Source organism: Sphingomonas sp. A2-49, from assembly GCF_025548555.1.
GTDB lineage: Bacteria > Pseudomonadota > Alphaproteobacteria > Sphingomonadales > Sphingomonadaceae > Sphingomonas.
Map to the genome: position 1 here is coordinate 54,706 of NZ_JAJLPA010000003.1, position 55,909 is coordinate 110,614.

Annotated in this window: 53 protein-coding genes, 1 tRNA gene and 1 pseudogene (2 of these 55 running past the window's edge); 21 read left to right on the forward strand and 34 right to left on the reverse strand. The window is 68.8% G+C overall.

What is annotated here, in order from left to right; genetic code table 11:
- Together LPN01_RS05355 and ruvX are read left to right on the forward strand one after the other, a co-directional pair.
- Positions 1-957: the 3' portion of a DUF3089 domain-containing protein gene (locus LPN01_RS05355; RefSeq protein WP_262827331.1), read on the forward strand. The gene continues 153 nt to the left of window position 1, outside the view; the window shows 957 of its 1,110 coding nt (coding positions 154-1,110); its start codon lies off the left edge, out of view; it ends in the stop codon at positions 955-957.
- A complete protein-coding gene (ruvX, locus tag LPN01_RS05360) occupies positions 954-1,415 on the forward strand; it encodes a Holliday junction resolvase RuvX (RefSeq protein ID WP_262827332.1) in 462 nt (153 codons plus the stop codon). Before LPN01_RS05355 ends, ruvX begins: the two co-directional genes overlap by 4 nt.
- A gap of 123 nt (positions 1,416-1,538) precedes the next feature.
- Here ruvX and LPN01_RS05365 read toward each other — a convergent pair whose 3' ends face one another.
- A complete protein-coding gene (locus LPN01_RS05365) occupies positions 1,539-2,012 on the reverse strand; it encodes a GNAT family N-acetyltransferase (RefSeq protein WP_262827333.1) in 474 nt (157 codons plus the stop codon).
- Between the two features lie 119 nt (positions 2,013-2,131).
- On the reverse strand, positions 2,132-2,422 hold the full coding sequence (locus tag LPN01_RS05370) for a hypothetical protein (RefSeq protein ID WP_262827334.1): 291 nt from the start codon (positions 2,420-2,422) through the stop codon (positions 2,132-2,134).
- Positions 2,423-2,946: 524 nt separating this feature from the next.
- On the opposite strand from LPN01_RS05370, the gene LPN01_RS05375 reads away from it, so the two are divergent.
- On the forward strand, positions 2,947-3,930 hold the full coding sequence (locus LPN01_RS05375) for an aspartate carbamoyltransferase catalytic subunit (RefSeq protein ID WP_262827335.1): 984 nt from the start codon (positions 2,947-2,949) through the stop codon (positions 3,928-3,930).
- Positions 3,927-5,156, forward strand: coding sequence for an amidohydrolase family protein (locus LPN01_RS05380; RefSeq protein WP_262827336.1), 1,230 nt, complete (start codon positions 3,927-3,929; stop codon positions 5,154-5,156). Before LPN01_RS05375 ends, LPN01_RS05380 begins: the two co-directional genes overlap by 4 nt.
- A 37-nt stretch (positions 5,157-5,193) precedes the next feature.
- On the opposite strand, the gene LPN01_RS05385 is transcribed toward LPN01_RS05380, so the two are convergent.
- The 3 genes from LPN01_RS05385 to LPN01_RS05395 are packed head-to-tail and all read right to left on the reverse strand — an operon-like array spanning position 5,194 to position 7,838.
- On the reverse strand, positions 5,194-6,531 hold the full coding sequence (locus LPN01_RS05385) for a tetratricopeptide repeat protein (RefSeq protein WP_262827337.1): 1,338 nt from the start codon (positions 6,529-6,531) through the stop codon (positions 5,194-5,196).
- 30 nt (positions 6,532-6,561) lie between these two features.
- Positions 6,562-7,113 carry a hypothetical protein gene (locus LPN01_RS05390; protein ID WP_262827338.1) on the reverse strand — a complete coding sequence of 184 codons (552 nt, stop codon included), beginning with the start codon at positions 7,111-7,113 and terminating at the stop codon, positions 6,562-6,564.
- Positions 7,114-7,115: 2 nt separating this feature from the next.
- The gene (locus LPN01_RS05395; RefSeq protein WP_262827339.1) at positions 7,116-7,838 is read right to left on the reverse strand and encodes a ParA family protein; all 723 of its coding nucleotides are present in this window, start codon (positions 7,836-7,838) and stop codon (positions 7,116-7,118) included.
- Positions 7,839-7,984: 146 nt separating this feature from the next.
- Here LPN01_RS05395 and LPN01_RS05400 point away from each other — a divergent pair, with 146 nt between their 5' ends.
- A complete protein-coding gene (locus LPN01_RS05400) occupies positions 7,985-8,974 on the forward strand; it encodes a tetratricopeptide repeat protein (protein WP_262827340.1) in 990 nt (329 codons plus the stop codon).
- A gap of 94 nt (positions 8,975-9,068) precedes the next feature.
- Here the strand turns inward: LPN01_RS05400 and LPN01_RS05405 are convergent, their stop codons facing one another.
- Complete coding sequence (locus LPN01_RS05405) at positions 9,069-9,590, reverse strand: energy transducer TonB (RefSeq protein WP_262827341.1); 522 nt, start codon at positions 9,588-9,590, stop codon at positions 9,069-9,071.
- A gap of 218 nt (positions 9,591-9,808) precedes the next feature.
- Positions 9,809-10,687, reverse strand: coding sequence for a phosphoserine phosphatase SerB (gene serB, locus LPN01_RS05410; protein ID WP_262827342.1), 879 nt, complete (start codon positions 10,685-10,687; stop codon positions 9,809-9,811).
- On the opposite strand from serB, the gene miaA reads away from it, so the two are divergent.
- The 5 genes from miaA (at position 10,668) to LPN01_RS05435 (ending at position 16,177) form a co-directional block, all read left to right on the forward strand.
- Entirely contained in the window at positions 10,668-11,633 is a 966-nt protein-coding gene (gene miaA, locus LPN01_RS05415; RefSeq protein WP_262827343.1) for a tRNA (adenosine(37)-N6)-dimethylallyltransferase MiaA, read from the forward strand. The genes serB and miaA overlap by 20 nt on opposite strands.
- Before the next feature lie 64 nt (positions 11,634-11,697).
- Positions 11,698-13,455, forward strand: a complete 1,758-nt coding sequence (gene ilvB, locus LPN01_RS05420; protein ID WP_262827344.1) for a biosynthetic-type acetolactate synthase large subunit — start codon at positions 11,698-11,700, stop codon at positions 13,453-13,455.
- Between the two features lie 149 nt (positions 13,456-13,604).
- A complete protein-coding gene (gene ilvN, locus LPN01_RS05425) occupies positions 13,605-14,120 on the forward strand; it encodes an acetolactate synthase small subunit (RefSeq protein WP_262827345.1) in 516 nt (171 codons plus the stop codon).
- 104 nt (positions 14,121-14,224) lie between these two features.
- Complete coding sequence (gene ilvC / locus LPN01_RS05430; protein ID WP_262827346.1) at positions 14,225-15,244, forward strand: ketol-acid reductoisomerase; 1,020 nt, start codon at positions 14,225-14,227, stop codon at positions 15,242-15,244.
- A gap of 330 nt (positions 15,245-15,574) precedes the next feature.
- On the forward strand, positions 15,575-16,177 hold the full coding sequence (locus tag LPN01_RS05435) for a YceI family protein (protein WP_262827347.1): 603 nt from the start codon (positions 15,575-15,577) through the stop codon (positions 16,175-16,177).
- 27 nt (positions 16,178-16,204) lie between these two features.
- Here the strand turns inward: LPN01_RS05435 and LPN01_RS05440 are convergent, their stop codons facing one another.
- A complete protein-coding gene (locus tag LPN01_RS05440) occupies positions 16,205-16,591 on the reverse strand; it encodes a BLUF domain-containing protein (RefSeq protein WP_262827348.1) in 387 nt (128 codons plus the stop codon).
- Positions 16,592-16,891: 300 nt separating this feature from the next.
- On the opposite strand from LPN01_RS05440, the gene leuA reads away from it, so the two are divergent.
- The 3 genes and pseudogenes from leuA to LPN01_RS19120 form a co-directional block, all read left to right on the forward strand.
- Positions 16,892-18,547: a 2-isopropylmalate synthase gene (gene leuA / locus LPN01_RS05445; protein ID WP_262827349.1), complete on the forward strand. Its 1,656-nt coding sequence runs from the start codon at positions 16,892-16,894 to the stop codon at positions 18,545-18,547.
- A 474-nt stretch (positions 18,548-19,021) separates the two neighbouring features.
- A complete protein-coding gene (locus tag LPN01_RS05450; protein ID WP_262827350.1) occupies positions 19,022-19,270 on the forward strand; it encodes a hypothetical protein in 249 nt (82 codons plus the stop codon).
- A pseudogene (locus tag LPN01_RS19120) lies at positions 19,269-19,509 on the forward strand (alpha-isopropylmalate synthase regulatory domain-containing protein); the annotation flags it as partial. The gene LPN01_RS05450 and the pseudogene LPN01_RS19120, both read left to right, overlap by 2 nt.
- A gap of 71 nt (positions 19,510-19,580) precedes the next feature.
- Here LPN01_RS19120 and LPN01_RS05460 read toward each other — a convergent pair.
- The 4 genes from LPN01_RS05460 to folE form a co-directional block, all read right to left on the reverse strand.
- On the reverse strand, positions 19,581-20,024 hold the full coding sequence (locus LPN01_RS05460) for a hypothetical protein (protein WP_262827351.1): 444 nt from the start codon (positions 20,022-20,024) through the stop codon (positions 19,581-19,583).
- 64 nt (positions 20,025-20,088) lie between these two features.
- A complete protein-coding gene (locus tag LPN01_RS05465; RefSeq protein WP_262827352.1) occupies positions 20,089-20,439 on the reverse strand; it encodes a dihydroneopterin aldolase in 351 nt (116 codons plus the stop codon).
- Positions 20,432-21,181 (reverse strand): SDR family oxidoreductase, encoded by a 750-nt coding sequence (locus LPN01_RS05470; protein WP_262827353.1) that lies wholly within the window; start codon positions 21,179-21,181, stop codon positions 20,432-20,434. Before LPN01_RS05470 ends, LPN01_RS05465 begins: the two co-directional genes overlap by 8 nt.
- The gene (gene folE / locus LPN01_RS05475) at positions 21,175-21,795 is read right to left on the reverse strand and encodes a GTP cyclohydrolase I FolE (RefSeq protein WP_262827354.1); all 621 of its coding nucleotides are present in this window, start codon (positions 21,793-21,795) and stop codon (positions 21,175-21,177) included. Before folE ends, LPN01_RS05470 begins: the two co-directional genes overlap by 7 nt.
- Positions 21,796-22,009: 214 nt before the next feature.
- Between folE and LPN01_RS05480 the strand changes: the two genes are divergently transcribed.
- The 3 genes from LPN01_RS05480 to LPN01_RS05490 all read left to right on the forward strand — a co-directional run bounded on the left by LPN01_RS05480 (position 22,010) and on the right by LPN01_RS05490 (position 25,656).
- Positions 22,010-25,078 (forward strand): TonB-dependent receptor, encoded by a 3,069-nt coding sequence (locus tag LPN01_RS05480; RefSeq protein WP_262827355.1) that lies wholly within the window; start codon positions 22,010-22,012, stop codon positions 25,076-25,078.
- 67 nt (positions 25,079-25,145) lie between these two features.
- Positions 25,146-25,349, forward strand: a complete 204-nt coding sequence (locus tag LPN01_RS05485) for a DUF2945 domain-containing protein (RefSeq protein ID WP_262827356.1) — start codon at positions 25,146-25,148, stop codon at positions 25,347-25,349.
- 46 nt (positions 25,350-25,395) lie between these two features.
- Positions 25,396-25,656, forward strand: a complete 261-nt coding sequence (locus LPN01_RS05490) for an SWIB/MDM2 domain-containing protein (RefSeq protein WP_262827357.1) — start codon at positions 25,396-25,398, stop codon at positions 25,654-25,656.
- Between the two features lie 550 nt (positions 25,657-26,206).
- Here LPN01_RS05490 and LPN01_RS05495 read toward each other — a convergent pair.
- The 5 genes from LPN01_RS05495 to LPN01_RS05515 all read right to left on the reverse strand — a co-directional run bounded on the left by LPN01_RS05495 (position 26,207) and on the right by LPN01_RS05515 (position 28,694).
- Positions 26,207-26,283, reverse strand: a tRNA-Arg gene (locus LPN01_RS05495).
- 52 nt (positions 26,284-26,335) lie between these two features.
- The gene (locus tag LPN01_RS05500; RefSeq protein ID WP_262827358.1) at positions 26,336-26,767 is read right to left on the reverse strand and encodes a DUF1178 family protein; all 432 of its coding nucleotides are present in this window, start codon (positions 26,765-26,767) and stop codon (positions 26,336-26,338) included.
- The gene (locus LPN01_RS05505) at positions 26,764-27,585 is read right to left on the reverse strand and encodes a carbon-nitrogen hydrolase family protein (RefSeq protein WP_262827465.1); all 822 of its coding nucleotides are present in this window, start codon (positions 27,583-27,585) and stop codon (positions 26,764-26,766) included. Before LPN01_RS05505 ends, LPN01_RS05500 begins: the two co-directional genes overlap by 4 nt.
- A gap of 16 nt (positions 27,586-27,601) precedes the next feature.
- Entirely contained in the window at positions 27,602-27,859 is a 258-nt protein-coding gene (gene grxC / locus LPN01_RS05510; RefSeq protein ID WP_262827359.1) for a glutaredoxin 3, read from the reverse strand.
- Between the two features lie 31 nt (positions 27,860-27,890).
- Positions 27,891-28,694, reverse strand: a complete 804-nt coding sequence (locus tag LPN01_RS05515; RefSeq protein ID WP_262827360.1) for a ComF family protein — start codon at positions 28,692-28,694, stop codon at positions 27,891-27,893.
- Positions 28,695-28,735: 41 nt separating this feature from the next.
- Between LPN01_RS05515 and LPN01_RS05520 the strand changes: the two genes are divergently transcribed.
- Complete coding sequence (locus tag LPN01_RS05520; RefSeq protein WP_262827361.1) at positions 28,736-29,584, forward strand: methyltransferase domain-containing protein; 849 nt, start codon at positions 28,736-28,738, stop codon at positions 29,582-29,584.
- A gap of 14 nt (positions 29,585-29,598) precedes the next feature.
- On the opposite strand, the gene LPN01_RS05525 is transcribed toward LPN01_RS05520, so the two are convergent.
- From LPN01_RS05525 to LPN01_RS05570, 10 genes are all read right to left on the reverse strand, one after another.
- The gene (locus LPN01_RS05525) at positions 29,599-29,988 is read right to left on the reverse strand and encodes a response regulator (protein ID WP_262827362.1); all 390 of its coding nucleotides are present in this window, start codon (positions 29,986-29,988) and stop codon (positions 29,599-29,601) included.
- 57 nt (positions 29,989-30,045) lie between these two features.
- Positions 30,046-32,487 carry an ATP-binding protein gene (locus tag LPN01_RS05530; protein WP_262827363.1) on the reverse strand — a complete coding sequence of 814 codons (2,442 nt, stop codon included), beginning with the start codon at positions 32,485-32,487 and terminating at the stop codon, positions 30,046-30,048.
- 3 nt (positions 32,488-32,490) lie between these two features.
- Entirely contained in the window at positions 32,491-33,774 is a 1,284-nt protein-coding gene (locus LPN01_RS05535; RefSeq protein ID WP_262827364.1) for an EAL domain-containing protein, read from the reverse strand.
- 530 nt (positions 33,775-34,304) lie between these two features.
- A complete protein-coding gene (locus LPN01_RS05540; protein WP_262827365.1) occupies positions 34,305-35,783 on the reverse strand; it encodes a flavin-containing monooxygenase in 1,479 nt (492 codons plus the stop codon).
- A gap of 57 nt (positions 35,784-35,840) precedes the next feature.
- The gene (locus tag LPN01_RS05545; RefSeq protein ID WP_262827366.1) at positions 35,841-40,088 is read right to left on the reverse strand and encodes a translocation/assembly module TamB domain-containing protein; all 4,248 of its coding nucleotides are present in this window, start codon (positions 40,086-40,088) and stop codon (positions 35,841-35,843) included.
- A complete protein-coding gene (locus LPN01_RS05550; protein WP_410482800.1) occupies positions 40,088-42,262 on the reverse strand; it encodes an autotransporter assembly complex protein TamA in 2,175 nt (724 codons plus the stop codon). Before LPN01_RS05550 ends, LPN01_RS05545 begins: the two co-directional genes overlap by 1 nt.
- Before the next feature lie 193 nt (positions 42,263-42,455).
- Positions 42,456-43,871, reverse strand: coding sequence for a coniferyl aldehyde dehydrogenase (locus LPN01_RS05555; protein WP_262827368.1), 1,416 nt, complete (start codon positions 43,869-43,871; stop codon positions 42,456-42,458).
- Positions 43,868-44,302, reverse strand: a complete 435-nt coding sequence (locus LPN01_RS05560; protein WP_262827369.1) for a hypothetical protein — start codon at positions 44,300-44,302, stop codon at positions 43,868-43,870. Before LPN01_RS05560 ends, LPN01_RS05555 begins: the two co-directional genes overlap by 4 nt.
- Positions 44,299-45,057 carry a prepilin peptidase gene (locus LPN01_RS05565; protein ID WP_262827370.1) on the reverse strand — a complete coding sequence of 253 codons (759 nt, stop codon included), beginning with the start codon at positions 45,055-45,057 and terminating at the stop codon, positions 44,299-44,301. Before LPN01_RS05565 ends, LPN01_RS05560 begins: the two co-directional genes overlap by 4 nt.
- A 1-nt stretch (position 45,058) precedes the next feature.
- Positions 45,059-45,271 (reverse strand): hypothetical protein, encoded by a 213-nt coding sequence (locus LPN01_RS05570; RefSeq protein WP_262827371.1) that lies wholly within the window; start codon positions 45,269-45,271, stop codon positions 45,059-45,061.
- A gap of 262 nt (positions 45,272-45,533) precedes the next feature.
- On the opposite strand from LPN01_RS05570, the gene LPN01_RS05575 reads away from it, so the two are divergent.
- The gene (locus LPN01_RS05575) at positions 45,534-46,721 is read left to right on the forward strand and encodes an acetyl-CoA C-acyltransferase (protein ID WP_262827372.1); all 1,188 of its coding nucleotides are present in this window, start codon (positions 45,534-45,536) and stop codon (positions 46,719-46,721) included.
- Positions 46,722-46,736: 15 nt separating this feature from the next.
- On the opposite strand, the gene LPN01_RS05580 is transcribed toward LPN01_RS05575, so the two are convergent.
- Together LPN01_RS05580 and LPN01_RS05585 are read right to left on the reverse strand one after the other, a co-directional pair.
- Entirely contained in the window at positions 46,737-47,192 is a 456-nt protein-coding gene (locus LPN01_RS05580) for a hypothetical protein (RefSeq protein ID WP_262827373.1), read from the reverse strand.
- 92 nt (positions 47,193-47,284) lie between these two features.
- Positions 47,285-47,773 carry an SH3 domain-containing protein gene (locus LPN01_RS05585; RefSeq protein WP_262827374.1) on the reverse strand — a complete coding sequence of 163 codons (489 nt, stop codon included), beginning with the start codon at positions 47,771-47,773 and terminating at the stop codon, positions 47,285-47,287.
- Positions 47,774-47,874: 101 nt separating this feature from the next.
- Between LPN01_RS05585 and LPN01_RS05590 the strand changes: the two genes are divergently transcribed.
- The gene (locus tag LPN01_RS05590) at positions 47,875-48,867 is read left to right on the forward strand and encodes a 2-hydroxyacid dehydrogenase (RefSeq protein WP_262827375.1); all 993 of its coding nucleotides are present in this window, start codon (positions 47,875-47,877) and stop codon (positions 48,865-48,867) included.
- A gap of 90 nt (positions 48,868-48,957) precedes the next feature.
- Positions 48,958-49,155, forward strand: a complete 198-nt coding sequence (locus LPN01_RS05595) for a hypothetical protein (protein WP_262827376.1) — start codon at positions 48,958-48,960, stop codon at positions 49,153-49,155.
- Positions 49,156-49,352: 197 nt separating this feature from the next.
- Here the strand turns inward: LPN01_RS05595 and LPN01_RS05600 are convergent, their stop codons facing one another.
- The gene (locus LPN01_RS05600) at positions 49,353-50,756 is read right to left on the reverse strand and encodes an NAD(P)H-dependent flavin oxidoreductase (RefSeq protein WP_262827466.1); all 1,404 of its coding nucleotides are present in this window, start codon (positions 50,754-50,756) and stop codon (positions 49,353-49,355) included.
- Between the two features lie 178 nt (positions 50,757-50,934).
- Here LPN01_RS05600 and LPN01_RS05605 point away from each other — a divergent pair, with 178 nt between their 5' ends.
- A complete protein-coding gene (locus LPN01_RS05605; RefSeq protein WP_262827377.1) occupies positions 50,935-51,396 on the forward strand; it encodes a hypothetical protein in 462 nt (153 codons plus the stop codon).
- Positions 51,397-51,403: 7 nt separating this feature from the next.
- Here LPN01_RS05605 and LPN01_RS05610 read toward each other — a convergent pair whose 3' ends face one another.
- From LPN01_RS05610 to LPN01_RS05625, 4 genes are all read right to left on the reverse strand, one after another.
- Positions 51,404-52,537, reverse strand: a complete 1,134-nt coding sequence (locus tag LPN01_RS05610) for a glycosyltransferase (RefSeq protein WP_262827378.1) — start codon at positions 52,535-52,537, stop codon at positions 51,404-51,406.
- A 43-nt stretch (positions 52,538-52,580) separates the two neighbouring features.
- A complete protein-coding gene (locus tag LPN01_RS05615; RefSeq protein WP_262827379.1) occupies positions 52,581-53,786 on the reverse strand; it encodes an ABC transporter permease in 1,206 nt (401 codons plus the stop codon).
- The gene (locus LPN01_RS05620) at positions 53,787-54,503 is read right to left on the reverse strand and encodes an ABC transporter ATP-binding protein (protein WP_262827380.1); all 717 of its coding nucleotides are present in this window, start codon (positions 54,501-54,503) and stop codon (positions 53,787-53,789) included. It lies immediately after the preceding gene.
- A 113-nt stretch (positions 54,504-54,616) separates the two neighbouring features.
- Positions 54,617-55,909 carry the 3' portion of an efflux RND transporter periplasmic adaptor subunit gene (locus LPN01_RS05625; protein ID WP_262827381.1) on the reverse strand. It continues 96 nt past the right edge of the window, so the window shows 1,293 of its 1,389 coding nt (coding positions 97-1,389); its start codon lies off the right edge, out of view; its stop codon occupies positions 54,617-54,619.

The following is a 55,909-nucleotide window of genomic DNA, read 5'->3' on the forward strand; positions in this document are numbered from 1 at the left end:
TATGCCGACCAGGGGATGTGGATCGCCCGCCCGGACGTCCCCGGCAATCCCGCGCTTTGGACCCCCGCCGGCTACGCCGCGGGGTCGCGGCCGGCGGCGGCGGTGTTCTTCATCCACCCGACCTCGTACATCGGCCGCGCCCATTGGAACGCGACGCTGGACGATGCCGAGACGAACGCGCGCGCCGCGATCTTCCTGCGCGGCCAGGCGAGCGCGTTCAACGCCGCGGGCGAGATCTGGTCGCCGCGCTATCGGCAGGCGACGTTCGGCGCGTTCCTGACCAGCGTCGCCGACGCCAACCGCGCGCTCGACCTCGCCTATGGCGACGTCGCCGCCGCCTTCGCGGCGTTCGTGCGGCAGGTCGGGCCCGACCGGCCGATCATCCTCGCCGGGCACAGCCAGGGCGCGCTGCACCTCACCCGGCTGCTGCGCGAACAGGTGGCGGGCAAGCCGATCGCGCGCCGCATCGTCGCCGCCTATGTCGTCGGCTGGCCGGTGTCGCGCACCACCGATCTCGCCGCGCTCGGCCTGCCGCAATGCACCCGCGCCGATCAGGCGCATTGCCTGCTGTCGTGGGAAAGCTTCGCCGAGCCCGCCGACCCGTCGCAGGTCACCGACCTGTACGACCGCAGCCGCGGCTTCGATGGCCGTCCGCGCAAGGACACACCGCTGGTCTGCACCAACCCGCTGACCGGCACCGCCGACACCGCCGCGCCGGCGCGCGCCAACCGCGGTACCCTCTATCCCACCGCGGACCTCGCCAGCGCGACGATCGCGGCGGGCAAGGTGCCCGCGCGCTGCGGCCCGCGCGGCGTCCTGCTGATCGGCGCCGCCCCCGACGTCGGCAGCTACGTGCTGCCGGGCAACAATTATCACGTCTACGACTACAGCCTGTTCTGGTTGAACGTGCGCGCCGACGCCGGCCGCCGCCTCGCCGCCTTCGGGGCGGGCCGGTGATTACGCCCGAGCGCGCCGAATTCCGCGCCGCGCTGCCCGACGGGGGGCGGCTGATCGGCCTCGACCTCGGCACCAAGACGATCGGCACCGCCCTGTGCGATGCCGGCTGGAGCTTCGCCAGCCCCGCCACCCTCGTCCGCCGCAGCAAGTTCACCAAGGACAAGGCGGCGATCGTGGCGCTGATCGCGGCGCAGCACGTCCGCGGCATCGTCCTCGGCCTGCCCCTCAACCTCGACGGCAGCGAGAGCCCGCGCAGCCAGTCGACCCGCGCCTTCGCGCGCAACTGCGCGGACATCGGCCTGCCGATCCTCCTGTGGGACGAACGCTGGTCGACCGTGGCGGTCGAACGCACGATGATCGAACAGGACATGAGCCGCGCGAAACGCGCCGAACGCATCGACAACCTCGCGGCGGCGCATATCCTGCAGGCGGCGATCGATGCGCTGGTGATGGTGTAGGCGCAGCCGGCGTCGGGCCGGCGGGCAGGCGCTCTGCGGACGAGCCGGGGGGTTGCAGGCGCTCGGTTCAAGGCCACCGGCTTTGCCGCAAAGGGTCGAATTTAGGGAAAGGCGGGCGCCAAGCTAAGGCCGGTCAGATAGGACGTTGCAAACCTTTTGAACGATTCCCTCGGGTGTGCGGTAGGTTTGAAAGCCCATAGCATCATAGTATCTTAGGCCGGATGGATTATCGGCGCCGATATATGCGTCGATCATTTCCAAACCCGCTTCAAGTGCGGCTTCCCGGGTTGCCATGAACAAGAGTTTGCCCACGCCCCGTCGGTGCACTTTTGGGCTGATATGAGTACCAATGATGCCCCATCCATCCGGTGTTTCATACGGGTTTCCAGCGACGGCCTTCTTCAGAGATTGAAAGCCGACGACGCTTTCCGCCTCGTTGATAGCAACGGTGCATTGAATGCTCGTAGGATCGGCGATGTAGCGGCCTATAACAAACTCGACATCGTTAGGACGCTGACGGCCGGCATGTTTGCTGATCTCGCGGAGCACTTGGCTCATTCCCTCGGCATCATCGATCGATGCGACGCGCGTTTTCATTGCAGTTCCTCAAAGCGGCATTTTATCGCATTCAAAATGCCGAGCCCAGCATCTGACCGCAACACGCACGTCGCATGGTATTTCAGGGAGTGCGCGACGGTCGTGAGTGCAGGCAACGGCTACTGAGGGCATGTCATCGGCAAGCTGTTGACGTAAAACAGAAACCACCAACCCAAAGCGATTTGGGCGACAGGAATCGCAACTGCTGCAATCCATGACTGCCAACGCCGAGCCAAAAGGCAGTAAGCAACGCTGAATACTATGATACTGACAATCTTGTAGGTATTTGCCTGCTTCCCGATGCCGGTGCATTCTGGCGCAACGACCATCGCCATCAGGGTCAAAGGCTGAAGGGCGATCATCAAAACCATGGAAAACGCAAGAATCGCGTTTCTCATTGTCGGGCTCATGTTAATCGTCCCTCCGCGCTTCAGGGTATACGCGTCCAATCGACGTTCGACGATTTGTCAGTAGTGGCTGACCCAAGCGTTCCCGCAAACGAACGCGTAGCGGGAAACGCAATCACACATCGCGCAAACGCCTGATTGCGGATCCGGCTTTCCCGATATCTGTTCCCGATTGCCGTTTCCCGAAACCATCTTTCGGAAACGGCGAAACAGGAAATGCCACGCATGACACATCCGGCGTTCGATGCCTCGCATGGCCTCCTGATCGGGCGCCCCCGCATACATGCTGCGAACGCGTTCCATCGCCCATATCTCGCGGCGGCGGGATAGCGGACATCATGTCTCGCACGGCGTTCATACGAATCCGGACCTTGATGTCCCCCCGCCCGGCCGCCTGTCGCGCATTCGCGACGGCACCATACAAAGGGAGCGCTCCCGAGGCCGACGTGCCGTCCACTTCGCACACCGCCCGCCCCCTCACCACCTCGCTTGCTCCCGCCCCGCGGCGGCGCTACGCCGCGCGCTTGATGCAACGTTCAGACCACAGCCCCGCCGCCCAGATCCCGGGCGGCGCCGTCTTTCCGCACCGGCACCTGACCGGCATAGACGGGCTCCAGCCGCACGAGATCGCGTTCCTGCTCGACGAGGCGGAGACCTGGGTCGGTGCCAATCGCGCCCACGCCGCGCCCGACAAGCGGCTCGCGGGCCTGACGCAGATCAACGCCTTCTTCGAAAACAGCACGCGCACGCTGCTGAGCTTCGAGATCGCCGGCAAGCGGCTCGGCGCGGACGTCGTCAACATGCACGCCGCCACGTCGAGCGTGAAGAAGGGCGAGACGCTGATCGACACCGCGCAGACGCTGAACGCGATGCGCGCCGACGTCATCGTCATCCGCCACATGGCGAGCGGCGCGGTGCGGCTGATCGCGGACAAGGTCGACTGCCCCGTCCTCAACGCCGGCGACGGGCGGCACGAACATCCGACGCAGGCGCTGCTCGACGCGCTGACCATCCGCCGCCGCCGCGGCACGATCGCCGGCCAGCGCGTCGTCATCTGCGGCGACGTGCTGCACAGCCGCGTCGCGCGGTCGAACATCCTCGCGCTCACCGCGCTCGCCGCGGAGGTGCGGGTCTGCGCGCCCTCGACGCTGATGCCCGCCGCGATCGAGCGGATGGGGGTGACGCCGTTCACCGATTTCGACGTGGCGCTGACCGGCGCGGACGTGGTGATGATGCTGCGTGTGCAGAACGAGCGGATGGCGGGCGGCCATATCCCGTCGAGCCGCGAATACCGCCTGCGCTACGGCCTCACCCCCGAACGGCTCGCGAAGCTGCCCGACGCGCTGGTGATGCACCCCGGCCCGATGAACCGCGGGGTGGAGATCGATTCGGCGGTGGCGGACGGGCCGCAGTCGGCGATCACCGAACAGGTCGAGATGGGGGTCGCGGTGCGGATGGCGTGCATGGACGTGCTGACCCGGCGGGCGCGCGGCGTGGAGGGCTGGGCATGACGACGACGCCGACGATCGCCTTCCTCGATGCGCGGCTCGCCTGCCCCGTCGGCGGGGTGCGGCCGGGCGGCCTGCTGGTCCGCGACGGCGCGATCGCCGCGGCCGGGACGTTCGACCTGCCCGCCGACGCGCTGACGGTCGACTGCGGCGGGCAGACGCTCGCCCCCGGCATCGTCGACCTCGGCGTCTTCCGGATCGACCGCGCGGCGTTCCGCGCCGGCGGCATCGTCCGCGTCGCGCTGATGCCCGACGGCAATCCGGTGCTGGACGATCCCGGCATCGTCCAGCGTGCCGCGCTGATCGGCAAGCCCGACCTGTGGATCCATCCGATCGCCGCCGCGACGCGCGGGCTCGCCGGCAGCGACATGGCGGAGATGGCGATCTGCGCCTCCGCCGGCGCGCGCGCGGTCGGCACCGGCCGCGGCTGGATCGCCGATTCGGGCGTCATGCACCGCGTGCTGGCCTATGCCCGCGACCTCGACATCGCCGTCGTCAGCCATGCCGAGGACGGCGCGCTGGCGGCGGGCGCGGTGACCACCGACGGCGAGACCGCGACGCGCCTCGGCCTCGCCTCCGCCCCCGCCGTCGCCGAGGCGCTGGCGGTGGCGCGCGACCTGATGCTGGCGGAGGAAACCGGCGCGCGGCTCCACATCCGCCAGGCGACCACGGCCGCCGCATTCGACCTGATCCGCGCAGGCCGCCGCCGCGGCGTCCGCGTCACCTGCGGCATCACGCCGGCGCACCTGCACCTGTCCGACATCGCGATGAGCGATTTCCGCACCTACGCGCATCTGTCGCCGCCGCTGCGCGGCGAGAGCGACCGGCAGGCGGCGCTGGCCGCGGTGAGGGACGGGACGATCGACGTCCTGTCGTCGGGCCACGATCCCCACGGTGCCGAGGAAAAGCGGCTGCCCTTCGCCGATTCGGCGGCGGGGATGGCGGGTGCGGAGACGCTGTTGCCGCTCGGGTTGATGCTGGTGCGCGACGGGCTGGTACCGCTCGACCGGCTGATGGCGATGCTGTCGGCCAATCCGGCACGCGTGCTGGGGCTCGACACCGGCACGCTGGAGGTGGGCAAACCCGCCGACGTGATGCTGTTCGACCCGGACACGCCGTGGCAGATCGACGGCACCGCCTTCGCCGCCTCGGCCGGCAACACGCCGTTCGACGGACTGCCCGTGCAGGGCCGCGTGCTGCGACTATGGAAGGCAGGCCGCGAGATCTAGCGGGCGGATCGTCCGGGTCGACGGTTGGTCATCCGGATCAGCGCGCGGCGAGCTGGACCGGAGCGCGCAGCCATTGCGCCATCCGGTCGCCGGCCTCGCGACGGACGAAGCAGGCGCCGCCCTGCGCCTGGTAGGCGCGGCACATCTGGTCGGCCTGCGTGCGGGTGAAGCCGCCGACGGAGACGCGGTACAGCTCGCCCTGGCGCGCGGCGAATTTGGTGCCGGTCGGCTGGCGGCCGGCGAGCGCGGCGAAGCGGCGGGTGGCGCCGGTCCAGCTCGCCTTGGCGACCGCGACGTTGCTGAACGCGCCGATCTGCACATACCAGTCGCCACCCGCGGGCGAGCGGACGAACGGCCGGGCGGCGGGCACCATCTGGACGACGCGCACGGGCGACGGGCTGCCGATCGCCAGCCGTGCGGGCGCGCGATCGGCACGGATGAGCATCGTTGGGAGCGCCTGGACCACCTCCCGACGCGGACCGAAGCGCACCGTCGCAAGCTCGGCGGCGGGCTGCGGTGCGGCGGCGGCGGGGACCAGCGGGGTGGGCGTCGCGGCGGGAACAGGGACGGGCTCGACCGCTGCGAGCTGTACCGGCGCGTCCTGCGACGGGGTCACCGGTACCGGCGCGGACAAGGCGAGCGCGACCGGCCGGCCGGCATCCGCCGACGGGGTAACGCCGAGCAGCGCCGCGACCTGATCGGACGCGCGCCTGGGCTGTGCGAAGGCGGCCCATTGTTCCATCCGCGCGTCGACGTCGGCGGGCGACATGTCCGCCGCCGCGGCGACGCGCGCCATGCTCCATTCGCCGGCAAGCGCATAGCTCAGCGCCAGATTCTGCCGGACCTTGGCGCTCGCGCCGGGCGCGCGCGCCGCGGCGTTGAGCAGGCCGACCGCCGCCGCCGGATCGCCGGCGAGTGCGGTGGCGAGGCCCAGGTCGCTGACCGGGATGTTCGCCGCATTGGCATCGAGCGTCGTGCGCGCCGCGCGCCATTCCCCGGTCGCGACCTGCGCCAGCGCGAGGTTGAGCGCCGCCTTGCCGTTCATCGGATTGAGTTGCAGCACGTCGGCGAAGGTATCGCGCGCCGATGCGAACCGCCCGGCTTGCAGGTAGCTTTGCCCCAACAGCATGCGATAGCCCGCGTCCTGCGGCGCCAGCGCGACCGCGCCCTCGGCGAACCCGACCGCGGTCGGCCCGTCGTGGCTGCCGAGCGCGCGCAGCGCCGAATCGGCCTTGCGCGACGCGGCCTTGGCGGCGAGCGCCGCGTTGCGGTCGCTCGCGGAGGCGACGTGGCCGGTGGTGCCGGTGCAGCCGACCATGCTGCCCCCCAGCACGAGCGCGGACATGCCGAACGTCAGGATCAGGCGTGGTGTCATCGGATCAACCCCAGAATGTCGCGGTGGCGGTCACCGGCGGGCCTTTGCGGGCGGCAGCTGCGCGACGAGCGCCTCCACCTCCGGCACGGCGCCGAGCAGCGCGTCGAGCGCCTCGGTGACGAGGTCCTGCGCGGACCGGTTGGTGATCGCCGAGGCGAGCCGCAGGCGCAGGTGGCGATCGGCATCGACCCGCAACGTGAAGGCCGCCTTGGCGCCATGCTGCGTCTCGCGGCGGATACGGGTCGCGGTGGCGACCGAAACGGACTTCGCCGCTTCCGGCGCGGCGATCTGCGCCGACAGCAGCGCGCGCTGCACGAGCACGAGGGGGACCGGCCCGGCCTCCCCGCCCGGCGCGACGGCGGCGGGCTGCGCGGGATCCGCCGCCGCGACCGGGACGTCGGGCACCGGCTGGGCCGGCAACGGCTCGCTCGTCCCCATGTCGTTCCAGCCGAGATCGTCGGCGCCCTGCGGCACGCTGCCGAAGCTGCCGAACCCTTGGCTGCGCATCGCGGGCCGCGCCTGTCCCTTGCGGGCGAGCAGGCCGGACGACAGCGATGCGATCGGCTTGGACGATCCGAACATGCTCACCCCCCCACCACACGACGGCCGAAGCCGCTGGCCGCGGGACGATGGCCGAAGCCGGGTCCGCCGCTGGCGGTCGGCACGCTGAACACGGTGCGGCGGAAGTTCTTTTCCAGCCGGTCGGCGATATAGGTCCACAGCTGTCCGACCTCCGCGGCGGACTTGCCGTTGGGATCGACCTCCATGACGGTGCGCCCGTCGATCATCGATGCGGCGAAATCGGTGCGCTGGTGGATGGTGATCGGCGCGACGGTGCCGTGCTGCGACAGCGCGACGGCAGCATCGCTGGTGATCCGCGCCTTGGGCGTGGCGGCGTTGACGACGAAGATCAGCGGCTTGCCGGCACGGTCGCACAGGTCGACGGTGGCGCCGACGGCGCGCAGGTCGTGCGGACTGGGTCGGGTCGGCACGACGACCAGCTCGGACACGTTGATGACGCTCTGGATCGCCATGGTGATCGCCGGGGGCGTGTCGATCATCGCCAGCTTGAACCCCTGCTGGCGCAATGCCTCGAGATCGGCCTGCAAGCGCGCGACGGTGGTCTGGGCGAAGGCCGGATATTCGGCGGTCCGCTCGTTCCACCAGTCCGCCAGGCTGCCCTGCGGGTCGATGTCGATCAGGACGACAGGGCCGAAGCCCGCCATCTGTGCCTGGACGGCCAGATGCCCGGACAAGGTCGTCTTGCCCGATCCGCCCTTTTGCGATGCCATCGCGAGAACGCGCATAGGCCCCCTTCAAAAAAATTGCCGCTATTCCGCCATCACACCTGCCAGAGGCGGACTAAGAAGCGGTTAATGGGTGCCGTGCGATGGCGCTTTGCCTGGCGCGTGCGCCGGGGCATGAAGGCGGCGAGGTCGAAGGGGTGACGGACATGCGGAACGGCGGTTGGATCGCGGGCGCGTTGCTGGCGGCGAGCCTCGCGGCGGCGGCCCCGGCGGCGGCGCAAAGCGTCAAGGCGGGGGTCGATGCCTGGGGTCGCGGCGACTTTCCCGGTGCGGTCGCGCAATGGCGCGGGCCGGCGGTGGCGGGCGATGCCGATGCGCAGTTCAACCTGGGTCAGGCGTACAAGCTCGGCCGCGGCGTTCCCGCCGACCCGGCGCAGGCGGAAAGCTGGTTCCGCAAGGCGGCGCTGCAGGGCCATCCGCAGGCGGAGGACAATTACGGCTTCGCGCTGTTCCAGGCGGGCCGCAAGGCGGACGCCGTGCCCTGGCTGGAGAAGACGGTGCGCCGCGGCGAACCGCGCGGCCAGCTGGTGTTGGGCACGATGCTGTTCAACGGCGATGGCGTGCCGCGCGATTATCCCCGCGCCTATGCGCTGATGACGCTGGCGTCGCGTGCGGGGCTGAAGGCCGCGTCGGAAACGCTGGTGCAGATGGATCAATATGTCACCCCCGCCGATCGCGAACGCGGCACCGCGCTGGCCCAGCGATACGCCAGCGACTTGCGCGCGCTCCCGTCGCCGGCGGGTCGCGGCGGCATGATCGCGATCGACGCCGCCGGGCCGTCACGCGAGGCCGCCGCCCCGGCCGCGAAGCGCGGCAGGTCCGAACGTGCGACGCCCTCCCCCGACCGCCCCGTCAACGACCGGATCGCCGCGCACGACCCGAAACCCGCAACCCCCCGACCGCCCGCGGCCGCGCCGGCCACGGGCCGGTGGAATATCCAGCTCGGCGCCTTCACGACCGAGGCGAACGCCCGGACGCAATGGTCGCGGGTGCGCGGCAGGCTGGGGCGTGCGCAGCCCGTCTATGCGAAGGCCGGCGCGGTGATCCGGCTTCAGGCGACTGGGTTCGCATCGAAGGCGGCGGCGCAGGCGGCGTGTGGCGCATCCGGCGTGCCGTGCGTGGTGCTGGCACCCTGAGGCGCGAACGCCGCCGCCGACGAACGGGCGGCAGACGCGCGTACACACCCCCCTCGCCCGCAGAAGCAAGGGGGGCATGTTCCTTGCGTCGGGACTAGGAGGCGGTTCCGGCGCCCAGCGAGACGACCGCGGCGACCGAATCGGGCGATGCGATCGCGGCCATCCGTCGTGCCGCCTCTTCCTTGCGCAGGATCACCAGCTGGCGGTTATATTCGTCGTAGCTGGCGGCATAGACGATGTTCGCCCGGAATCGCTGGCCCGGCTTGAAGGCGATCGGCATTACCGGCAGCGGCCCGAGCCGTTCGATCGCGCGCATCCCGAACCGGTCGAGGATCCGGTTGCGCGACGATCGCGCGAGCGACAGCGCTATCGGGCGATTCTGGGCATCGGTCTGGAATTGCACGGATACGATGCCGCTCGCCGCGCCATCGCCGGTCCAATATACCGGGTTCGGATAGACGAGAACCGCGTCGAGCTTCTTCGACACGGTGGCGACCCACCGGGCGGGGGTCAGCGGAATGCCCTGCACCGTAATGTCGCGGAGGCGCGACTGGCTGGACGACGATGCGGGGAAGAGGACGATTAACGCAGACGCGAGAAGTGCGAACAATTTCATGACGACCTCCATTGCTGGACGATCGGCCAATAAACGCGCGAGCAAGCGCTGCTCAGGGCAGCAGGGTCGCTATGGTCGAAGGGGGTTGGCGTGATTCTGCGGTCAACGCGCTTTCCCGGGCGACAAGGTGATCCGCGCCGCCCGCACTGTCAACAGAATACCGGGCCGGCCCTAAATTTTATTGCTACCATAGTGGCTTGCGTATACGATTGCTGCGCTTAAGCGGTGACCCAGTCGCCACGCCGATAGCCTTGCGCGTATAACAATGTGGTCAGGTCGCCGTGGTCGATCCGTGCCCCCGCCGCCGCTGCGACGATCGGCTTGGCGTGATAGGCGACGCCGAGCCCCGCCCGCCGGATCATCGCCAGATCGTTCGCGCCGTCACCGACCGCGAGCGACGACTCGGGCGCGATCCCCCGCCCCGCGATCGCCGCCAGCAGCGTCTCTTCCTTCGTCGCCGACCCGACGATCGGCTTGGCGACCGTCCCGGTCAGCCGCCCGTCCGCGATCAGCAGCACGTTGGCAATGGCGCGATCGAAGCCGATCTCCGCCGCCACGGGCTCGGCGAAGCGGGTGAAGCCGCCCGATACCAGCACCGCCTCCGCCCCGTTCGCCCGCATCGTGCGGACGAGCGCGCGGGCGCCCGGCATGATCGTCACGCGCTCGGCAAGGCAACGTGCGATCACGTCCTCGTCCAGCCCGGCGAGCAGCGCGACCCGCGCATCCAGCGCCGCTTCGAAATCGAGCTCGCCGCGCATCGCCGCCTCGGTCACCGCCGCGACCTCATCCTTGATGCCCGCGTAATCGGCCAGCTCGTCGATGCATTCGACGGTAATCATCGTCGAATCCATGTCGGCGACGATCAGCGCCTTGCGCCGCGTCGCGGTCGGCTGGACGACCACGTCGGTGCCCGCAAGCGCGCCTTCGAGCACATCCCGCGCCGCGGCGGGATCGCGATCGAAGGCGATGTCCACCGCCTCGCCCGCCTCCAGCCACGTCGCCACACCAGGTGCGCAGCCCGCCGCCGCCAGCCGGTCGGTCGCCGCCGACAGGTCGCCTGCGCGCAGGCCATCGCCTATGAGCGTCGCCGTGAACATCGCTGCCTCTTCCCCCAAACCGCGCCCCGGACCGGGCGTGGCGCTCATCGCAGGGCCGACCGCCAGCGGCAAGTCCGCCGCCGCGATCCGCCTCGCCGAGGCGTGCGACGGCGTCGTCGTCAACGCCGACGCCAGCCAGGTCTATGCCGACCTGCGCGTGCTCACCGCCCGCCCCGATGCCGCCGAGGAGGCGCGGGTGCCGCACCGGCTGTTCGGCCACGTCGATGCCGCCGATGCCGGCTATTCCGCGGCACGCTGGGCCGGCGAGGCGCGCGCGGCGATCGCCGAGGTGCACGCATCGGGCAAGCTGCCGATCCTGGTCGGCGGGACCGGTCTGTATCTGCGCACGCTGCTCGACGGGATCGCGCCGGTGCCCGCGATCGATCCCGCGATCCGTGCCGCGGTGCGCGCGCTCCCCGTGGCGGAGGCGCATCGGCTGCTGGCGCGGGAGGATCCGCCCGCAGCCGCGCGACTCGCTCCCGCCGATACGACGCGCGTCGCACGCGCGCTGGAGGTCGTCCGCGCCACCGGCCGGCCGCTGGCCGCGTGGCAGGGCGAACGCGTCGGCGGGATCGGCACCGCGATCACGCTCGCCGCCGCGATCCTGCTGCCCGACCGCGACGCGCTGATGGCCCGCATCGACGCGCGCTGTCAGGCGATGCTGGCGACCGGCGCCTGCGCAGAGGTGGCCGCCCTGCTCGCCCGTCGCGACGTGCCGGCGGATGCGCCGATCCTCCGCGCGATCGGCGTGCCACCGATCGCCGCCATGATCCGCGGCGATGCGGCCGAGGCCGACGCGCTCGCGCGCCTGCAAGGCGACACACGCCGCTATGCCAAGCGCCAATATACCTGGTTCCGCAACCAATCGCCGGAAAGCTGGATCAGGACGACAGATTCAAATGAAACTACCGATCGATTAGCAACTTTATTCCACGAACAGGGTTGACCTTGCGGCGCACCGCGGCTACCCGCCCTCCCCATCAATCCCTGACATCTGGTGGAGACGAACCGTGGGCGAAAAGAGCGGAGCAGACATCCTGGTCGAGGCGCTGTGCGATCTCGGCGTGGAGGTCGTGTTCGGCTACCCCGGTGGGGCGGTCTTGCCGATCTACGACGCGATGTTCCGCGCCAACGCCAATGGCGTGCGGCTGAAGCATATCCTCGTCCGCCACGAACAGGCGGCGACGCATGCGGCGGAGGGCTATGCGCGCTCGACCGGCAAGCCCGGTGTCGTGCTCGTCACCTCCGGCCCCGGCGCGACCAACGCGGTCACCGGCATCACCGATGCGCTGATGGATTCGATCCCGATGGTCGTCATCACCGGGCAGGTGCCGACCGCGCTGATCGGCACCGATGCGTTCCAGGAGGCCGACACGGTCGGCATCACGCGCCACTGTTCCAAGCACAATTACCTGGTGAAGGACCCGGCGAAGCTGGGCCCGACGATCCACGAGGCGTTCCATATCGCCACCAGCGGCCGGCCCGGCCCGGTCGTCGTCGACATCCCCAAGGACGTGCAGGTCGCGACCGCGCGCTACGTCAAGCCGGGCCCGATCCAGCACAAGACCTATCGCCCGCAGGTCAAGGCGCCGCAGGCACAGATCGAGCAGGTCGTCGACATGCTCGCCGCGGCCGAACGCCCGATCCTGTACACCGGCGGCGGCATCATCAATTCCGGGCCGGCCGCGTCGCAACTGCTCGCCGAGCTGGCGCGTATCACCGGTGCGCCGGTGACGTCGACGCTGATGGGCCTCGGCTGTTTCCCCGCCTCGTCCGACCAGTTCCTGGGCATGCTCGGCATGCACGGGACGTATGAGGCGAACATGGCGATGAACCAGGCCGACCTGGTCGTCGCGATCGGCAGCCGCTTCGACGACCGCGTCACCGGTCGGCTCGACGCGTTCAGCCCGAACAGCCGCAAGGTGCATATCGACATCGACCGGTCGAGCGTGAACAAGAACGTGCGCGTCGACCTCGCGATCATCGCCGATGCCGGCCACGCGATGGAGGACATGGTCCGCATCTGGAAATCGCGCCAGCATCCCAAACCCGACACGCGCGACTGGTGGAACCGAATCGCCGGCTGGCGCGCGGTGAAGAGCCTCGACTTCCCCGAAGCGGGACAGGCGATCATGCCGCAGCGTGCGATCCGCGCGCTGTGGGAGGCGACGCACGCCCGCGATCCGATCATCACGACCGAGGTCGGCCAGCACCAGATGTGGGCCGCGCAGCATTTCGGGTTCGAAAAGCCCAACAAGTGGCTGACCAGCGGCGGCCTCGGCACGATGGGCTACGGCCTGCCCGCGGCGATCGGCGCACAACTCGGCAACCCCAATGCGCTCGTCATCGACATCGCCGGCGAGGCGAGCATCCAGATGAACATCCAGGAGCTGGCGACCGCGTCGCAATACCGCCTGCCGGTCAAGATCTTCATCCTCAACAACGAATATATGGGGATGGTCCGCCAGTGGCAGGAGTTGACCTATGAAAGCCGCTATGCCGAAAGCTATTCGGATTCGCTGCCCGATTTCGTCCGGCTGGGTGAGGCCTATGGCTGGAAGGGCATCCGTATCGAGGCACTGGACGACCTCGACGACGGCATCGCCGCGATGCTCGCGCACGACGGCCCGGTGATCGTCGACTGTCGCGTCGCCAAGCTGGCGAACTGCTTCCCGATGATCCCGAGCGGCGCGGCGCACACCGACATGATCCTGCAGGCGAACGAAGTGTCGGGCACGATGGACGACGAGGCCAAGGCGCTGGTGTGACACTTTAAGCTCCTCCCCGGCACGGGGAGGGGGACCGAGACGCGAAGCGGCTTGGTGGAGGGGGATCGCCGCGGGCGACAGCATGTGTGGAGGCCCCCCTCCACCATGCTCCGCATGGTCCCCCTCCCCGTGCCGGGGAGGAATTCAGCATGCACATCAAGACCGAAGCCACCGAACGCCACACGCTGGCGGTGATCGTCGACAACGAACCCGGCATCCTCGCACGGATCGCCGGCCTGTTCACCGCGCGCGGCTACAATATCGAAAGCCTGACGGTGTCGGAGATCACCGCCGACAAGTCGGTCAGCCGCATCACCATCGTCACCAGCGCCAGCCCGGCGACGATGGAACAGATCATCGCCCAGCTCGACCGGCTGGTGCCCGTGCACAAGGTCACCGACCTCACCGCGCAGGGCGCGCACGTCGAGCGCGAGCTGGCGCTGGTGAAGGTCGCGGGCACCGGCGACCACCGGATCGAGGCGCTGCGCCTCGCCGACGTCTATCGCGCCCGCGTCGTCGATGCGACGACCAGCAGCTTCGTGTTCGAGGTGACCGGCGGCATCGAGAAGATCGACAAGTTCGTCGAGCTGATGGGCGAGGTCGGCCTGATCGAGGTCGCGCGCACCGGCATCGTCGCGATCAGCCGCGGCCGCGAGGCGGCGTAGCCCAAGGGTTTCTTCGTCATTCCCGCGAAGGCGGGAATCCATAATTACTGACCGCAGCGGGTATGGATCCCCGCCTCCGCGGGGATGACAAAAGGGATTTGAAAATGAAGGTCTATTACGATCGCGACGCCGATCTGAACCTCATCACCGATAAGAAGATCGCCATCGTCGGCTATGGGTCGCAGGGGCATGCGCACGCGCAGAACCTGCGCGACAGCGGCGTCAAGGATGTCGCGATCGCGCTGCGCGAAGGCTCGGCGACGGCCAAGAAGGCGATCGACGCCGGCTTCAAGGTGCTGTCGAACAAGGAAGCCGCGCAATGGGCGGACATCGTCATGATCCTCGCCCCCGACGAGCATCAGGCGGCGATCTGGGACGCGGACCTGAAGGGCAACATGAAGCCGGGTGCCGCGCTCGCCTTCGCGCACGGCCTCAACGTGCATTTCGGCCTGATCGAACCGCCGAAGGACATCGACGTCATCATGATCGCGCCCAAGGGCCCCGGCCACACCGTGCGCAGCGAATATGTCCGCGGCGGCGGCGTCCCCTGCCTGATCGCGATCCATCAGGACGCGAGCGGCAACGCGCACGACGTCGCGCTCGCCTATGCCAGCGGCGTCGGCGGCGGCCGTTCGGGCATCATCGAGACCAATTTCCGCGAGGAATGCGAAACCGACCTGTTCGGCGAACAGGCGGTGCTGTGCGGCGGCATCACCCACCTGATCCAGGCCGGGTTCGAGACGCTGACCGAGGCCGGCTACGCGCCCGAAATGGCCTATTTCGAATGCCTTCACGAAACCAAGCTGATCGTCGACCTGCTCTATGAGGGCGGCATCGCCAACATGCGCTATTCGATCAGCAATACCGCCGAATATGGCGATATCGTCACCGGCCCGCGGATCATCACCGACGAAACCAAGGCGGAGATGAAGCGCGTCCTTGCCGACATCCAGTCGGGACGCTTCGTCAAGAATTTCGTCCTCGACAATCGCGCCGGCCAGCCCGAGCTGAAGGCCAGCCGCAAGCAGGCCGCCGCCCACCCGATCGAGAAGGTCGGCACCGAGTTGCGCGCGATGATGCCGTGGATCGGCGCCAACAAGCTGGTCGACAAGGACAAGAACTGACCGGAGCGGTGTCGTCTGCTGCACGGCGGCGGCACCGTATCCATCGCGCCGTCATCGCGACCCCGGCGAAGGTCGGGGTCGGGTAGCGTGGTTGCGACGCGCAACGCTCGTCGCGATCGTCCCGCCACCGCATTCCGGCCTTCGCCGGGAGGCGCTGCCCCTCCGATGGATCACGCCCGGATCGCCTCCCCCGAGGGCCGCGACGACGAAGACGACCCACGCCGGGCAATCAGCGACAGCGCCGCTCGAACGATCCGTTTCGGCTTTGGCCCTTTCGCCGCGTCGCCGGCCATGGTTAAACCTGCGCAACATTTTGCCGGAGCTTCCACCATGCGCCTGATCCTTGCCGCCCTGATCGCCACCGCCGCGATTCCCGCCATCGCCCAGACCGGCCTGCCCGGCACGCCGAACAAGGCCGCGGTCGTCGCCGGCACCTATGCCGTCGATCCGGCCCACACGCAGGTGACCTGGACGCTGAACCACATGGGCTTCAGCATGCTGTCCGGTCAGTTCGGCGCGCAGGGCGGCACGCTGACGATCGATCCGGCAAAGCCCACCGCCGCCAAGCTCGACGTCACCTTCGCGATCGACCAATTGTCGGTGACCGCGGCGCCATTCGCCAATCACCTCAAGTCCAAGGACTTCTTCGATGCCGCGACTTATCCGACCGCGCGCTTCGTCTCGACCGGCGTCGTCGCGAACGGCGACACCGCGCGGATCACCGGCAATTTGACGATCAAGACCGTCACCAGGCCGGTGACGATCGACGCGACCTTCGTCGGCGCCGGAACCAACCCGATGAACAAGAAGCTGAACTTCGGCTTCCGGGGAACCACCACGATCAAGCGCAGCGATTTCGGCCTCGGCTATGCGACGCCGGTGGTCGCCGACAGCGTCAAGCTCGACATCAACGCGGCGTTCGTCGCGCAATAAGCCGCGACGGTTCCCGGCGCGCCGGCCTCACGCCGCGCGCCGGACCTTTGCGAAGCCTTCGAACGTCGCCCGCACCGCGGGGTCGGCATTGGCCGTCAATCGCGCCAGTGCAGCCGCCTGATCCTCTCCCGGCGCGCCATAGGCCATCGCCCATTCGCCGAATTCGCGCGCGGCGATCGTGCGGTTCGACAGCACGACCAGCGCGTGATGGCGTTCGTCGCGCTGGATGCGGGCGAACGCGGCATCGACCGCCGCGTCGTCCCCCTCCAGCGCCTGGAGGAAACGCTTGCCGTCGAAGAACAGCAGGCCGGTCACCCGCGCCCGCGCGTTGTTGCGCCGCGATGCCGACAGGATGGTGGCGGGATCGACCGGAACGTGGCGCCGGACGCTGCTGATATAGACGATTTGCCGCATCGTGTTGTCGTTCCCAACATGGATCAAGAGGACGAACGACCGTCCTGTCCGGCGGTACCGACACGCGGTTAACGGATCGTCAACGCCGCCCCGCCGCGGGCGGGGCCGCAGCGGGTGGACAAGCGCGCGACGGTCGGCCATGAACGCGGCCGTGATGGACCGCGCCGGCACCCTGCTTCGACTTATCCGCCCTTAGGGCGGCGGTTGCTCGTGCACGCTCCCCTAAGGGCCGGATAACGCTTCAGCGCCACCCCGCCGCGTGCGACCCGACGGTCCGCGGCGCCACTACGGGACCGACACATGCTCCGCGATCCTTCGACCAAATACCGCCCCTTCCCGACGATCGACCTGCCCGACCGCCGCTGGCCGTCGCGCGTCATCACCCATGCCCCGCGCTGGCTGTCGACCGACCTGCGCGACGGCAATCAGGCGCTGATCGACCCAATGGACGCGGAAAAGAAGACGCGGTTGTTCGACCTGCTGGTGAAGGTGGGGCTCAAGGAGATCGAGGTCGGCTTCCCGTCCGCCGGCGCGACCGAATTCGACTTCATCAGCGGCCTCGTCCGGCAGGACCGCATCCCCGACGACGTCTTCGTCCAGGTGCTCACCCAGTCGCGCCGCGACCTGATCGAGACGAGCTTCGCCAGCCTCGACGGCGCGAAGCAGGCGATCGTCCATCTCTACAACGCGGTGTCGCCCGCGTGGCGCAAGATCGTCTTCGGCATGTCGCGCACCGACGTGAAGCAGATCGCGATCGACGGCGCCATGGTGCTGCGCGACGAGGCGGCGAAGCGGCCGGACACCGACTGGCGTTTCGAATACAGCCCGGAAACCTTCTCCACTGCCGAGCTCGACTTCTCGGTCGAGGTCTGCGCCGCGGTGATGGACGTGCTGCGGCCCACCGCGGACCGGCCGATCATCTTCAACCTGCCTGCCACCGTCGAATGCGCGACGCCCAACGTCTATGCCGACCAGATCGAATGGTTCGGCCGCAACATCCCCAACCGCGACGCGGTCGTGATCTCGCTGCACACGCACAACGATCGCGGTACCGGCGTCGCCGCGGCGGAGCTCGGCCTGATGGCGGGCGCGGACCGGGTCGAAGGGTGCCTGCTCGGCAACGGCGAACGCACCGGCAATTGCGACCTCGTGACCGTCGCGCTCAACATGTACACGCAAGGGGTGGCGCCGGGGCTCGACCTGTCGGACATCGACGGCATCGTCAACACGGTCCATTACTGCACCAACCTGCCCGTCCATCCGCGCACGCCCTATGCCGGCGAGCTCGTCTTCACCGCCTTTTCGGGCAGCCACCAGGATGCGATCAAGAAGGGCTTCGCCGCCCAGGCACAGCGCAACGACGATCTGTGGGAGGTGCCGTACCTGCCGATCGATCCCGCCGATCTCGGCCGCAGCTACGAAGCCGTCATCCGCGTCAATTCGCAGTCGGGCAAGGGCGGCGTCGCGTGGGTGATCGAGCAGGACAAGGGGCTGAAGCTGCCCAAGCGGATGCAGGCCGACTTCAGCCGCCACGTCCAGGCGCTCGCCGACGAGACCAGCCGCGAACTCGGCGCCGCCGACATCTGGGCGCGGTTCGAGCGAACCTATCTGCCGCACGACGACGATCGCTTCGTGCTGCGCGATTACGACGAGACGGGGAGCGCGGGCGACCGGCTGTTCGTCGGGCGGGTCGCGGTCGACGGGGTCGAACGGTCGATCTCCGGGCGGGGCAACGGCCTGATCTCGGGCGTGATCGCCGCGCTGGGCGAGACCGGGCCCGACCTCGACGTCGTCGATTACAGCGAACATGCGATCGGCCACGGCGCCGATGCGCAGGCCGCAGCCTATGTCGAATGCCGGACCGCGGACGGGCGGACGGTGTTCGGCGTCGGCCTCGACACCGATATCGCGACCGCGAGCGTGCGCGCGGTGCTGAGCGCGGCGAACCGGGCCTAGGGCGGACGGGCGCTGGCGGCACGCGAACGTGGGGATCGTGCGGCTGCGGACATTGTCGTCGCACGCCGCGATCTCTAGGCTGAAGGCGTGTGGACCTTTGCACTGTGGAGCCTGGCTGCCTTCGTCGCAGCCCGGTATTGCCTTACGAAGTCGGTAAACGACCTTCACCGCCGCAAATTTGCATCTGGTTTTATCGGGCTGGCAAGCGCAGCGATCTTTCTGCTGACTCCTGTCCATTCGACCCACGCCATTAAAATTGACCTTCCCGCCTGATCGAGCCTGTTGCTTACGACGGTTTGCCACAATGCCGCCCGTGTGAGCAGAACGCCCATCTCGCGCGGCTTACTTGACGAATTTTGTTGTTGTAATACATTGACTGACACGGCGCAGGGCGATGCGAGTGATACTTTCCGGTTGCAACCGTCCGAACCATTCTAGAGTGTCTATTCTTTGGTCGACGAAGGGATATCTAAGATGAAATGGATGCTCTCCGGCGTTATGCTGGCTTACGGGCTAGGGTCAGCGGCCGCAGTTTCTGCCCAAGTATCCGGAGCAGGGGGGCGCGCGACGGACGCCCGTGCGGTCGGTATCAGTGACAGAGGCGTCAGCGAAATCTTCGAACGCGCCCGGATCAAACGAGAAAAGGACGCGCGGATCAGAAAACTTGAGGCCGGAAAACGCGACCGCCTCAAACGTGGATCCGCGAAGGCGACGACTGACTAGATCGGTATCCGGCAGCGGCGTCTTCGATGGCCTGATCTCGGGCATGATCGCTGCGCTGGGCGCGACCTCGATGTCGTGGATTACAGCGACATGCGATCGGCCACGGCGCCGATGCGCAGGCCGCAGCCTATGTCGAATGCCGGACCGCGGACGGGCGGACGGTGTTCGGCGTCGGCCTCGACACCGACATCGCGACCGCGAGCGTGCGCGCGGTGCTGAGCGCGGCGAACCGGGCCTAGGGCGGACGGGCGCTGGCGGCGGCCTGATCGTGGCGATCGTGCGGTTGCGGACGATCGACGTCCTTTGCGGATTAAAAGCGGACGCTTAGGGACTGCCCAACGGGCAGGTCCGACCATGCGTGGGTGAGCTCATCGATCGTCTGCCGGATAGCTTCGACCTCGGCCGGGGCTATTGGCGCGACCAGCGGGCCATCCGTTCCACACGCATGCTCATAGACCGCGATCAGGTCCGCTGCGGGCACACGGCCGCCCCACATCTCGGCTTGAAACGTCTCCACCAGCCGTTCGACTGCCGCCTCCATCGGTCCGCCCGATGTCGTAAACGCGACCGGCCTACCTTCGCGAAGAAGGGACAGAAACCCTTTGTGGGTTACCGTGCTTTCGACGGCATAATGGATCATGTCGTGCGGTAGGATGCCCTGTTTGGGGCATTGGACCGTCTCGCTCGGTAAGCCGTCACGCTCGACGCGCAGGTCATCGAACTTGCCGTCACGCTTCGTGAAAGTGAGGAGCATATCGCCCTTTCTGCCAGTCAGCCTCGGGCGACAAGATCACGCGTCCGCAACAGCTGCCACCCCCCTATCGACGTCGCACGATCTCGCAGCCTACGCCGGCGTCCGGGTACACGTCCAGCTTCATCGAGCGCACGCGCACCTCGCGGACGCGTGCGTCGGCAAGGCACAATGCCGCCACCGCCTCGACCAGCGTTTCCTGCAACGCCAGCGGCGGACCGCCGGCCAGTCGCAGGATACCGTCGCGCAGAAAGTCGTAATCGAGCACGTCGGCGATCCGGTCGGCGCTCGGCGGGGCCGAATATTCGACGGTCATCCATACCGACAGCCGGACGCGTTGGGGGGCGGCTTCGTGCGGGTGGATGCCGAGCCGCATCATGACGTCCAGCGCGTCGAGGATGATCGTATAGTCAGCCATCGGCGAATCCGAACATCACGTCGCGATCGCTGCGGACGAAACGCTGGCCGCAGTCGACGTACAGCGTCTGGCCGGTGACGCTGCGCGCGCCGAGCAGGTACACCACCGCCGCCGCGACCGCCTCCGCGCCGACCGGGCGGCGCAGCAGATTGTCGGAGGCGACCGCCGCGAAGGCAGCGTCGCTCTGGTCGCCGCTGGGCAGCGTGATGCCGGGCGCGACCGCGTTGACCCGGACCTTCGGCGCCAGCGCCTGCGCCAGCATTCCGGTCGCCCCGGCCAGCGCATATTTGCTCAGTGTATAGCTGAAGAAGTCGGGATTGGGGTTGGCGAGCTTCTGGTCGAGCAGGTTGACGACCGCCCCGGCGTCGAGATCGCCCTGCCCGGCAAGCGCGGCGGCGAGCATGGCGGGCGTGACGCAGTTGATCGCATGCAGCCGGGCGGCGAGCGCGGGGTCGACGGCCTCCGGCCGGTCGAACGCGAACAGCGAGGCGCTGTTGACCAGCCCCGTGATCGCCCCCCCCGCCGCCGCGCGGGCGCGCGCGAACAGATCGGCCGCCGCGGCGGGATCGGACAGGTCGCCCGCGACCGCCACGCCGCCCAGCTCGTCCGCCAGCGCGCGCGCCGCGTCCGCGGATGTGCCATAATGGATCACCACGTCTGCACCGGCGGCAACCACCGCCCGCGCGATCGCCGCGCCGAGCCGTTTCGCGCCGCCGGTGACGAGCACCGTGCCGGTCAGCATCCCATCAGCGCCAGCACTTCCTTGCGGCTGCGCTCGTCATCGCGGAACACGCCCATCATCCGGCTGGTCACCATCGACACGCCAGGGGTGCGCACGCCGCGCGCGCTCATGCAGGCATGGCTCGCCTCGATCACCACGGCCACGCCCTGCGGCTTCAGATTGTCCCAGATGCAATCGGCGACCTCCGCGGTCAGCCGTTCCTGCACCTGCAACCGCCGCGCGAAGCCGTGCAGCACGCGCGCCAGCTTGCTGATGCCGACGACATGATTCTTGGGCAGATAGGCGATGTGCGCCTTGCCGATGATCGGCGCCATATGGTGTTCGCAATGCGACTGGAACGGAATGTCCTTCAGCAGGACGATCTCGTCATAGCCGCCGACTTCCTCGAATACCCGCTCCAGATGCGTCGCCGGGTGATCCTGATAGCCCGCGCAATATTCCTTCCACGCCTTGGCGACGCGGCGCGGCGTGTCGATCAGCCCTTCGCGGTCGGGATCGTCGCCCGCCCAGCGAATGAGCGTGCGGATCGCCGCCGCGACGTCTTCGGGCACCCTCGGCGCAGCCGCCGCGTCGACCAGATCGCCGTCGTCGGGGCTCGCTGCGCGATCAGTCATGATCCACCCCGTCGTTCACGCTGCACCGCACCCAACCATGATTTCGATTCTGCAAAACTATCGTCCTGACCGCACATCCCAACACCCCCGGTTTACCGGGGATAAATCGATTGACGCAACAATTTCGGCCGCAGTAGCTTTGCCATACCCAAAACTAGAACTTCCGTATCGCCGGCATCAGACCGAGCGGACGGATCAGGGAGAGGATGGCATCATGAGGAAGTTCGAACTGCTCGCGGCATCGGCGCTCGTCATGCTGCCGGCGATTCCCGCCGCCGCGCAGACGGGCGATACCACGTCCGCTCGGTCGACGGCACCCACCAACGCTCCCGGACAGGACGCGCCCGGCACGCCGGCCACCACCGATACGCAGGGCAATATCGGCGACATCGTCATCACCGCGCAACGCCAGTCGCAGCGGTTGCAGGACGTGCCGATCGCGGTCAGCGCCTTCACCGCCGAAACGCTCGAGAAGCAACAGATCGTCAATCCCGCCGCGCTCCAGCAGTCGCTGCCCAACATCACCTTCACCAAGACGAACTTCACGTCGTCGAGCTTCACGATCCGCGGCATCGGCGACCTGTGCGTCGGCGTCACCTGCGACCAGGCGACCGCGATCCACGTCAACGACATGCCCGTCCAGAATACGCGCCTGTTTGAGTCCGAATTCTTCGACCTCGAACGGATCGAGGTGCTGCGCGGGCCGCAGGGCACGCTGTTCGGGCGCAACGCGACGTCGGGCGTCGCGAACTTCATCACCGCCAAGCCCGACCTCGGCGGCATCCGCGCCGCGGGCGAGGTCGAATACGGCAATTACGATTCGAAACGCGCACGCGCGATGCTCAACCTGCCGCTGGGCGACACGCTCGGCGTGCGGGTGGCCGGCACCTACCTCAAGCGCGACGGCTATACCCGCAACCTCTACGACAACAGCCGGATCGACGATCGCGACCTCTATTCGGTCCGCGGCACGCTGTCGTGGGAACCGTCCAGCGACACCCGGATCGACCTGATCGGCTATTATTTCCGTGAGAAGGACCATCGCAGCCGCATCCAGAAGCAATTGTGCCACCGCGACCCCACCGGGGTGCTCGGCTGCCTGCCGGATACGTTGCGCAACGAGACGACGAACGGCAATTCGACGCTGTCGTCGATCCAGTCGTCGAACGAATTCCTGACCATCGCATCGGCGGCGGCGGGCGGCATCCTCGGACGGTTCGGGCTCGGCAGCGTCTATGGCGCGGACGTGTTCACCGGCGTCGCCAACCCGCGCGACGTGCGGACGGTGAACGTCGATTTCACCCCCACCTATTTCGCCGACGAGGAGCAATATACCGCCAAGATCTTCCACGATTTCGGCGCCGTGTCGCTGAACGTTACCGGCGGTTACCAGCGCAGCGCGGTCGTCTCGCGCGTCGATTACACGCTGGCGGTCGAAAACCCGCTGACCGGCAATGCCGGGCTGGCGCAGCTCAACGCGCTGGGGCGTGCGGGATCGCCCTTCGCCTTCCTCAACACCGTGCGCCAGACGCTGATCCCGAACGGACCGGCCGGCGGCGTGTGCCAGTCGGACAGCGATCCCAGCAACACCGGCATCTACGGCGGCCATACGATCGGCTGCTTCGCCCAAAGCATCGATTTCGACGAATCGAGCCAGCGCAGCCATCAATATTCGGTCGAGGCGCACCTCGACAGCAAATTCGACGGGATGTTCAATTTCCTGCTCGGCGGCATCTATTACGATTCGACGGTCAACAACAACAGCTATTACGTCAACAGCTTCGGGCTGGACTATGCCTCGGGCCTGCTCGGCGCGCTGGCAAGCGGCGGAACCGCCTATTTCGGATCGCCCTATTATCGCAGCAACACCGATTACTATCGCCTGACATCCTATGGCGCGTTCGGCGAAACCTATTTCGCCTTCAACGACACGCTCAAGCTGACGCTGGGGCTGCGCTACAACCACGACCAGAAGTTCGCGCGGGCGCGCACCACCTATCTGGTCGATGCCAACGGCAACAACCCCTACACCCCTTATGGCGCGACGAGCCTGTCGGATTCGCGCAACTATAACGGATCGTTCGTCAATCCCGTGACCGGTGCGACCGTGCCGCAGCTCGATTACGACGCGACCCTGGCCGGTGCCCAGCCGTTCCAGGAAACCGCGGTGTCGTTCGGCCGGCTGACCGGACGCGCGGTGCTCGACTATCGGATCACCCGCGACAATCTGATCTACGCCTCCTATTCGCGCGGCTATAAGTCGGGAGGCATCAATCCGCCGCTGTCGCCGGTCTTCTCGGTTCCGTCGACCTTCGCGCCCGAGACGGTGGATTCGTTCGAGGTCGGGTCGAAGAACACGTTCGGCAATGGCACGCTGCGGCTCAACCTCACCGGCTTCTATTACCGGTACAAGGGGTTGCAGCTGAGCCGCATCGTCGCGCGGACCGCGGTCAACGACAATGTCGATGCCCATATCTACGGCGTCGAGGCGGAAGCGATCATCAGCCCGACACCCGCGCTGGTCGCCAACATCAACTTCAGCTACCTCAAGACCGAGGTCGCCAACGACAAGTTCCTGGCCAACCCGCGCGATCCGTCCGGCGGCCGGTCGGATGCGGTCATCATCAAGGATATCACCAACGCGTCCAACTGCGCGGTCGTACCGACCACTGCGGGCAACGTCGCGGGCGTCAACACGCTGGTCGGCGCGTTCAATTCGGGCGCGGGGCTCCGCGCGCCGACCGCCATCCCCGGCACGACCACCACGGGCGCGTTTTCGATCTGCGGCACGCCGGGCGGCACCAGCGCGAGCCTGACCAGCCTGATCGCCAATCCGCCGGCGACGCTGCGCGCGCTGTTCGCGACGCCGACCGGGCCGTTGCCGTTCACCGTGCTGGGATCGGGCGTAGCGGTGAACATAGCGGGCAACCGGCTGCCGCAGGCGCCGACGTTCAAGGCATCGGTCGGCATGCAATATACGCTCGACATGGGCGCGAGCGGCTGGACGGTCGTGCCGCGCGCCGACCTCAACTATACCGGCAACAGCTACGGATCGATCTTCAACGGCAATATCGACCGGATCCCGGGCTATGAGGTGGTCAATGCACAGGTGCAGGTGAACGCACCCGGCGACCGCCTCTACGTCCGCGCCTTCGTCCAGAACCTGACGCGCAACGATGCGGTGACCGGCCAATATGTGACCGACCAGTCGTCGGGGCTGTTCACCAACATCTTCACGATCGAACCGCGCCGCTACGGCCTTGCCGCCGGGTTCCGGTTCTGACCGCCCGTTGCAACCCTTTGCCCGGCCGCGCGATTCCATCCGGCAACAGGATGACAGGAGACGAAGGATGAAGGATCCCAAGCGCGGCGACGAAGTGCGCTGGAAGAGCCATGGCGGGACCGCCCATGGCGTCGTCGAGAAGAAGCAGACCAGCGATACGCAGATCAAGGGCCATACCGTCAGGGCGTCCGAGGACGATCCGCAGTACATCGTAAAGAGTGACAACGGCGGCAAGGCGGCGCACAAGGCGGCCGCGCTCAAAAAGGCGTGACTCTCAGAGCCCCGGGCTGGACCGGGAGCGAACAGGAAGGAATGCGATGGCTACTACTCCCAAGACCGGCGGCATCCACGCCCCCGTGCAGCCGTCCCCCGAGCTGGGGGCGATCGTCGGCAACGAGAAGCTGCCGCGCAGCCAGGTCATCAGCAAGGTGTGGGACTATATCAAGTCCAACAACCTGCAGAATCCGGAAAACAAGCGCGAGATTCTTGCCGACGACAAGCTTCAGAAGGTTTTCGGTCGCGACAAGTGCACGATGTTCGAGATGAACAAGTACATCTCGCAACACGTAAAGGCCTGATCGGCGGACCGCCCCGGGGGCATCGCGCCGACATCGGCCGGCGATGCTCCCGACAGCGGCCGGGCCGCAATGGCGTCAGCCCCTCGGCTTGGCGGTCAGGAACGGCAATGTGATCGCCGAATACAGGATCATCGCGACGCCCGCGGCGACATACAGCCAGAAGCTCAGCGGACGCATGTCAAACGCCCGCCCGGGCAGCGTGACAGGTCGCCGAGCCGTGCGGGCGCATGCCGCTGAACTGCGCGCCTGTGTCGGACATCGGACTCTCCGCTACGATTGGGTGCGCCATCACGCTACGATCGGATTGTTGCAGCAATTTTGCAACCGGCCGCGTTGGACTGCACGTTCGGCGATGGCCGATCGCCCGGGTTGGCACGACGGGAGCAGCGGGGGGAGACCCGAAAACCGCCGTGCCGCGACCGAGATGGGGCGAGCGGGCGCCGCTTGCAATATGTTTTCCATCAGGGACTTGAGGCACTGTGCCGTGCCGGCACGGATGATCGCTGGCGACCGGTTCGACGGGATGCTCTCATCCTGTCCGCGGCGATGATGGTGACCCCGGCGCGATTCGAACGCGCGACCTACAGATTAGGAATCTGGCGCTCTATCCTGCTGAGCTACGGGGCCACTGCCCGCGGTGATATCGCCGGTGCCCCGCCGGGTCCAGCCTCGCCGCGGGTCAGTTGGCCTTTTCCGGCGGCACCACGGGCAGCGGCAGGGGCGCGACCGGCACCCCCTCCGCCACCAGCGCCTGCGCATCGGCGATGCTCGCCCGGCCGTGGATAGGGCGGCTGTCCTCCTCGCCCTGATGCATCGCGCGGGCGCGCTCCGCAAAGGCACTGCCGACCCATTGCGACCCCGCCAGGGCCTTCGACTGCATGTCGGCGAGCCGGCGCAACGCTTGTTTTATCGCGGCGGGCGGCGGCGGATCGTCGCGGCGGTTGCCCTTGCCGCTGAGGCTGGGCGCCATCACCGCCTTGCCCACCCGTACGTCGCCGCAGAGCGGGCACGCGACCTGCCCCGCCGCGGCCTGCTCGTCATAGGCGCGACTCGACCCGAACCACGCCTCGAACACATGGCCGGCCTCGCACCGCAGGTCGAACACGATCACGCGCGCAGGACCGGCGGGATCGGCCGTCGGTGCGCCAGCGTCGGGATTCGCGCGCGCACATCCGCGACGCGGGCCGGGTCGATCTCCGCAAAGCCGAGCCCCCTCGCCTGCCCCATGTCGAGCAGCACGTCGCCCCACGGATCGACCACCAGCGAATGGCCATAGGTCGTGCGCCCGTCGGCATGCGATCCCGCCTGCGCTGCCGCCACGACGAAACAGCCCGTCTCGATCGCCCGCGCCCGCATCAGCGCGTGCCAGTGCGCCGCGCCGGTCGGGTGGGTGAACGCCGCCGGGATCGCGAGGACGCTCGCCCCCGCTTCCGCCAGCGCCGCGAACAATGCCGGAAAGCGCAGGTCGTAGCAGATCGCCAGCCCGAGCGGGCCGATCGGCGTCTCGACGACCGTCGCCGTCTCGCCGGGCGCATAGGCCGCGCTCTCGCGCCAGCTCTCGCCATTGGGCAGGTCCACGTCGAACAGGTGGAGCTTGTCGTAGCGCGCCCGGATCGCGCCCGCCGGATCGATGACGAAGCCACGATTGGCCAGCCGGCCGTCCGGGCCACGCACCGCGAGCGATCCGACATGGACCCAGATCCCCGCCGCTGCCGCGGCATCGCGCACGGTGGCGAGCACCGGGTCGTCAGGCTCGGCGTGAATCGATGCGGCGGCACGGGCGCGGTCGCGATCGAGCAGGCCCGCCATCTCCGGCACGAACAGCATCGTCGCGCCGTTCGCGGCGGCGGCGGTGATCCCGTGGCGCAGGTCCGCCGCATTGACCGCGGGATCGATCCCGCTCGTCATCTGGAGCAGCGCGATCCGCACGCCCGCGACCGCCGGATCAGCCGGCCAGCAGCGGATCGAGCCCGCCACGCGCGTCGAGCGCGGCGAGATCGTCCGAACCGCCGATATGCCGGCCGTCGATGAACACCTGCGGCACCGTCGTACGGCCATTGGCGCGCTGGATCATCTCCTGCCGCTGCGGTCCGCCCATGGTGATGTCGTGTTCCTCCGCCTCGACGCCCTTGGCGGCGAGCAATCGCATCGCGCGCGAGCAATAGGGGCAGAACGCCTTCGTGTAGATTTCGACCTTTGCCATGCCCCCGACGTGTGGTGTGCGACCGGTGATGTCAATCCGCCGGCACGTCCGCGTCGTCCCCGCCGTCGTCGATCACGCGGGCCCAGCACAGGATCGTCACCGACGCCGCGCCCGCCGCGCGCAACGCGCGCGTACAGGCCGCCGCGGTCGCGCCGCTCGCATGGACGTCGTCGACGAGGCCGATCGCCCTGCCCTGCACCCGCGCCGGCTCCGGCACCGCGAACGCGCCGGCAACCGCGCGCCGCCGGCCGGCGGTGCCCAGCCCGCGCAGCACATGCGTCGCACGATGCCGCACCAGTGCCAGCGGATCGTGCGGCACTCCGGTCAACCGGTGCAGCGCCGCAGCGATCAGCCCCGCCTGATTGTAGCCGCGCGACCACAGTCGCCAGCGATGCAGCGGCACCGGCACCAGCAGATCGAGCCCGGCCGGCATCACCGGGACGATCCGTTCCGCCATCGTCGTCGCGATGCCGATCCGCCGGCCGTATTTCAGCTTCAGCGCCAGCTGCCGCGCGATCGGTCCATAGGCGACCGCGGCACGGATGCCGGCATGGCGCGGCGGATCGGCAAGGCACATCGCGCACCGGGCCTGCGCGCCGCGATCGTAATCGAACGGCAGGTTGCATCCCGCGCACCACGGCGGCGCGAGCAGGCGCAGACGCCCCCAGCAGGCAGCGCAGAACCGGTGATCGTGCTGCACCGGCACTCCGCAGCCGGGACACCGCGGCGGCAGCGCCAGCGCGACGACGGAGCCGACCGCGCGCGCACCGATCGCCGCGATCCGCCCGACGCGCCCGTTGCCGGTGATTGCCCCCAGTGCGTCGATCGATGCCATCCGCGCTTGTCGCCCGGCGCGGCAAGGCGCACAAGCCGGCCGTGACCACAGCAGACCGTCCCGCCGACATCTTCGATCGTACGGCCCGCCGCCGTCGCCGCGACCGGGCGGCGCAGGGCGGCTATCCCGCTCATGCCTTCCTGCGCGACGTCATGGTCGAGGGGCTGATGGAGCGGCTCGACGCGGTGAAGCGCGACTTCGCCGACGTGCTCGACATCGGCACCCCCGATACGCAGATCGCCGTGCCGCACGCACGGATCGCGCGCTTCGATCCGGGACTGCGGTTCGCGCGCGCCGCGGGCGGCGTCCAGGGCGACGAGGACCGCCTGCCCTTTGCCGACGCCTGTTTCGATGCGGTGCTGAGCGCGGGCCTGCTCGACCAGGTCAATGATCTGCCGGGCGCGCTGGCCTTGATCCGGCGCACGCTGCGTCCCGACGGCCTGTTCCTCGGCGCGTTCCTCGGCGGCGGCAGCCTGCCCGCGCTCCGCGCGGCGCTGCGGGTGGCGGAGGGCGACCGGCCGGCCGCGCGGCTGCACCCGCAGATCGACGTCCGCTCGGCCGGCGACCTGCTCGTGCGCGCCGGCTTCGCGCTGCCCGTCGCGGATGTCGAGACGCTCGACGTGCGCTATGCCGATTTCGGGCGCCTGCTCGACGACCTGCGCGGCATGGCGGCGGGCAATATCCTGACGCAGCGCACGATGATGACGCGCGAAACGCTGTCGCGCGCCGCGGCGGCCTTTGCCGCAGCGGCCGGCCCCGACGGGCGCACGACGGAACGGTTCGCCATCGTGTTCGTCACCGGTTGGGCGCCCGATCCCTCGCAGCCCAAACCGGCGCGGCGTGGCAGTGCGGTCGCATCGATGGCCGCGGCGCTGAAGCCACCCGCGTAAGGGGCGGCGGCGCGCTACTGGAGCAGGCCGCCTTCGGCGTCGCGCGCCAGGATCCGGCCCATCGCCTCGAACAATGCATCCATCGCGACCGGCTTGAACAAGACGTCGTCCGCCCCCGCCGCCATGCAGCGTTCGCGCAGGTCGAGCGCGGTATCGGCGGTAATGACGATGATCGGCACGTTCGCCTTGCTGTCGCTGCGCGTGCGGATGTGTTCGATCGCGGTGATGCCGTCCATGCCGGGCATGCGCAGGTCGATCAGCAGCATGTCGAAATCGTTCGTGTCGAGCGCCGCCAGTCCCAGTTCCGCGCTCTCCGCCTCCGCCATATTCGCCCCGGCAACGTCGAGCATGTCCCGTACGACGCGCCGGTTCATCCGGTCGTCCTCGATGAACAGCACGTTCATCGCCTGGACATCGACACGGTGGGAGGTTTCGGCGTCAGCATGACTCCCGTCTACGCTTCATGCCGCCTGCGACACAAGCGCTGGCGCGCACGGCGGATACAGGGTTGCGACCAATGACGCACCGGTGACGGGCTTGATAACGTTGACCAATCCGCCATGGCTGCGATCGACGTGGTCGGCGTCGGTGCCCGCCGGCCACAGGACGACGACCGCGACGCCCTGCCCGGCGGCCCGCGCCAGCCACGCATCCTCTCCGATCGCCGCCTGCGCCGCGACGGCCAGCGCGCCGTCGACCAGCAGGCGCGCGACCCCGCCTTCGCCGAGGCGCGCGACCGCTTCGTCGCGGGTCGACGCCAGCACGATCGTCGGCGCGTGCGGCGCCATCAGCGTCTTGAGCATGTTGCGCGTGATCGGATTGCGATCGACGATCAGCAGCGCATCGTCGTCGACGCGCGCCGCCACCGGTTCGGCCGCCGCCGCGGCATGGACGAGCGGCAGGTCGACCGTGAAGCACGACCCCTCGCCGTCGCGACTCGCCACCTGCACGTCGCCACCCATCGCGCGCGCGAGGTTGCGGCAGATCGCCAGGCCGAGGCCGGTCCCGCCGAAGCGCCGCGTCGTGCTGGTGTCCGCCTGGCGGAAGGATTCGAAAATCGTCTCGCGCGCGTCCGCGGCGATGCCGACGCCGGTGTCGGCGATGGTGATCCGCAGGCGATCTTCGGCGACCGTGCCCGCCGTCAGCGTCACGCTGCCGCTGGCGGTGAACTTCAGCGCGTTGGACATCAGGTTGAAGACGATCTGGCGCAGCCGGGCGGCATCGGCGACGATCATGCCGGGACACGCATCGAGGTCGCGCGCGAACGCCAGCCCCTTCGCCTGCGCCTGATCCTCCCACAGCCGCGTCGATTCGGCCAGCATCGCCTTCAGGTCGAACGGCGCATGCTCGATCGTCAGGTTGCCCGCTTCCATCTTGGCGACGTCGAGGATGTCGTCCACCAGCGCGCGCATCGTCACGCCGGCGCTGTGGACGACGGACAGGCGGTCGCGCGTCGCGCCGCCGATCGCGCGGTCGGCCAGCATCACCTGCGTCATCCCCAGGATGCCGTTCAGCGGCGTGCGGATTTCATGGCTGGTGGTCGCGAGGAATTCGGTCTTGGCGGCAAGCGCCTTGCCCAGCGCGGCGTTGGTCACGGCGAGGTCGGCGTTGGCGTCGCGCACCTCGTTTCGGCTGCGGCGGATGGTGACGAGGCCGACGGCCAGCATCCCCACGAGGATCGCGGCGGCGCCTGCCGCGCCCAGGAAGACGTTGCGCTGCGTCCGGGTGCGCGCCTGTTCGTACGCGACGTTGCGCCGGGCCTCGTCGCGCTGGAGGTTGGCGATCTTCAATTCCTGGTTCGCGAAGTCGAACCGCGCCGCCATCAGCGCCGCATTCTTCGATCGCGCCAGCGCGGTCGCCTCGTCGTCGAGCCGCTTCAGCGCCACCAGATGTTGCAGCGCCAGGTCGTGTTCCCCCGTCGCGCGGTAGATCGTGTAGGCGGTGCGATGCGCGGGCCGGTCCATCAGCGTCGTGCGCGACATGTCCTCGTCGCGGAACCGTTCCGAGATGAGCGCGCGCGCCCGCGACAGGTCGTGCCGCTGGAACGCCGCCTGCGCGCCGAGCGCAACCAGCAACTTGCGATATTCCCCGCCCTCGCCGCCCCGCGCGATCGTCAGCCCCTCCGCGATCGCGCGCTCCGCACCGGGCACGTCGCGATCGAGCAGTCGCGCCTCCGCGATGTTGCCGAGGACGAGGACGCGCAACAGCGGACTGCCGATCCGCTCGGTCAGCGCCAGCGCCTCGCGAAACTGCGCCTCCGCGGCGTGATACCGGCCGAGGTCCTTTAGGGCGATCCCTCGACTGTTATAGAGCGTTAGCGCCAGCGTCGGATCCGACCTGTAGATCGCCAGCGCCTGTTCGAAATAGCGCAGCGCATTCGCGTGGTCGTTTGCCTCGCTGTACAACGAACCGATCGCCTGCAACGCCTTCGATTGGCTGCGCCCGTCCCCCAGTTGCTGGAAAATGGCATGTGCCCGCTGATAGTCGTCCAGCGCGTCGGCGACGCGCGCCTGTACGGTGTTGATCCAGCCGCTCGACAGCAGCGCGTCCGCCTGCAGTTTGGAACGCGGCGCAATCCGGTCCGTAATCTGCAATGTCGAATCGATAAGCGCCTTGGCCCGTTCGGTCTGGTTCAGCCGCATCCAGGCTTCGCCCTGTAGCCATATCGACGTCGCGTGCATCAGCGATCGCTCGTCCGATACGGTTTGCCGATCCGCCAACTGCTGAGCGGCATACGCCTGATCGGCGGCAAGCCGCGGATCGCTCAGCATCGTCGCCCGCGCCTGCGCGACGAGATCGTCGAACTGCTGTCGTGAAATCGGCGTCGCGCCGGCGGTGCCGACACCGGCCAGCAGAATCAGCAGGTAAAGCGACAACCGCGCAAGGAGGTGCCCGCCGCGCATCGATCAGGCCGTCTTGCGGGTCGTGCCGAACGTTCCGAAGGACGCCAGCGGGTCCGACGCCGGAAGGCGGTGCCGCCCGTCGTCCAAATATTGCACAAGGGCATCCAGAACGACGGGTCGGCTGATGAGATAACCCTGGACCATGTCGCATCCCATCACGGTCAGCAGTGCCAAAGCGGCGTTCGTCTCGACGCCCTCCGCAACGACCTCCATCTCGAGCGCATGGGCAAGGTCGATCGTCGAACGAACGATCAGAGGGTCGCGGTGCGAACTGGTCAGCTGTGTGACGAACAGCTTGTCGATTTTCAGTTCCCGTGCCGGCAGCTGCTTGAGATAGGCGAGCGACGACAGTCCGGCACCATAATCGTCGATTGCGATCGTAATCCCGAAGTCCGCGAAGGTCTGCAGATTGGCGATCGCGCTGGCCGGATCGCGAATGACCGACGTTTCGGTGACCTCGAAGCCTAGACACGCATCGGCATCCGCAATCAGACTGCATGCTTCGCGCACGAATGCGGCGTCGGCCAGCGACTGCCCGGAAATGTTGATGAACAGCCGCAGCTCGTGGCCCTTCGACGACAGATGCCGCTGATCCGCCATGGTTTTTCGGATCGCCCATAACGTCATCCGGTCGATTAGCTGATACTGTTCGGCGACCGGAATGAAATCGTTGGGCATGACGAGCCCGCGCGTCGGATGCTGCCAGCGGATCAGCGCCTCGGCACTCGTTATCTCTTGCCGACGGACGTGTACTTTCGGCTGATAGTGCAACACGAGTTCGTCGCGCTCGATCGCCGCATCCAATTCGCGGGCCAGCTCACTGGCCTCTATCCCGGATCGGATCGCGGCGGGATGCGGGATGACCCGGCCTGCGCGCGCGGCCGCCAGCGCCGCTTCGGCCTCTTCGACCAGCGCCACCTCGTCGAATGGCGAGGCACACGTCGCCGCGCCGCCAAAGCTGAGCGATATCGCGACCGACTCGCCATCTATCGACAGCCCCCGGACGCAGGCGCGGTCGATCGCGGCCGAACATATGCCGATCGCGTCCGGCGCCCGGTCGTCGAAGGAACAGCCGACCTGCCCGGCGCCGACCACGGTCACGGTCGCCGAGGGCATCACGTCCCGCGCAATGTGGGCCAGCGCGTCGGCGATGCGGTCCGCACCCGCGCACCCCAGGCGTCGGCGCAACTCGACGAAATTCGCGACCTCGACCAGAAGGTGACAACGGTAGGGCCGGCATGAACCCGCAGGGCTGTCGCCGCTGCGCCCAGCTACGGTCGATTCCACGTCATCCGGGCGAGGCACTAACGTCATTACCCTCCCCGCCTAGCCGTCAGGGTTGAAAATTGCGTTAATCCTAACCCGACGTCGATCCGGTGTTTCTCCGGTTGAGAATTCCTGAATTTCCGGTTAACGTTACCGTGCATCCTTGAGGTGCCAAAACAAGGGAGACTGGCATGTTCGCATTCTTCGTAGAATTCCTGGTGTCGCTCAGCGTCCACATTCCGCCCTGGTAAGTGGCGTTCGCGGCTCGGAATCGCTTATTCACGTCAACATGGTTGACTGAGTAGCATTCCGGGCCAATTTTCGGTCGCGCCAGCGGCCGATATTCAGCGAAACCATTCGCTCGTACTTGTCACGTGTGTGATGACCCTGCGCCCGAAAACTAAGTTCCTGCGGGTGTAATACCTGTGGTCGAGCGGCGCCAGCGGGCCCAGTTCCACCCTCGATTGCGCCAGTTGACTCCGGGCTGCCACAATAGCGCAGCGGCGGTTTCGACTGCTAACGCGTGCGCATCATTCGACATCGTGCCAGTTCTACGCGTCCACGCGACGGCGGCTTGGTACAGCCGGATTATTGAATACCATATCGTCGTCCACCGACCCCAGTTTCAGCGAGACGACGTCGAGCGCGTAATTCTGGTTGAGTCGCCACGGCTTGCGTACGCCCTGCCGCGGCAGTCCGGGGAGCGCGCGCTGGATGTAGCCGGAGGTGAAGTTGACGAACGGCTCGGTCGCCATGCCCGAATCGCTGTTGTGCGGTGTCGCCTGACGCAGGCCGCGGCGCCGCATCGTGTTGAGCAGCCGGCAGACATAGGTCGCGACCAGATCCGCCTTCAGCGTCCACGACGCGTTGGTGTAGCCGAACGTATAGGCCAGATTCGGGACGTCCGAAAACATCATCCCCTTGTATTGCAGGGCCTTGCCCAGATCGACCGGCGTGCCGTCGACGCGTAGCCGCACGCCGGCGAGCAATTGCAGCTCGAGGCCGGTCGCGGTGACGATGATGTCGGCGGGCAGGTCCTCCCCCGATTCGAGCCGGATGCCCGTTTCGGTGAAGCGCGCGATCCGATCGGTCACCACCGATGCATCGCCGCGCTTCAGGCTTTCGAACAGATCGGCGTCCGGGACGAGGCACAGCCGCTGGTCCCACGGATCGTAGCGCGGCGTGAAATGCGTATCGACGTCGTAGCCGGGGCCCAGATGGTCGCGGACCATCCCGATCAGCCGCGCCTTGAACTTGGCGGGGCTCCGGCGGGCGATCCGGTAGAACAGCATGCCGGTCAGGACGTTCTTCCACCGCGTGATGCCATACGCGGCCTTGCCGGGCAGCGCGCCGCGCAGCCAGTTCGCGACTTTGTCCTGCGACGGGCGCGAGACGACATAGGTCGGCGAGCGTTGCAGCATCGTGACGTGCGTGGCACGCTTCGCCAGTTCCGGCACGAGCGTGACCGCGGTCGCGCCGCTGCCGATCACGACGACGCGCTTGCCGTCATAGTCGAGGTCGTCGGGCCAGAGCTGCGGATGGACGATCCGGCCCGCGAACCGCCCGGCGTCGGGGAAGTCGGGCGTGTGCCCGCCGGCATAATTGTAATAGCCCGAACACATGCAGAGGAAGTTGCAGGTGAAGACGAGCGGCTCGCCCACCGGCCCGGTCGCCTCGACCGTCCAGCGCGCGTCCGCCGTCGACCATGATGCAGCGGTGACGTGGTGGCCGAACCGGATGTGCCGGTCGATGCCATAGGTCCGCGCGGTGTCCTCGACATAGGCGCGGATCGAGGGGCCGTCGGCGATCGACTTGGCATCGGTCCAGGGATGGAAGGCGAAGCCGAGCGTGTGCATGTCGCTGTCGGATCGGATACCCGGATACCGAAACAGGTCCCAGGTCCCGCCCAGCGCGGCCCGCCCCTCGAGGATCGCATAGCTGCGGTCGGGACAGCGGGTTTGCAGGTGATATGCCTGTCCGATACCCGAAATGCCGGCGCCGACCACGATCACGTCCAGATGTTCGGCCATCGGCCCCTCCGCCATACCCGTTTTTCGGTTTAGCAGAGGGGCCTATCGCAGAACGGCTCAATAGTCTTTCGAATATTTCAGCCTGGCGTCCGACCCGCCGGCCGATCCGGTCGACGTCAGCAGGCTGAGCGCCCGGGTCAGCGCGATCTCCAGCTGCGTCGCGGTAAAGCCGCGCGCGTCGGTGACGATCTCGACATAGATGTCGTCGGTCAGGTATTTGCCCGCCGCCAGGCTGGTGCCGCGGCCGCTCGCCTGATCCGCGCCCAATACGCGCAGCCGGTCGAACCCGGTCGCCGAGCGCAACTTGCCGAGCGGGTTGAGCCCGCCGCCGCCCGATCCCCGCAACGAGTTGAGCGCGCTCGCCAGCTGGATCGCCTCGGTCGCCGACAGGTTTTCGGGGTTGGTCCCGAACAGCAGGCGGCTGAGCACCTCGTCCTGCGGCAATGCGGGGGTCGAGGTGAAGGCGATCTGCGGGCGCTGGCCCGTGCCGGTGATCGCGATCACCGCGGTGATGCCATTGACCGTGGTCGATGCCTGGATGTTGATGTCGGGATCGGTCAGCTGGCCGCCGCGGAAGCGGATCGTACCGCGTGTCACCTCGAACCTTTTGCCCGCAAACGAATAGGTGCCGCGCACCAGGTCGAGCCCGCCGGTGATCGAGGGCGCCGCCGAGGTGCCGCCGATTTTCAGGTTCATCTCCCATTCCGATTCGAGCCCCATGCCCGACACGAACAGCTGGTTTTCGGCGCGGACGGTGAGGTCGAGCCGGATCAGGCTCACCGGCGCCGGCTTCGGCCGGTCGGTCGGGCGCGACGTCACCAGCTGGCTCTTGCGGCGGACGCCGGTCAGTTCCGGCACCTCCGCCTGCCCCTGCCGGATGATCTGGTAGCGCGCTTCGGGGATGTTGAGGTTGCCCTGCAGCAGCCCGCCGTCACGTCCGTAGGTGAAGCGCACCGTGCCCGACGACGTCGCCGCCAACGCGTCGCTCTTGGCGAGCTGCGCCCGGTCGAGCGTCGCGCGCAGGTCGATCGGGAAACCGCTGTCGGCCGCCAGTCCGACGCTGCCCTGCGCCCGGACGCTGCCGTCGCCGGCGCGCGCCGTCAGGCCGGTGAGGTCGAGACGGTCGTTGGTGAAGCGCGCCGCGATCTTCATCTGCGACAGCCGCGTGCCGTAGGTTTCGTTGTCGTAGGTCAGGTTGTCGGCGCGGATCAGCCCGTTGAGCCGCGGCGCGGACACCCGGCCGGAGAAGTCGGCGGCAACCGCGATCGGCCCGGTCAGCTGCTGGCCGGGCAGCGCGGCGAGGCTGAAGAGCACCGCAGACGGGCCGTTGTAGCGGATACCGCCCGACAGCGGGGCCTGCATCAGTCGCGTCGTCCACGATCCCGCACCCGGCGGCAGCGGACGCAGCGTCGCGAGCATGCGGCCCACGGTGGTCGGGCCGCGCTTGACCAGCGCCCGCGCCTCGCCACCATCGGGGACGAGGCGTCCGACGAACTGCACGTCGACGGGTTCGGACACCGCGGCGATGCCGGTGCGCTGGAAACCGGCGATCGCGATGCGCGCATCCGCCGCCGGAATGGCGCTGCCCTGCTGCCGATAGTCGAGGCTGCCGGTCACCGCGCCCGACAGGCCGAGATCGGGGACGAAGGCGGACAGCATCGACAGGTTGAGCCTGTCCAGCCGCGCCTGCGCCGCAGTGACGCCGCCGCCGAACGAACCGGCGACCCGCGCCGAACCGGCGCCGTGACCCTGCCCGAAATCGATCCGCGTGGCGGCGAGGCGATAGGCGTTCGCCACCGTGGTGATGCGCGCCGGATTGACCGTGCGGAACGGGATGTTGTTCGCCTGGCCCTGCGCGGCGATCAGATAGCTGCCCGGCGATAGCTGCGCATTGATCGCGACGCGCAGCGGCACGCCGCTCGATCCGGTGAGCAGCGCCTGCGCGGTGCCGCGCCCGCCGACATAGTTCACCTTGGCGCGCATCGCCTGCACGACGAACGCATTGTAGCGCGTGTCGGCGACCTGGACGTCGGCCACCACCTGCGGCGCCTTCGGGAACATGACGACGCTGGCATCGACGATCGCGCGCCCGATGGTGAAATCGGCATAGCCGGGGATCGTCGCGTTATAGGCGCGCGCGGTCACGTCGGCGCGCTGGTATCCCGCCTGGTTTGCGAGGCGGACATTGCCGGTGATGCCGCGACCGGCGAATTGCAGCGCGCCCGCGAACGGCCCCGCCGGCGTCGCCGCGACCCGCCCGCGCCCGACGATGCCGGCGAAGACGATGCGGTTGACGTCCACGGTCAGCCGCGGGCTCGGCCGCACGAGCACGTCGGCGGTGAACGGCCCGTAGTCGGTGCCGCCGCTCGCGGTCACGGCATAGGCGCCGCCGCGCCCGACGACGCGCGCGTCGAGATCGACCAGGCCGATGCCGACTCCCGGCCGCGGCGCGCGCAGCACGACCACCGGGGCGGTGGCGCTGCCGGTGACGCGCGCGGACAACGGGCCATATTGCGTCGAATAGGCCTCCGCATCGACCAGCACGCCGCCGGTCGCCGGATCGAACCGACCCGCGCCGCGGGTCACGCGGAACTGCGGCGCGGTCATGCGCAGGTTGCGGAAGGTGACGATGCCTTCGGGGCTATACGCGACGTCGCTGCGAACGATGGCGTTGCCGCCCAGGAATTCGCGCACGCCGCTGTTGAACAGCTGGCGGGTCTGCGCGACGACGCGCCCGGTGATGCCGAAGCCGCCGTTCGCCCCCGCGACCAGCTTGGCGTCGGTCGACAGGTCGAGGATGCCGATGCTGTCGAGGCGATAGTTGTTGACCCGTCCCTTCAGCGCGCCGGTATAGCGGCCGGTCTGCGTGTTGGCGACGACGATCGCGGTCGCATCGATGCTGTCCGACCGGATCTTCAGATTGTCCGACAGGATGTTGGGCATCGATATCGCGAAATCGCCCTGGATGCGGACGTTGTTGGCGAGGCCGCCGACCGCGGCGTTGAGCCCGGTGACGCGCCGCGCCCGCGCGGTGACGGGCACCAGGATGCGGTCCGCGTTCACCCGCGCCAGCCCTTCGGCATAGACGTTTTCGATCGTGGTCGTGCCGAAACCCAGCGCCGCGGCGTTGATCTTGTAGTCGACCGTCGGCGTCGCGAATGCGCCGTCGAGCACCACGCGCGCCATGACGTCGCGACCGCGCAGGTTGGGCGCGATCGCGCCAGGAGTCAGCAGCCGCGCATTGACCGCGAAATTGCCGAACCGGCTGTTGGCGAGGTCGAGCAGGCCACCCGCGTCGACCGCCAGCGCGTCGGATTTCAAGGTCATCCGCGTATCCGCCTTGCGGTCGTTCAGCGTCGTGTCGATCGCGACGTCGAGCCGCGGGGCGGTGAGCCGTTCGACGGGCCCCTGGAGATAGAGTCCCGGCCTGGTGAAGCCGCGTAGTTCGATATGACCGCTGCGCGCATTCACGTTGAGGTCGGCAAGCTGACCGCCCCCGAGCGTCGCGCGGGCGCGGCCCTGCCACGCCTGCCAGCTGCCGCGCCCGTCCACCGTCGCGGTCAGCGGCGCCTTCAGCGACCCCATCGTGGCGACGACGCCGCCGACGGGCGCATCGAGCTTCAGGTCGACGTCGAGCTTGTTCCGCTCCGGCACGGCGTCGAGCTTCAGGTGCAGCGTATCGCCCCCGGCGACGCCGGGACCGCGCAGGGCGGCGGCGTCGGTGACGAGCTGCGCGCGGCGATCCGCGATGTGGACCGCGCCGTCGAGCCGGACGATATGGGTCTGGCCGGTGACCGGCTTCGCGATGACGAGCCGGCCGACGTGCAGCCGGTTCACGTCGATGTCGAGATCGGGGAGCAGCGGCGCGTTCGCGTCGGTCGGCGGGGTCGGCTTGAGTTCGGGCCGGCGCGCGAGCGTCACCAGGTCGGTGGACAGCGACCGGACGTCGACATGGTTGCTGGCGAAGGCGAACGGGCGCCAGTCGACCGCGAGCCGCGGGCTGGTGAGGAACACGCCCCTGGGATCGGCGACGCGGACGTCGGACAGCACCATCCGGCCATACAGCGATCCGTCGATCCGCCCGACCTTGATGTTGAGTCCCGACGCCGTCGTGTAGCCGCCGATGCGGTTGGCGACGAAGCGGCGGCCGGGATCGGTGTTGATGCCCAGCACGACGATGCCGACGAGCAGGACGAGCGCGAGCAACAGGACGAGCAGCCATTTGAGAATGCGTTGCCACAGCGGACGCCGCGGCGTCGGCGCGACGGACGGGGTCGGTTCGGTCGCGGCCATGTCCTGCGTCATCAGAAGGCCTGCCCGATCGAGATATACAGCGCGACCTTGCCGTCGCCCGGCCGCGGGTTGAGCGGCGTCGCCACGTCGATCCGCATCGGCCCGAAATTGGTGTAGAAGCGGCCGCCGATGCCGGCGCCCATCTTCAGGTCCGATCCCTTGGGTAGGCTCGATTCATAGCTGTTGCCGGCATCGAGGAAGGGCACGATGCCGAAATTGCCGAACCGATAGCGAGCCTCCAGCGCGAATTCGTTGAGGCTGCGGCCACCGACCGGATTGCCCTGCGGATCGAACGGCCCGAGCCGCTGGAAACCGTAGCCGCGCACCGATCCGCCGCCACCACCGTAATAGCGGCGCGACGGCGCGAGGTCGTCGCGCGCGATCCCCTGGATCGATCCGGCGCGCGCGCGCCCCGCGATCACCAGGCTGGGCGAGACGGGATAGTAATAGGTCGCCTCGATCATCGTGCGGACATAGGGCTTGAAGCCGCCGCTCACCGATCCTTCGGGGCTGAGGTTCAGGCGCAGGCGATAGCCGCGCGTCGGATTGAGCAGGCTGTCGGAGGTATCCCACTGGACCTGGCCGGGCAGCGCCGCGATGCCATAGGTCCGTCGGACGCTCTCGCCGCGCCCGAAGTCGTAGACGCTCTCGTTCGTACCGACCAGCTCGCCACCGTAATAATAGGTGAAGCGCTTTTGCCAGATGGGGGTCGAATCGTAGCTCCAGCGCGCCGACAGCGTGCCGGTGAAGGCGTCGAACGCATCGTAATTGCTGTGATTGGCGCTGGCGAGCGCGGTGAAGGTCCGGTCGCGGCGGCCCGCATTCGAGCGGCGGAACGTGCCCGATATCCCCTGCTCCTGCGTGCCCGCCACGATCGTGCCGATCAGCGCGCCTTCCGGCGGAAACAGGTTGCGGTGCGTCCAGCTGCCCTCCGCCTTGAAGCCCTGTCCGGTCGAATAGCCCGCGCTCCCGGCGAGGCTGCGCGCCGGCCCCTTGGTCTGGCGCACGAGCAGGTCGACCGCCTCCGTCCCGTCGGGATTGGTGCGGCCGGTGCGCTGCGGCTCGACCGCGACGCTGGAGAACAGGCCGGTGGCGACCAGCGCGTCGCGCAGATCGTCGGTCTTGCGGCTGTCGTACAGGTCGCCGTCGTCGAACCGCGGGAAGACGTTGAGATGGTCGATCCCGAACACCGGATCGCCGGTGGTGACGAGATTGCCGAAGCGCGATCGCGGACCGGTATCGACGGGCAGCGTATAGGCGCCGGTCGCCTTGGCCGATTGGTCGTCGAGCAGGATGTCGCGCTCGCCGACCTTGACGAAGGGATAGCCCTGTTGCGGCAGCACGAGGCTGACGTTCGCCTCCGCCCCCTGGATCCGCGCCGCCTCGATCGGATCGCCGACGCGCAGCGGCAGGTTGCGGGTGAGCAGGTCGGGCGGGGTCACCGCGGGCGCGTCGATCGTCACCGACGACAGCGTGTAGAGGCGCCCCGGGGTCGCGGTCACCGTCGCCAGCAACCTGCCCGGGCGGGTCGCATCGGACGCATCGGGCACGGTCTCGATCAGCGAGATGGCGGTGCCGTCATAATAGCCGAGCGACTTCATCAGCCGTACCGCCAACGCCTCGTCCTCGCGCGCGCGCGCCGCGACCTGCGTCGCGTTGGCGGCCTTGCCCTTGCCCTCCTCCAGCGCCGACAGCGCCTTGAACTGGCCGGCCAGGTCGAGCTTCTCCAGCCCCTTCAGCCGGGTGACGTAGCGGATCTGCGGCGCGTCCTTGTCCTTGACGTCCGCCGCGGTCTGCAACGGCGTGGTGTCGAAGCCGGTGAGTGGCGGGAGCGGCTGCGCGAGTTCCGCGCTTTCGGGGGCCGCCGCCGGGAGCGTGCCGTCCGGGTTGACCAGCGGCGGCGCGGCGGCCTGCGATGCCGGCGGCGTGGCGGCGGGTGACGTGGTCGCGGGGGAGGCGGCGGCGGGCATCGGTTCGAGCGGCGCGTTGATGTCGCCGCTCAGCGGCGGCAGCGCTGCGTCGAATTCGGCGTCGGGGACGATCGGGGCGTTGCCGTCAGCGCCCGCGGCGCCGGCCTGCGGGTCGGACGCCGGCGCTGCCCGTTCGGCTGGTTTGGGGGCATCGGGACCGCGTGCGGGGGCGACGCCCTGCTGCTGATTGAACTGCCCGGCCGCCGGCGACGCCACGAGAGCGAGCGCGAGCCAGTGATGTCGTCCGGTAGGTACTCGCACGCGTGTTCGTTCCCCTTTGCGAGAGCGTTCGCGTTCGAATCCACCCCCAAGCTTCCCTATAACGCCGTCGGCTCGTCTTGGTTGCGGTGCAGCGTACGTTTATCCGACGCTTCCAGCGGTAATGATATTGGAATCAATGGGTTACCGGTCATTCCTTGATCTGGCGACGAACCGACGCGGCCAAGGCACGACCGTATGGCGGCTTCAGTCCTGCGAGTTTCGCAACGTCGATCCGCGCCTGTTTGAACACGGCTTTGGCGTGACTAAACGTCCGGAAGCCATCGATGCCGTGATAGCTGCCCATCCCCGACGGTCCGACGCCGCCGAACGGCAGGTCCTCCATCGAGACGTGAAAGACGACGTCGTCCAGCGTCACGCCACCCGACACCGTCCGGTCGAGCACCCGCCGCCGCTCGCCCGCGTCGCGGCCGAAGTAATAGAGGCCGAGCGGGCGTGGCCCGCGGTTGACCCGCGCGATCGCCGCGTCGATGCCCTCGTAGCGGACGATCGGCAGGATCGGGCCGAATATCTCTTCCTGCATCAGCGTCATGTCGTCGGTGACGTCGCGGACGATGTGCAGCGGCATCTTGCGGCTGTTCGACGCGCCGAAATCCTCGTTCGCCGGATTCACCGTCTCGATCCGCGCACCCTTGCCGCGCGCGTCGTCGAGCCAGTCGGTCAGGCGGCGGTGATGGCGGTCGTTGATGACCGAGGTATAGTCGGGGTTGGCGAGCAGCGTCGGGTACATCGCGGTCGCCGCGGCCGTCAGACCGTCGACCAGCGCCTGTTCCTGCGCCGCGGGCACCAGCACGTAATCGGGCGCGAGGCAGATCTGGCCCGCGTTCAGCATCTTGCCGATCGCGATCCGTTCGCTCGCCTGTGCGATGTCGGCGTGCGTGCCGACGATCGCCGGGCTCTTGCCGCCCAGTTCCAGCGTCACCGGCGTCAGGTTGTCGGCAGCGGCGTGCAGGATATGGCGGCCGATCCCGGTCGCACCGGTGAATAGCAGATGGTCGAACGGCAGCGCCGCGAACGCCTGCCCCACCTCCGGCCCGCCCGATACGAACGACAGTTCGTCCGCCGCGAAATAGTCGCCGGCCACCGCCTCAAACACGGCGGCGGTCGCCGGGGTGAACTCGCTGGTCTTGACCATCACCCGGTTGCCCGCGGCGAAGGCGCCCGCGACCGGCCCCATCACCAGGTTCACGGGGAAATTCCACGGCGCGATCACGCCCACGACCCCCTTGGGCTGATACTCCACCCAGCCGCGCGCACCGAGCAGGCCGAGCGGGAACTGCACCGCCCGCCGCTCGCGCGCCGCCCATCGCTCGACATGCTTCAGCGCATGCGTGATCGGCGCGATCGAGCCGGCGATGTCGGTCAGCATCGACTGGTCGCGGCTGCGGTGCCCGAAATCCTCCGACAGCGAGTCGCAGAAGCGGCCGGCATGGTCGCGGATCATCGCCGCGGCGCGCGTCAGCCGGTCCTTGCGTGCGGCGATCGTCACCGGCAGCTCCGCCATCGCCGCGGCGCGCTGCGCGGCGAGCAGCGCCGCGATCGTCATGCGCGGCAGCCGATCAGGCCGGCGACCGGGACGACGATCCCGTCCTGCCCCGGCCGATCGATCTGCAGCGACCCCGCCGGCACCTTCGCCCCGGCGGTGAGCGCCTCCTGCTGGACGATCTCCATCGTCAGCCGGGCGGTGACGTCGCCGCCGCGATATTCGGCTTGGTCGGCGAAACCGAGCTTGCCGGCGCCTTCGCCGGCGCTGCGCGTCAGGTCCAGCGTCCGGCCGCCGAGCGACACGCGGATCGTGGCGGGATCGGCGGTCGCCATCGCGACGAGCTGACGATCCGCGACGCTCCACAGATACGCGGCGCAGCCCTTGGCGGGCAGCCGCTGTTCGCCGATCGGGCCGAGCGTGACGGCGGCGGCGGGCGGGGGCGGCGCGGCTTGCGCGGCCTGGACCAGTGCGGCGAACAGCAGAGCGATCATGCCGCCAGGACTATCATGGCGAGCCACGCGGGGTAAGCCGCCACCGCCAGCAACGCGCCGAACGGCAGCGCGGTGTCGGCGGCGACGCGTCGCCCGGAGAGGTGCGCGAACAGCGCCACCCCGAGCCCGACGAGGCTCGCGATGACCAGCACCGCGGGCAACATCCGCCAGCCGAGCCACAGGCCGATGCCGCCGAGCAGCTTGGGATCGCCGCCGCCCATGCCGTCGCGTCCCCGCCACGCCCGATAGCCGATCGCGATGGCGGCAAGCATCCCATAGCCGGCGACGCCGCCGATCAGCCGGTCGGCAAGCGGCGGATCGAACCCCGCCGCGCCGCTCGCGAGTCCCGCGACGGCCAGCAGGGCGGTCAGCCGGTCGGGCAGCCAGAATGCCGCGACGTCCAGCGCGGCGAGCGCGAGCAGCAGCCAGCCGAATATCGCGCCGGCCAGCCCCGTCCACCCGGGCGCGGCAACCCCCGCCACGACGCCGATCGCGAGCGCCGCCAGCTCGATCCACCAGTGGCGCGGATCGATCCGCGCGCCGCACCGGCGGCAGCGTCCGCGCTGCACCGCGAAGCTGAGCAGCGGGATCAGGTCCGCCGCGCCGAGCGTCGCCCCGCAATCGTCGCAGGCGGAACGGCCGTGCACGATCGATCGCCCCTGCGGCCAGCGGATAACGAGCGCGGCGACGAAGCTGCCGAGGATCGCACCCAGCACGCCCAGCGCCAGCGGCCACCACGCCGCTGCGCCGCTCATCCTACGCCTCGTCGGGCTCGGGATCGCGGATCAGGTATCGATAGACGCCGAGCAGGTCGATCAGCAGCAGCACGACGTTCTGCGATCCCAGCGCCCAGTCGCGCATCAGTACCGCACCCGTGATCCACGCCAGCGCGGACAGGCAGAACAGCGCCATCGCCCAGCCGGTGTCCCGCCGTCCCCAGTCCAGCGACACCACGGCCGCCGCGATCATCCCGCTGATCGACGCAAACCACCGGATAGGCTCGATAAAATCTTCCATGCGCCGCAAGCGCGCGGGCGCGCCGATCGATCCGTCGGCGGGCGAACACCGTCCGGCGCAGGGCATCGCGCACGCCCGCGCCGTCAGCGCGACGCGCCCCTGCCCCCGCCCGCTGCGCGGTGCGTTGCGCCGGCCGCCGCACGCATCGTCCCGTCATTGCCCTGCCCCGTCCCACGTCCTAGATCGGCGGCAACCAGAACACCGGAGAGCCGCCTTGTCCACCGATCCCGTCGTCATCCTGAGCTACGCCCGCACCCCGATGGGGTCGTTCCAGGGCGCGCTGGCGGGCGCGTCCGCGACCGAACTCGGCGCTGCCGCCGTCCGGGCCGCAGTCGAGCGATCGGGCGCGTCGGCCGAGGCGGTCGAGCGCATCTACATGGGCTGCGTCCTGCCGGCGGGTCTCGGCCAGGCGCCCGCGCGCCAGGCGGCGATCGGCGCCGGGCTCGGCACGCACGTCGAGGCGACCACGGTCAACAAGATGTGCGGATCGGGGATGCAGGCGGCGATCCTGGCGGCGGATGCGCTTGCGGCGGGATCGGTCGACCTGCTGGTCGCGGGCGGCATGGAGAGCATGACCAACGCCCCCTATCTGTCGCGCAAGCACCGTGCCGGCGCGCGCATCGGCCACGACACGCTGTACGACCACATGTACCTCGACGGGCTCGAGGACGCCTACGAACCCGGCAAGCTGATGGGTCACTTCGCCGAAGAGACGGCGGCCGAATATCAGTTCACGCGCACCGCGATGGACGATTACGCGATCGAATCGCTGACCCGCGCGCAAAAGGCGCAACGATCCGGCGCCTTCGACCGCGAGATCGTCCCGGTCGAGGTGAAAGGCCGCAAGGGCAGCACGCTCGTCGCGCTCGACGAACAGCCCGCCAAGGGCGACGTCGCCAAGATCCCGACGCTCAAGCCCGCCTTTTCGCGCGAGGGCACCATCACCGCCGCCAACGCCTCGTCGATCTCCGACGGCGCGGCCGCGCTGGTGATGACGCGGGCGTCGGTCGCCGAGCGGCTGGGGCTGACGCCGGTCGCGCGCGTGGTGGCGCACGCCGGGCATGCGCACGCGCCCGCCCGCTTCACCACCGCCCCCGTCTTCGCGATGCGCAAGGCGATGGAGCGTGCCGGGTGGAGCCGCGACGACGTCGACCTGTTCGAGGTGAACGAGGCGTTCGCGGCGGTATCGATGATCGCGATCCACGATCTCGGCCTCGATGCCGCACGGCTCAACGTCCACGGCGGCGCCTGCGCGCTCGGCCATCCGATCGGGGCGAGCGGCGCGCGCATCCTCGCGACGTTGCTGTCGGCATTGGAGACGACCGGCCAGACCCGCGGCCTCGCCTCGCTTTGCATCGGCGGCGGCGAGGCGACGGCGATGGCGGTCGAATTGATGCGATAGCCGGTGCGGCGGCGGTCAGCGGGCGTAGAGGTGCGTCACGTCCGACTTGCTGCCGTGCAGGCGCACGACGCGCTGATCCTCGCACACCGGCGCCGCGACCAGCCGGATCCACCGCGTCGCGGCGTTCGCCGGGTACACCTCGATATCGAGTGTGAAGCCGCGGCGGTGACGGATGGCGTGGCTGCGCAGCCGCTCCATCGCCGCGCGCGAGCGTTCGGCATAGAGGGGCAGCGTGCCGGCGCGGGTCGGCGCGATGGCGTCCGGGAGCCCGAACAGGCGGTAGACCTCCGAAGACCAATGCAGGCTGTTGTCGGCGAGGTCGCAGGCCCAATGGCCGCGCGTCGGGTCGAGGCGTGGCATGGCGACGGCGTCGCCGGCATCGTCGTCGCAGAGACGGCCCAGATCCAGCCGCTGCGCCACGTCGGCCAGTGCCCAGCTGTGATGCAACGGCAGCGGTTCGGTCGGCGTCACGGGCGTCGTCCTTCCTGACATATCGGAAGGACGGCAATACCGCTTCGGTCCTAACAAGCTGTTATCGCTGGAGAGCCGTCGAATTCGCCGGGTCAGGGCAGGCGTTCGCCGCCCTCCACACCCCACAGGCTGGCCGCCTGCACGAACCCCGCCTGCCCCTTGACGTCGAGCCGGCACCAGCCGTCGGTACAGGCGCTGATGCGGCCGACGACGCCGGGCGCGGCGCGCCAGAGCAGCTTCGCGCCGGCGGACGGCGCGTCGTGCATCGCCAGCGGCTGCGTACCGCGGACGATCGCGGTCCGGCGTTCGCTGAGCAGCGCGGCGAGCATCCAGCCCTGCGTGCCGTCGGGATCCTCGACCTTGCGCCACTGCTTGAACGTCGCGACGACGCGCACCGGCAAATCGGCGCGCTGGTACAGCCAGTTTGCCGGATAGGTCTTGTCCGGGCCGGTGCGCATGCGTGCGCGGCCCGCGGCGATCGACCCGAAATACGGCACCTTCCGCTTGGCCTCGGCGGCCAATGCGCCGCCCTCGGCGACCAGCATCGCCAGTCCCGCCGCCGCCCATGCCCAATAGCGCATCGTCCCTGTCCTTCTGCCCGACCGTTTCTCTGTAGCGCGGGACGCGCCAACAGCAACGATCCGTTGACGCCCGCCGCATGCTCCGCCAAGCCGGAACCGCGATGACACCGTCCCGCCGCCACCCCAGGGTCGTCGTGACCCGCGAGCTCGCCGACCCGGTCATGGATCGGCTGGAGGCGCTGTTCGACACCGTCAACAACCGCGGCGATGCGCCGATGGACCGCGAGCGTCTGGCCGCAGCGATGGCTGATTGCGACGTGCTCGTACCCACGGTCACCGACGAGATCGACGCGGTCCTGATCGCGGCCGCAGGCGACCGGTTGCGGCTGATCGCCAATTACGGCGCCGGCGTGAACCATATCGCGCTGAAGGCGGCGCGCGCGCGCGGCATCATCGTCACCAACACGCCGGGCGTACTGACCGAGGACACCGCCGACATGGCGATGGCGCTGATCGTGTCCGTTCCGCGGCGCCTGGCCGAGGGCGAGAAGCTGGTCCGTTCGGGCGAATGGCACGGCTGGAGCCCCGGCGGCATGCTCGGCCACCGGATCGGCGGCAAGGCGCTGGGCATCGTCGGCATGGGGCGGATCGGCCAGGCGGTGGCTCGCCGCGCCCGCGCGTTCGGCCTGTCGATCCACTATCACAACCGCCATCGCCTGCCCGCCGTCGTCGAGGCGGAACTGGGCGCGACCTTCCATGCCGATCTGGACGCGATGCTCGGCGTCGCCGACATCGTCTCGATCCACACGCCGCTCAACGCCGACAGCCGCGATCTGATCGACCGCCGCCGGATCGGGCTGATGCGCCGCCACGTCTATCTCATCAACACCTCGCGCGGCGGCATCGTCGACGAAACCGCGCTGGTCGGCGCGCTGGAGGCGGGGTTGCTCGCCGGCGCGGGGCTGGACGTGTGGGAACACGAACCGCGCATCGACCCGCGGCTGCTGGCGCTGCCCAACGTGGTGATGACGCCGCACATGGGTTCGGCGACGCTGGAGGGCCGGCAGGCGTCGGGCGAACGCGTCATCCAGAACATCCGCATGTGGGCCGACGGCCATCGCCCGCCCGACCAGGTTCTCGAAGGCTGGGCCTGACCGCGCCGCCGCATGACGAATCGTGTCCGCGGGAACGGATCGCCGCACTGCGGCATTGAGCTGGCCTCCACCCAGCACAGGATGCACGCCATGACCCTTCGCCCCCTCATCGCCTCCGCTCTTCTACTCGGCACGGCCGCAAGCCTGTCGGCCTGTTCGACGCTGAAGGGTGCGGGCATCGGTGCCGCGGGCGGCGCCGGCGTCGCCGCGGCCACCGGCGGCAGCGTGGAAAAGGGCGCAGCGGTCGGCGGCACCGCGGGCGCCGTCGTCGGCACCGTCGCGAAATAGTCCAGCGGGAGCGGCGGAGCGCCGCATTACTGCGTCCCCTGCAAGTCGACCGTCCCGGCGAGAGCCGGGACCCCTTCGTGCGACAGGCGGGGGAGCGAGCCAAGACCGACCCCCTCAGCCGCCGCGACTTGCCCCGGCCTTCGCCGGAGCCGAACGGCGCCGGGTCACGTGGTTTCGTCCACGCTGGCCGCTATCGGTCAGTCGCCCGTCAGGATGCGGTCGACCAGCTGCTTGACGCTCGGCACGAAACCGTTCGAATAGAATGGGTCGCGCTTGAAATTATACGCCGCGTGACCTGCGAACATCAAATTCTGGTCGATGTCGCCGCCGTGCGCGATGTCCTGCAGCGTCTTTTGAATACAGAAGCTGCGCGGATCGGCGAGACGGCCGGTCGAGTTGGTTTCGGTATCCGCCCAGCTCGAGAACGAGCATTGCGACAGGCAGCCCATGCAATCCGCCTGATCCTTGCGGATGATGCCCTTTTCCGTCGGCGTCACGAACACCAGGGTGTTGTCTGGCGTCTTGAGCGCGTCGGTATAGCCTTCGCCGAACCACTGGCGGGCGCGGAGCAGGTCGTTGCGCGTGACCCAGAAATTCTTGCCCTTCACGCCGACGTCGAGCTGGAAGACGTGGTCGCCGGCCTCCTGCGTCGAAAAGGCGATCTGGCGGTCCGAGCGCGCCTCGAGGTTGCGCAGGAACGGATTGCGCACCGCCGACGAATAGAAACCGGTCGGCGAAAAGCGGTGTAGCAGCACCTCGCCTTCCTCGATATGGGTCAGCTTGTCCTTCCAGTCCTGCGGAATCGGGCTTTCCTGCGTCAGCAGCGGGCGCGTACCGTATTGGAAGGCGATCGTGCCGAGTTCGGGATTGTCGATCCAGTCGTTCCAGTCGCGCAAGTACCAGACGCCGCCCGCCATCACGATCGGCGTGGTATCCGGAATGCCGCCTTCGCGCATCACCGCACGCAGTTCGGCGACGCGGGGGAACGGATCCTGCGGCTTCAGCGGGTCTTCGGCGTTGGACAGGCCGTTGTGGCCGCCGGCGAGCCACGGGTCCTCGTAGACCACCGCCGCAAGCCATTCCGACGCCTTCGAATAGGCGCGCTTCCACAGCGCGCGGAAGGCGCGGCCCGACGACACGATGGGCAGGTAGGACACGCCGTAGGATGCGGTGATCTCCGACAGCTTGTAAGGCATGCCGGCGCCGCAGGTGACGCCCGCGACCATGCCGCGGGTGCGCTCCAGCACACCGTGCAGGATGCGCTGCGCGCCCCCCATTTCCCACAGCACGTTGATGTTGATCGCGCCCTTGCCGCCCGCGATCTCATGCGCGCGATAGACCTGCTGGACGGCGCCCTCGATGGCATATTCGACCAGTTCCTCGTGGCGTTCGCGGCGCGTCAACGCGCGATAGACCTGGGGAATGATCTTGCCGTCGGGATCGTAGCTGTCGGCGTTGACCGCCGAAACCGTGCCGATGCCGCCCGCGGCGGCCCAGGCCCCGGCCGAGGCGTGATTGGTCGCGGCGACGCCCTTGCCGCCTTCGACCAGCGGCAAGACCTCGCGGCCATTGTAGACGATCGGCTTCAGGCCCTTGAACACGGAAAACATCACCTCATCCCGGGGGTAAATACGGCCGGCTATACAAGAAGGATGCGGCGATGCGAAGGAATTGCGCTCGATGCCCCCGGAACACGGCGGTGGCGGCGGCTTAGGCGTCGGTTAACCCTAATCGGGCACAGCAGGCGCTTCGAACGCAACCGCATGAGGAAATCGACCGATGGGGGCCCTCAATCACCTGATCGCGCCGCGGCGCCCGGCACGCCAGCAACCCGGCGTCACGCTCCGCTCGCCGCTCGGCGCGCTGCTGCTCACGCAGCTCGAGCGGCTTGGCATGCCCGCGGGCGCGGTACCGACACAGGGGCCGACCGGATCGGCGTGGTCGCGTGCCTATATCCTCGGCGCCGCCTGTGCGTCGTTGCAGCACCAGCCCGCCGCGCCATCCAGCGACCAGGAATGTTTCGGCGTCGCGCTGACCGCGTTCGCGCTGACCTATGGCGAGCCCGCCGCGCGCGCGATCCTCGCCGAGACGATCGCCGCGGCCGAGGCGCGCGAGCCCGAGGTGGAGGACGGCCTGCTGATCGGGGCCGCCGACCTCGCGCTGGTCGCAACCGCCGGTGCGGACGCACCCGCGCTGCATTTCGCGGCGCGCATCCGCGAGGAACGCGCCGAGCGCGTCTGACCGTGCGCTATCCGAGCGCGCCCGGCCTTCCGAGCGCGTCTTCGTACAGTCCGCGATAGCGGGCCACCATCGTGCCCTCGTCGAACAGCGCGCGTGCCCTTGCCCGGTTCGCGGCGCCGACCCGCGCGCGCAGGTCCGCGTCCGTTACCAGCGCCTGGAGCGCGTCGCGCAGCAGCACCTCGTCGCCGCCGGCGACGAAGGGCGCATTCTCCGCCGCGACCATGCGCGGGACGTCGCCGACCGGGGTGCTGACGATCGGCAGCCCGGCCGCCATCCCCTCGACGACGCTGATCGGGCATTGTTCGCTCTTCGACGACAGCGCCAGGATGTCGAACGCGCCGACGAACCGGTGCGGGGCGGCGAGGAAGCCGGGCAGCACGACGCGATCGGCGATCCCCATCGCGTGTCCCGCCGCCAGGATCGCGTCGCGCTCTGGCCCCTCCCCGACGATCACCAGCCGGAACCGGCCGGCGATGCCGCCGCACGCGCGCACCAGAAGCGGCAGGTCCTTCACCGCGCGCAGTCCGGCGAGCACGCCGATCACGACTTCCTTGCCGTTGCGGACGAAGCCGGGGATCGCCCGCGCATCGGGGCGCTGCGCGTAGAGCGCGGTGTCGATCCCGTTGGCGATGCGATGGACGCGCGACGCAGGCTGTTTCCACGTCCGCCGCGCGATGTCCTCCAGCACCTCCGACGGCACCACCAGCGCATGTGCCGCGCCGAGCGCGATGCGCCGGTAGACGTTGCGCTCGACCTTCAGCCCGCGTGCCTCGTCGGCGTTGAAGCCGTCTTCGTGATGGACCAGCGGCGGCGCTCCCTTCGGGAACACGCGGCGCGCCATGACGCCGTCGATCGCCCCCCAATTGTAGGTCAGCACCAGGTCGAACCGGCGCATGAAGCGCGCGAGCGCCTCGTAGCGCGCGACCGAGGGGCGGCCGGTGAGCGGCGGCGCGACCTGCGCGATCTCGTAGCGGACGTGGCGGCCGATCGCGGCGCGCGCGCCCAGTTCGTCCGGCACGCCGCTGACGATCGTATGCCGCGCCGCGTCGCCGAACGCGTTCATCAGGCGGACCGCCCGCGCCTCCTTGCCCCCGAGGCTGAAACTGGAATGGAGGTGGAGGATGTGGACGGGCTGCGGCATCGCGCCCGTCTAGCGTGCGACGCCGACGCGCGGAAGCCGGCGCCTATTCGTGGCGGAGCGCGTCGATCGGGTTGAGCGCCGCCGCGCGCCGCGCCGGGAAATAGCCGAACACGACCCCGATCACCGCCGATATGGCAAAGGCGATCAGGTTGATCTGCGGATCGAACGTCCACGGCACCTGCATCAGCGGCACCAGCGCGAGGATCACGCCCTGCGCGATGACGAGGCCGATCACCCCGCCGAGGCACGACAACGCCACCGCCTCGACGAGGAATTGCAGCAGCACCTCGCGCGCCACCGCGCCGATCGCCAGGCGGATACCGATCTCGCGCGTGCGTTCGGTCACCGACACCAGCATGATGTTCATGATGCCGATACCGCCCACCACGAGGCTGATCGCCGCCACCGCCGCGACGATGCGGGTCAGCAGCGTGGTCGTGCCGGTGAGCGTGTCGGAAATCTGCTTGGTGTCGAAGATGTTGAAATCGTCGTCGCGGCCGGCCTGCAAATGGCGGCGTTCGCGCAGCAGGTCGGTGATCGCCGACTGCACGTTGCTCGTCTGATAGGCGGTGTCGACGCCGACCAGCATCAGCCGCACGTCGCGATTGCCGGTGAAGCGGCGCTGCACCGTCTTGATCGGCATCACGACGACATCGTCCTGATCGCCGAACCCGCCCTGCCCGCGGGTGCTGAGCGCACCGATCACGTCGCAGCTGACGTTGCCCAGCCGGATGCGCGCACCGATCGGATCGGCGCCGCGGAACAGGTTCTGGCGAACCGTGTTGCCGATCAGGCAAACCGCCTTGCCCGCCTCCTGCTCCGCGGCCGTCCAGTAGCGGCCGTTGACCAGCGGCCACGGCTGGACGACGAGAAACGCGCTGGTGGTGCCGTTGATCGAGGTCGACCAGTTGGCGCCTTCGTAGATCGCGGTCGCCGACGCGCTCGCCTGCGGCGCGACCGCGGTGACGCCGGCGATCTGGTTGGCGATCGCCTCGACGTCGTCCATCGTGAAATTGGGCGGCTGCGGCCCGCCGCCGCCACGGCCGAAGCCCTGACCGGGCCGGACTTGCAGGATGTTGCTGCCGAGCGCCGAGATCTGCTGCTGGACCGCGGTCGTGGTCGCCTTGCCAAGCGTCACCATCGTCACGACCGCGCCGACGCCGATGACGATGCCGAGGATCGTCAGGAACGAGCGCAGCAGGTGCCGGCGGATCGAGCGCAGCGCGAGGATGAGCGTGGTGCCGAGCATCTAGGCCTCCACCGCCTCGCCCTGTCGATGCTGCGCCTCGATCCGCTCGACCAGCCCGTCCTTGAAGTGGATCACGGTGCGCGCGAAGGCGGCCATGTCGGGTTCGTGGGTGACCATCAGCACGGTGATGTTGCTCGTCTGGTTGAGGTCGGTCAGCAATTCCATGATTTCGACCGAGCGTTCCGAATCGAGGTTGCCGGTCGGTTCGTCGGCGAGCAGCACGTCGGGCTGCGTCACGATCGCGCGCGCGATCGCCACGCGCTGCTGCTGGCCACCCGACAGTTCGGCGGGCGTATGGTCCCACCAGCGGTCGAGCCCGACCTTGGCGAGCGCCGCCATGCCCAGCTCGCGCCGGGCCTTCTTGTCCTCGCCGCGATAGAGCAGCGGCAGCTCGACGTTCTCGAGCGCGCTGGTCCGCGACAACAGGTTGAACCCCTGGAACACGAAGCCGAGGTAGCGGCGGCGCAGCAACGCGCGCTGGTCGCGGTCGAGCGTCTCGACATGGTGCCCGCGGAACAGGAACGTCCCCGCCGACGGCACGTCGAGACAGCCGAGGATGTTCATCGTCGTCGACTTGCCCGATCCCGACGGCCCCATGACCGCGACGAAATCGCCCGCCTGAATGTCGAGATCGACGCCCTTCAGCGCCTGGAACTGCGTCGCGCCGGTCCCGTAGACCTTGGTCACGCCGCGCATCGTGATGATCGGGTCAGCCATGTCCCGCTCCCTGCGTCGCTTTGGCGGAGGCAGGCGTCCCGCGGCGGCGGTCCACCGAGACGTCGGCGTCCATGGCTCCCCGCCTGTGCGCGGAGGACGATGCCGGGCGTGGGTTACTGGCCACCGGCCCCGCCCCCGCCGCCGCGCCGGGCGCCGCCGGCACCGCTGCGGCGTGTGCCGCCCGTGCCGTCGCCGCCGGCCGCGGCGAGTTGTCCGGTAATCACCTGCTGACCCGGCTTCAGGTCGCCGGCGAGCACCTCGGTCATCGTGCCGTTGCTGTCGCCGGTCGTCACCGACACCGCCTGCGGCTTGCCCTCCGCGTCCTTGACATAGACCGTCTGGCTGGCGCCACGGCCGAGCTTGGCGGTGCGTTCCGGCCGGTCGCGGCGCGGACGGAAGGTCAGCGAGCCGGCGATGCCGCCGCCCGAACCGCCCGCCCCCGCCGCGGCAGGCTTGAAGCGCAGCGCGGCGTTGGGGACGAGCAGCACGTTCTGCCGGTCCGACGTCACGATGTCGGCGGTCGCGGTCATCCCCGGCCGCAATTGCAGCGACGGGTTGGCGACGGTCAGGTCGGCGGCATAGCTCACCACCTGTCCTGTCGTCGCGGTCGTGCTGGTCGTCGTCGAACTCGCCGAACTGACCGTCAGGTTCGATCCCAGGTCGACCCGCGTGATCGTCGCCGGAAAGGTGCGGCCCGGAAAGGCATCGACGGTGAAGTTCGCCTTCTGCCCCAGCTTGACCTCACCCACGTCGGCCTCGTCCACCGCGACCTCCAGCTTCATCTTGCTGAGGTCCTCGGCGATCACGAACAGCGTGGGCGTGTTGAACGACGCCGCCACCGTCTGGCCCGGATCGATCTGGCGCGCGAGCACGACGCCGTTGACCGGCGACCGGATGATGGCGCGCGCGCGCTGCGTCTGGCTCTGGGCCAGCGCCGCCTGCGCGGCGGAGACGTTCGCCTGCGCGACCTTCAGCGCGGCGACGCTGCGCTGATAGTCGGCGCGACCGGCCTGCAATTCGGTCCCCGACGGCACGCGGCCGTTGGACAGCTTGTACACCTCTTCCAGGCGGGCGAGCTGCGCGCGGCTTTCCGCGACGGTCGCCTGCGCCTGGTTGACCTGCGCCTGATTGGCGGCGATCTGCGCCTGCTGCTGGCGCATCTGGTCCTCGATCTGCTGCGGATCGATCAGCGCCAGCGGCTGCCCCGCGGCGACGCGGTCGTTGACGTCGACGACGACCTTCGTGACCAGGCCGGACAGCTGCGAACCCACCGTCACCTGGTTGGTCGGCGCAAGCTTGCCCGTCGCGGAAACGGTGACGGTCAGGTTGCCGCGCTCGACCGCCTGCGTCGCATAGCCCGCATCCGCCTTCGGCCCGAAACAGCTCTTGAGCAGCAGCGCGAGCAG

Excerpts from the sequence above, each read along its gene's own strand:
- folE (WP_262827354.1), bottom strand. The coding sequence starts at position 21,795 with ATGACTGATCGCGCAGCGAGCCCCGACGACGGCGATCTGGTCGACGCG.
- miaA (WP_262827343.1), top strand. The coding sequence starts at position 10,668 with ATGAGCGTCGCCGTGAACATCGCTGCCTCTTCCCCCAAACCGCGCCCC.
- ilvC (WP_262827346.1), top strand. The coding sequence starts at position 14,225 with ATGAAGGTCTATTACGATCGCGACGCCGATCTGAACCTCATCACCGAT.
- LPN01_RS05595 (WP_262827376.1), top strand. The coding sequence starts at position 48,958 with ATGACCCTTCGCCCCCTCATCGCCTCCGCTCTTCTACTCGGCACGGCC.
- LPN01_RS05370 (WP_262827334.1), bottom strand. The coding sequence starts at position 2,422 with ATGAGCCCGACAATGAGAAACGCGATTCTTGCGTTTTCCATGGTTTTG.
- LPN01_RS05615 (WP_262827379.1), bottom strand. The coding sequence starts at position 53,786 with ATGCTCGGCACCACGCTCATCCTCGCGCTGCGCTCGATCCGCCGGCAC.
- LPN01_RS05610 (WP_262827378.1), bottom strand. The coding sequence starts at position 52,537 with ATGCCGCAGCCCGTCCACATCCTCCACCTCCATTCCAGTTTCAGCCTC.
- serB (WP_262827342.1), bottom strand. The coding sequence starts at position 10,687 with ATGTTCACGGCGACGCTCATAGGCGATGGCCTGCGCGCAGGCGACCTG.
- LPN01_RS05515 (WP_262827360.1), bottom strand. The coding sequence starts at position 28,694 with ATGGCATCGATCGACGCACTGGGGGCAATCACCGGCAACGGGCGCGTC.
- LPN01_RS05490 (WP_262827357.1), top strand. The coding sequence starts at position 25,396 with ATGGCTACTACTCCCAAGACCGGCGGCATCCACGCCCCCGTGCAGCCG.
- LPN01_RS05570 (WP_262827371.1), bottom strand. The coding sequence starts at position 45,271 with ATGATCGCGGCGGCCGTGGTGTCGCTGGACTGGGGACGGCGGGACACC.
- leuA (WP_262827349.1), top strand. The coding sequence starts at position 16,892 with ATGCTCCGCGATCCTTCGACCAAATACCGCCCCTTCCCGACGATCGAC.
- LPN01_RS05400 (WP_262827340.1), top strand. The coding sequence starts at position 7,985 with ATGCGGAACGGCGGTTGGATCGCGGGCGCGTTGCTGGCGGCGAGCCTC.
- LPN01_RS05460 (WP_262827351.1), bottom strand. The coding sequence starts at position 20,024 with ATGCTCCTCACTTTCACGAAGCGTGACGGCAAGTTCGATGACCTGCGC.
- ilvN (WP_262827345.1), top strand. The coding sequence starts at position 13,605 with ATGCACATCAAGACCGAAGCCACCGAACGCCACACGCTGGCGGTGATC.
- grxC (WP_262827359.1), bottom strand. The coding sequence starts at position 27,859 with ATGGCAAAGGTCGAAATCTACACGAAGGCGTTCTGCCCCTATTGCTCG.
- LPN01_RS05555 (WP_262827368.1), bottom strand. The coding sequence starts at position 43,871 with ATGACGATCGCGGCGCTGCTCGCCGCGCAGCGCGCCGCGGCGATGGCG.
- LPN01_RS05440 (WP_262827348.1), bottom strand. The coding sequence starts at position 16,591 with ATGCGGCAAATCGTCTATATCAGCAGCGTCCGGCGCCACGTTCCGGTC.
- LPN01_RS05375 (WP_262827335.1), top strand. The coding sequence starts at position 2,947 with ATGCAACGTTCAGACCACAGCCCCGCCGCCCAGATCCCGGGCGGCGCC.
- LPN01_RS05450 (WP_262827350.1), top strand. The coding sequence starts at position 19,022 with ATGAAATGGATGCTCTCCGGCGTTATGCTGGCTTACGGGCTAGGGTCA.
- LPN01_RS05385 (WP_262827337.1), bottom strand. The coding sequence starts at position 6,531 with ATGACACCACGCCTGATCCTGACGTTCGGCATGTCCGCGCTCGTGCTG.
- LPN01_RS05365 (WP_262827333.1), bottom strand. The coding sequence starts at position 2,012 with ATGAAAACGCGCGTCGCATCGATCGATGATGCCGAGGGAATGAGCCAA.
- LPN01_RS05480 (WP_262827355.1), top strand. The coding sequence starts at position 22,010 with ATGAGGAAGTTCGAACTGCTCGCGGCATCGGCGCTCGTCATGCTGCCG.
- LPN01_RS05485 (WP_262827356.1), top strand. The coding sequence starts at position 25,146 with ATGAAGGATCCCAAGCGCGGCGACGAAGTGCGCTGGAAGAGCCATGGC.
- LPN01_RS05525 (WP_262827362.1), bottom strand. The coding sequence starts at position 29,988 with ATGAACGTGCTGTTCATCGAGGACGACCGGATGAACCGGCGCGTCGTA.
- LPN01_RS05530 (WP_262827363.1), bottom strand. The coding sequence starts at position 32,487 with ATGCGCGGCGGGCACCTCCTTGCGCGGTTGTCGCTTTACCTGCTGATT.
- LPN01_RS05405 (WP_262827341.1), bottom strand. The coding sequence starts at position 9,590 with ATGAAATTGTTCGCACTTCTCGCGTCTGCGTTAATCGTCCTCTTCCCC.
- LPN01_RS05590 (WP_262827375.1), top strand. The coding sequence starts at position 47,875 with ATGACACCGTCCCGCCGCCACCCCAGGGTCGTCGTGACCCGCGAGCTC.
- LPN01_RS05560 (WP_262827369.1), bottom strand. The coding sequence starts at position 44,302 with ATGATCGCTCTGCTGTTCGCCGCACTGGTCCAGGCCGCGCAAGCCGCG.
- LPN01_RS05395 (WP_262827339.1), bottom strand. The coding sequence starts at position 7,838 with ATGCGCGTTCTCGCGATGGCATCGCAAAAGGGCGGATCGGGCAAGACG.
- LPN01_RS05465 (WP_262827352.1), bottom strand. The coding sequence starts at position 20,439 with ATGGCTGACTATACGATCATCCTCGACGCGCTGGACGTCATGATGCGG.
- LPN01_RS05620 (WP_262827380.1), bottom strand. The coding sequence starts at position 54,503 with ATGGCTGACCCGATCATCACGATGCGCGGCGTGACCAAGGTCTACGGG.
- LPN01_RS05435 (WP_262827347.1), top strand. The coding sequence starts at position 15,575 with ATGCGCCTGATCCTTGCCGCCCTGATCGCCACCGCCGCGATTCCCGCC.
- LPN01_RS05565 (WP_262827370.1), bottom strand. The coding sequence starts at position 45,057 with ATGAGCGGCGCAGCGGCGTGGTGGCCGCTGGCGCTGGGCGTGCTGGGT.
- LPN01_RS05540 (WP_262827365.1), bottom strand. The coding sequence starts at position 35,783 with ATGGCCGAACATCTGGACGTGATCGTGGTCGGCGCCGGCATTTCGGGT.
- LPN01_RS05605 (WP_262827377.1), top strand. The coding sequence starts at position 50,935 with ATGGGGGCCCTCAATCACCTGATCGCGCCGCGGCGCCCGGCACGCCAG.
- LPN01_RS05545 (WP_262827366.1), bottom strand. The coding sequence starts at position 40,088 with ATGACGCAGGACATGGCCGCGACCGAACCGACCCCGTCCGTCGCGCCG.
- LPN01_RS05390 (WP_262827338.1), bottom strand. The coding sequence starts at position 7,113 with ATGTTCGGATCGTCCAAGCCGATCGCATCGCTGTCGTCCGGCCTGCTC.
- LPN01_RS05380 (WP_262827336.1), top strand. The coding sequence starts at position 3,927 with ATGACGACGACGCCGACGATCGCCTTCCTCGATGCGCGGCTCGCCTGC.
- LPN01_RS05585 (WP_262827374.1), bottom strand. The coding sequence starts at position 47,773 with ATGCGCTATTGGGCATGGGCGGCGGCGGGACTGGCGATGCTGGTCGCC.
- LPN01_RS05470 (WP_262827353.1), bottom strand. The coding sequence starts at position 21,181 with ATGCTGACCGGCACGGTGCTCGTCACCGGCGGCGCGAAACGGCTCGGC.